Source organism: Kordiimonas sp., assembly GCF_048260245.1.
Lineage (GTDB): Bacteria > Pseudomonadota > Alphaproteobacteria > Sphingomonadales > Kordiimonadaceae > Kordiimonas.
The window spans coordinates 115343-169929 of the sequence record NZ_JBLXGZ010000004.1 but is presented as its reverse complement, the minus strand read 5'-3'; the positions used below and the strand labels follow the sequence as shown (position 1 = coordinate 169929).

The window sequence follows — 54587 nt, the reverse complement described above, 5'->3', positions numbered from 1 at the left end:
GGACTGAATGAACGACCAAATCGCAATGCGATACTTCCTGGCCGTGCTGGCCACGATATCGAAATTAGGGATAGTTAGATGCCCGAATTCATCCAGAAGACAATAGATAGGCAGATGCGCCGGATTCCGTTCAGAGAGCAGTTCGTTGAACAGCTCCGTATAAAACAAGTTCAAAAGAAAGGAATAAAAACGAAGGTCTTGTTGCCGGGCGAGGACATAGAGAGCGGTTTTGCGTTTTCTAAGGTCTGAAAAGGCAAAGCTACTCTGACTTGTCAACCGAGCTATGTCGGGATTGCCGACCGCAGACAACGCCGTTGTAGCAGTGGATAAGAACGACAGCACGGTTTTCTCGTTTCCCGCGTTCACAAAGCCTTTGTAGTCCGCGTATGTTGCGGGATCGGTGAGCGTGCTTTCAACCACAAACCGGTCGAGCCGCCCGCCGCATTCGGCAACATGCGCATCGAAGTTGTTAAGAAGGTACAGCAGGTTCGCGAGGTTGCAGTATTCTGGTTCATTCCTGTTCCGCAGGCATTGAATCAGTATGCGAATAATCTTCTCGGCACCTGCGTTCCAAAACGACTGTTCTCCTCCACCGTCGAGCGCCGACCGCACGATGAGATTGGCGGCCTGCGCCAGTTCCATATATCCCAAATCGCCCGCCAGCGGGTTATACAGTTCGCTCCTCTCCGGTTGCATCAAATTGAAGACTTTGATGTCATAGCCCTTGGAGGCCAAATACCCGCTGGTCTGCTCGTATATTTCGCCGGATGAATCACTCACGACTATGGAGCAATCATCCAGAGTGAATAAATTGGGCATCACAAAGATCGAGGATTTGCCCATCCCCATCCCACCCACAGCGATAAGGGACTGGAAAGACAGCCTTTCGTTGAGCCGCTTCTTATGCCCATCCACCAGAAAGCCTTTATGACTTCCTCCAAAGAACCTGAAACGTTCAAAGAACCCCATGAAGGTGGCGCTCGGTTTCTGCGTGGAGAACGCCCATTGCGACGTGGCCACCATCCCACGCCCTATGCCCGACATGAAAGACCACAATACGGACAGCATGGAGGTACCGAAGGCATAGGAAAGAAGCCAGAGCGTAATCATGCCAACCACGACCCAGGCAAGTGCGGAATCCGCATCCGTCTCCCCCATCACGATGACGACCGAGAGTGCGATAATAAAGCCCGCCAGTATTTTGAACGCGCCGGGTGTCATCGTTCGTCCTCCCGATCCCAACCTTCCGCTTCACGGGTGGCCACATCAGTAAGCCGCTTTCGGCGTTCCGCACATTCCGTCTCACGTTCCGCACGGAGTGAAAAACGCTCCTCCACCGCTTCATACGCGCCCAACAGCCCGAGTGTTTTCAACCGATATCGGCGTCCGCTTTCGGTATCACACACGCCCCAGGTTTTCCCTCGCCGGTATAGGGACAATCCTTCCGCTTTGAGGTGAGCGGACAGGTCTTGCGCTGAATGCGCTGTGGACAGCGCCCGAGAGACCGCCGCACACGCCTCTTCGGTGCGAGTGAGGCTTTTGCCCTCACGCTTGGCGGCCTGATAGCCATCCGATGATACCCGCACGCCCTCACGCTGCGCGCGGGTATAGATGCGATCACCGTTTAGGTCTGGATACTTCTCAAACGCATATGCCTCCACTTCCCTCTGGATAGTCGCCAGTTCCGCACGGCTCAGGCGGACACGCCGGTCACTGCGCACGCCGTTGCTGGAAATCATAAGATGGATATGCGGATACTCGGTGTCAAAGTGACATTTTCCGTACGCCAACTGCGTTGGTGCCCGCCGTGCCAGATATTGTTCTGCCAGATCATGAAGCGCAGCCACCTGCTGCTTACGAGACCATTGCTGCTGTTCCTCAAGCACCAGAACTTCATGGTAGAGAGCGTTCCCGTTTTTTCTGGCTGGAAGAAGTGTAGCATTCTTCTCAAATGCTTTCGCTACCGGACGCCAATTACCGTCATCAGGCAAGGCATAGAGATTGCGGGTATAGATGCCAGTATCATCGTGACCGTCCCGATGGAAATATCCAAGAAGCTGGGTGAACGTGGGTGCTTTCCGAGACATGCTCTTAATGATCATCGTCCCGCTCTCCATCTTCACACCTCCACGGGCGCTCAACAAATGCTGCAATGGCCTCCTCTAGCCGCGCCAATTCCACCATGACCTGTTCCGGGCGGCGCAGACACCTAAAGACGTGCTTGTCTTTGGCAATTTGGTTTATGTTATTACCTATCTGTCGCAGAGCTACGTAGAGTGAAGCAATCTGCTTCTCAATAGCCTTTGACGGGAGGTACGCACCTTCCCGGTACGCACAGCTCTCTGCAAAAATCTGCGCAAAGACGGCACGACCTTCGCGTTTGGCACGCGCAGCAATCTCGGCATATTCTTCCTGAGAAAGCGTGCCATACACCCGACGTTTCTCGGTTTTGAAACGTTTCCAATATGCTCTGCGGTATGCAGCCATTTTTTCTGAGCGGGAGGTGTCAGTCATGACTGGCCTCCCGCGTCACTCGACTATGTCCTTGGATATGGTCGCGGGGGTTGTAGGGGGCAGTTCCGCCCACTGCCAAGTTTGCAATTGTGCTCCGTGCAGAATTGCAAACTTGCGCGCGTGCGAGTGGTCTTTGAACCAACCAAAATTCAGAACCAATCCCATCACCGCCTCCGCCTCGTGAAGCTCGCGAAGAAGAGCAGCACACAGATTGCGAGGAGCGCGAGCATATGAAGCGGTATGGTGAGGTGTGGCATTGTCCGGGAAAGGACGATGACACCTACTGCCAACATGATGAGGCGAATGGCACCGCCCTTCCACCCTACCACCAGAGCGAGACCGCCAAAGACAATTAAGAGCTGGGCAATCGTGGCGGTCATGACGCCACCTCTTCAGGTCCATAGAACCGAGCGAGGTGCCGATTGAGCCGATCTATCTCATCATCCAGCGCTGTCCGTTGGACCTGCTCGGCGCTCGGTTGGCGGTAAAATATATGAATATTTAGTGTCACCACCACATCGTTGGCGGGCGCTATCTGAGCAGGCGAAGTGAAAGGGTCTTTCATCGTACATCCTCCACCGTTACATCGGCCCCGAGACTCTTGAGCCACGAAATCCAGAACGCCTTGTGGGCCGCTCCCTGGTGCGCCGATGCAGCATCATGCCGGGTGATATAGAGGACGCGGACGCGGACACCGTCCAGCCGGACGCCGACACCGCGCGCATACGCGGTATGCTGAAATTGCTGGAAATCTGGCCCCGACCTGTACTGCGAAAAGCCTGCTGTATTCTCCAACATGTCGCTTACGATTATGAGCGTGCGGTTCTTAACCGATGGCGAGAACGTCGGCATCGACGCGATGGCCGCGACGGTCTCCATAATCGGAGAGTGTGGTGCCTGCGCTGCGGTGGCGAGTTTTTCAGATAGTGCTTGCACAGGGCCTGCAAAATGCCCCTTGAAATCCACGTCAAGCCAGTACGCGCCTGGAGTGGAAATGGTCGCGTCCTCAGCATTCCGTGGGCGACAGGCACTCCACACCGGCTCAGGCGACGTATCTTCGATGGTGTAAATGGAATAGCGATCACCGGCATGGAGGCCGGCAGCAAGCTCTCTCACCCTCGCGGCCAACCGCCCCCGCACCGTGGCGGAAAAGATGTCGGTGCGGTCCGCGAGCAAGACCGTATGAGAGGTCGGTACTGGCGCCGTGCAAGGGTCTGGTTTACCCAAGGCGTCACCGATGTACCCGCTAAAGAGGAGCCCGAGGATGAGAACTGCGGCCCCGCCAATCTGTGTGATATCGCGCGTGTGCATGTTCCCCCTCCTATTCAGGCAGTTGCGGACGGGCGCCGATCGGGACGCCGAGCACGGCATCAATGGTCTCGGCCTCGATCGCCCGGAGCCGTTCGACACCCGCGGCGACTGCCGCCTTGGTGTTTTTGCCCCCCACTCGGATTTCCCGCCGCAACTCTTCAAGCTGGTTCTCGTATTGCAGGAACGCCTGTTGGTGTGCGATCGGCTCGTAGTCCGAGAAATATTCGGGAACCGGCGTGGTCCGAGTTTCTGCGTTGACGTGCCGGAACAGGCGAAGCTGGCGGGTGTAGTTGCGGACGATTTGGGTCGCAGTGGGCACCATAACCGCAATGCAGTGGTCCGCGATCGAGACCGTATAAATGGCGCGCGCGGAATTGGTGATGATGGCGTCAAGGTTGTCCTGGATGTCGGCAATAGCGTCGTCAACTATACCGTGGATGCCGGCCCGCGCGCCTTGCCTGAGCGTTTTCACTTTCTCCCGCGCGGCAACCTTCCGCCGTGCAACAATTCCGTACCCTGGATAGGGATCGTCTAGGTGCTTGTCGGCGGCATATGCGACCCCGGCAGCAGACAGACTGCCCACGAAGAAAAGAACAATCGCCTCGAAGCTACCGAAAATATTCAAAGGGCTCGCGAGGAAATGCGGACCTGCCGCCACGAACGCAATTGCGGGATCAAGCGCCATGCAGATTCTAAAATGGGCGACGAGAAGATTCCATGCCACGAGGAGCGCACCACCGGCCCAGACCATGCGCGTGCCCCATGCCCGCTTGCGCTCATCGACGTGCCGGCGGTTGCGCCCGAAGATGGAACCTAGGGAGTACCCCATGCAGACGTTGATGCCGGCGATAGCCAAGCCGAGGATCGATGCTTCTTTAATGCCGCCGCGGCTGAAGTCCATAAGCATGAAGGTGTTGATTAGGAGTTCGAGGCCGACCGCCATCATCAACACAGCGGCCTTACGACCTGCCGGCGGATATTCCGCGGGACGGGCCAGGTTGTTTTCACGCTTGAACACCTCTTCTGTGCGCATGTCTTTGACGAGTTCCACCTCGGCATTCATGAGCTGTTCTTGCGCGCAGCCCTTTGCTTTGGCGAGTTCACGTTCCGCCGTTTGGAGCGGTGCACAGACATCGGCGAATGCAAGTGCGTCGATCGCTTGCCGGCAGCCTTGGACATGGCCCGCGATGTGGCTCCCGATGCCATCCAGATTGTCGCTCGCTGTGGCGGCGATCTTCTGTTCGTGAGGACAGGGAATCTGGGCATCATGGGTAGGCAGGTTGTTGGCGCCCGCTGTACGGGCGCGCTGGGTGATTTCGGAGTCCGAGATCGTCTTCATGCGCCGGCGGACTCGGGTATCCGCGACGCGGTGGCCAATGATGGCGACGAGGTTGGAAATTTGAGAAGTAGCCATGGCCTGGTCCTTTCAGCAGGCTTTGTGGGGGAGGAAAAGTTTAGTCAGGAGCCGCTTGACGATGGCTTCGCTGTGGGTAGTGGCCCGCATTTCGGAAATTGTGGCGAGCACGTCCTCGCGAGGCAGCAGGTGGAGCGCGCGCAGGGAAAACGCTTCGAGCTGCATCACCTCGCTCATGGTGCAGCCGTCGTACTGTGGGTCCGCGCGGCGACAGGCTTTGAGCGCGGCGATATACTGCCCTTTCAGGAAATGTCGGATCGCGTGGTGAAGGGCGCCCCAGGGGGCGTTAATGTCACGGAAGCGCCACCCAAATGTTGCACGAACCGTGTGATGGAGCTGGATTCTGGGGTCAGGGTCTGTGGCCATTGTGGGCACTCCTGTCATTCAGGATGCCCTGGCTACCATTTGCACGTTATTAGTGTATATGGTATCTTTAGGTAGTGGGCACCTCGGGTTGTGAACTTAACTCGGTGGAAGGTGTTCATTTTTGCCGGGGGTGATGCGCTAACATCACCACCCGGCTTTCTTTTTATGGTTGCATTCAGGACCTCATTGGCTTACGCGTTGCCCTTGAAGAGGGACCCCTCGGCGAGAGGTAAGCTCATTGTCGTTGGTTTCCGGACACAACCGCCATCCATGTCGTTTTTGGCACGATTGCCAAAAACGCTGCCAAATTGGGGATTGAAGAAAGGTTGTATCGCGCCTACCATCTATCGCCATGGTGGAGGGCGATCAGAACTTTGACGAACGAGCTGCACCCGACGAGTTAGTCGGCGCTGTAAACTTGCTTATGCGAAGCGCTCTTAATTCCGGTCACGAATACCTAGAACGCCTTGAGGGCACTGGAAGAAAAGGGGTTAAAGTACCCACCGTAGAGGGCAAAGTCTCTGAGCTGCTTAGTTGGCTCGCCATTGATCGCTCAGCCCATTCAAAGTGGACGCGCGGCAATGGTGATATCAGTCGCAGTGTCAACGTCACCAATAAGCTTCTGTCTTTGTTCCAAGGGCACACCTACATAGAGAGAAATGACCGAAACCTTCGTCGGGACGAACGGGATTTAGCAAAATTTCTCCATCAATATTGGATACGCACTCATAAGGGGCTTTTGACCGACACCATCAAGCTCTTAACGGATCACCTTCAGACCCTCAGTAGTATTAGGCAAAATGAAAGAGACCAGGCCGACGAACAGTTGCGTCAGGCAGTCGCAGTGAGTGCCGCTCAAGCAAGCTTTCCTGTAGGACTGGAAGAGCGATTCCGCGCCAGCTCAGATTATGTAGTAAGCCCAACACCCGAGACACTCCCGCCAAGGCTGAAACCGCCGCGAGAAATCGTTTATAGAGAGGATGACAGCCGTAAACTTGAGGAACTCTATCAAGCCCATTGGAACGGAGGTATTCTGATATTCCTTGAAGGCCCGCCAGGCGCCGGGAAGAGTGCGCTGTTGCAGAAATTTTCCCATACCATCTCAATGAAGTATATGCATGGCGATACTCCTGCATTTTTACATGTGGACTTCTCCGACGCCTCGCGTCCACTTCGGGCGATCTTTCTTGCTTTACATGGCCCCCGCTCTTTATTTGATGCTAATTTGGATGATGTAGATGTTGATGATGAAAGCGCTGACACCCCTCACAGCCCACTGAACTTTGAGCGCGAATTTATATCGTCATTTATTAGCCACACCCTCGGCCACCACAATCTCGTAGCCATCTTCGAAAGCCTCCCAAAGGTGACGCGTGATGCAGCACTACAAGAGCTGGAAGCGGTGCTTGACCTAAGCGTCTTTCGTAGGGCAACCGTTTTGCTTGAAGGGAATGGCGCGCACCCACCCGTTGGGCTTGGGAGAGCAAATGTTTCTGTCTCATTGGGACCGTTTACTGAACCCGATGCGCAGGCTTTTCTGATAGGTGTGGGGAGGCAACCTGAAACTCGAGCACGCGAGGCCATTGAAATTCTACGAGAGGACAAGAGCCTCCTATACCCCGGCCCGCTATTTCAGGGGGCAATCCGTTTCGGACCGGCTTTCGAGAAAACTGATGAAGTTATAACAGGCGAAAATTTGGCGCTTGCAGTAATGGAACATGCCGCAAACTTGGCGGAGTCGGTCTTACGGGTACTTTGCCAGGAGCATGGTTGCGCACTTCAACCCGCAATGGTTACGTTAATGGCAATTGCCATTCTTGATAGTCCTAATCTGACGCAAGACTCATTATGTGGGCATGAGTTGCCCACCAGGCTCATAGAGGATCTGGACCGTCTAAACTGGCTCAATATTGATAATCCATTCTTGCTTATCGGTTTTGGTAGAGACGCTATTCGTGCGCGCGCTGCACTGATATTTTCTAGTTCGTTGACACGCTCCTCTGCAGAGGAGCTACGGGCCACAATACGCGACATATGTAGCGCTTTCTTTTGTCGTCGTACCCAAGGCACCGCAGCTGTCCTTGACCGTCTGGTCGCTTGGTTTGAACAGTTTGCCCCGGAGGAGACAACACTCCTTTCGCATTTCCGAATTCTATTGGCGCAAGAAGCTGCAGCTGACCCTATTGCCCCCTCTCCGGAAAAACAACAGCAAGAAGACACTTCAAAGTATCTGCGGCAGAGTATTGATGAAGCTGATTTTGATGCAGCGTTAGCTGCTCTGACACTCAGCACTCATGGCCAATTTGGTGCTGCGGCCGATCAATTTGATGGAAGCCTCGTCAGCATCCTCAAGGTTGTAGAAACAATAGACCATATTAACTCACGACAACTTTCCGTGCTTGATACTTCACTATTCTATGGCTTGAAGAAATTTCATCGGATTGAAGCAGTTTTGGAGGCGCGCATAAGGATTGCCTCTGTTATCGCCTGCCAGTTGGAGAGCGCCCTCGGACATCATGATGAGCATTGGATACAATGTTGGGTGAGCTTCATACTAAACATGGGTGAACTTTGTCTCAGACAAGGGGATGTCTCCAAAGGCAGAGAACATTTAGAGCTAGCTCTGCAAGCGTTTACAAGAGCCACCTGGCTTCCTAATACCTCTTGGAAACAATGGCTACTAGCTCGTCTCGCCATTAGCTCATCCCATTTCATGGGCACAATAGCTAAGGAGAGAAGTGAGCTTATAAGAGCACTTGAACATGCGGCTCAATGCGTAACGCTTGCGCCAGATGACCCAAGATGTATTCAGTTTTATCTCAGGACGGTTCGTAGACTTCTTGAAGTTGAGCCGGATGAGACGCTGAGAACTAAATGGGTTGATGGTGCCCAAAACCATCTTGAGAGCATTAAAGGTACGCCCGATACATGGAACGTAGGCATTCGATCCCAAATGGCGGCCTTGATCCGCAACGAAGCACGTAGGGCTTGGAACGTACGTCATCAGGAAAAACGGATTAGATCGGCGTTGTGCATTTTACAAGCTGGAGGAGTAGAAGATATTAGTAGCGATCCCCGCGCATGTCTTGTTCATGCCCGCCTTCTCCACACTTTAGGGGACGATAAAAAAGCACTTTCCCGTAGCAAAAGAGCGTTGGAGTTAGACCCTTCACCATCCGCATGGCATCTTAAATTTCGCTTGATGGACAGTATCGCCAATGGCGCCCAAAACCTACCCACCGATCACATTAATTCTTTGTCTGAAATATATTCTCTATCGGATGACCTCGCCGAAGAAATGCGAAGATTCCGCGCATGGCTAGAAAAGGCGCCAATTAATATTCGACCATATGGCCGAACCTATTTGTGGACAATCGAAAGGGAATGGCGAGCCGAAGGTAGCATTGAGCGACATATTGACCAGCGTCTTAATGCCGAGGGGCGCAACTTTGTCGTGCTACCCAAAGCGCAGAAACTGGTGCTGTTGGCTGATGAATTTGAAAAGCGGCAGAAAAAACTAAACACGATTGAGAAATTTTTTGGGGACACGGTCCACCTGACTTTGGCCCGATTTAAAAATATGGCCCAATTCGTTAGGTCGAAATCCGTATTGACTGGAGAGCCCTCTGACGTTGAGCGGCCCCTGAAAATACTCAATGACGCTTTGGCACACAGGGAAGGAAATCAAATACTCCTACTCCAGCGAGCAAGGTACCATAGCTATATTTGGAATACCGAAAGTGCCATACAAGACTTTCGTGAGGTGCGGATGAAGAGCCTCAACGGCGAGATTCGGCGTGAGGCAGCTGCAAATTTGGCGCAACAATTATACACTTCCGCAGTCTATCGACCGAGTGTTGAAACCGAGGAGTCTATCGAATTTCTGCGAGAAGCTAAGAGCGTCGTTGAAGATTTGTCTGGAAGCTTTTACGAAGCAGAAGACGTTGCCATACTCGGAGACCAGATTGCACTTGAACTTGATAATAGCGTTGACTGGGTATCTGTTGCGAAATTGCATGAAAAAATAGTCGGAACAGTTGAAGGGTTCCCCAATACCCTTCTTGAGAATTTTGACTATTTTCAAAACCTTACCGCTGGCGCCCCAGACAATACTGCTGAAACGCTCTCCACCAATTTTGCCGACCCCAAAGTCCTTGGGTTAGTTGGTGGATTGTATCTAAGGCGAGCAGAGAAGGGGCTCGGAAACCGCATACTGGATGATTTAAATTGTGCGATGGGTTTCTTCCTGGCTGAGGCTCTTATTGAGCGATCCTGGTCAGGAAAAGAGCATCCTGCAACAAGCCTTAATATTGGACGAACAATTTTAGCCGGCGCAAAGCATTTTCATACCTTGAAGCCTCTCCCTGGCCTCCCGAGTGAAGGTCGAGCGGACCAGCTTGTATTAGCGGTATCAAAGTTTGGCAGTGCAGAAACACGCTCTACTGGAGCATTTCGTGACATAGCGCGCATGTATCAGGGTGAAACTGATATGCTGAGACTAGCCCTGTCCAGGTCATCGGTGGATAGTAGCGCACAGGACTAGACCACGCCTTAATTGGAATTGGCGATTAGCTTCACCTCTCGCCGCTCTACCTGCGGCATGCAATCCTGAATCATCTGTCTGAAACGCCACGGCTCACCCCTGACACTTTGTGCCAATGCATCTATCTTATGTATGATACATCTGTGTGCATAGAAATGCTCGGAAAACTAGTGCCTCATATGACTACGTCACGGTATACGCACTAAATGGCTTTGATGGTGCCCCATCAATCATCAGTTTGAGATAGATGTGATAATTGGCCTGCCCGATCAGGTCTTCTTGGTTGATATCGGGATAGAATTCACGGGCCAGATATCTTCAGTACTGACGGTGCGTGTCCCATAGTCCTTGTTAGCTTTAGTCTGAACATTCTCATTGCAACCAAACTCCCAACCTGATTTCCCAACTGGAACCCATGCAGTTGCACTCTCTGCTTCCACATGACCGTCCCAGCCGTGAAGCTGAGAGTGATCATACGCCGGGAATGAGTACTCTATTAAGCTTGGCGTTGTCGTGCTAACAAGGCGCCTCAATAGGGCTGCAAGTTCAGCTCTTGCCTCCAGGTTACGATCAGCCCATGCTTCAATCTGCCGTGCATGAATATCGAGAAATGACGGGGTATAGCTCTTAACGGCAAGTGTCTTTTCTCTATTTTCCAAGTCGGTGTCGTCAATGGAAGCCTGCATATCGAGCAGTTCTTGTTTGTTTGGCCCAACCACTTCTGCACCATATTTAAGGGAACACCTGATTGGATAGCGGAAACACCTAAGCTGTGTCGCAAACCCTTGGGGCTTGCCATCGGTCCATTTACGCCCGCTGCCCTCATGATTTCTTTCACCCGGCTCCAGGCCGTCGTTCGACACCATGGCCACAGCATTCTATTTGCACATCTGTGTCGTTGCTGATCAGCTTTGATGTTATGGACAGCATCAAGAGTACGGAGCAATTCACGCGGTACAGGTACGGTGCGAAAATGTCCACGACACCGCTTCTTTAGACTCTCAATGACAATAATCTCATCATCGAAGTCTATCCGGTCTGGTGACAGAGCCAATATCTCGGAAACACGCGCGCCGGTATACGCCAACACGGCGCAAAACGTAGCAACTTCAGGCGCAGCTGACATAGCAGCATCCAAAAATGCTCGGCGTTCCGCCAAGTTGAGATATTTACGCTCGCCATTAGCGTCACGAACAAAAGATGTCGATTTGATACTCATAGCCACACGAAACAGACATTGACATCGGTTGTAAGCATGGACAGAATAGTCGAACGGTTTAAAAGCGCGCATTTCTGCGGAAAATTCATCCTTTTCATCATACCATGCTCTCCGAATTTTCAGGTGCGCAGTCACATGCTCTCGGGCGTACGCTGTTGCAATCCCACAAAGGAAAAGCATAGAATATTTAGGTGCGAAGGCTGTCGCATAAGGCATGTTTCATATGCGACAGCAGGGGGAGAAACACAGTGGCGGCAATCTGCCTCAATGGAAGTTTGCTCAAAACGCTAATTATTGAGCGCTACTCCAACGGCGTTCCAGGGTTGCTTGACGCATGGACCACTTCAGAACGGAAGGCACTGTCCGATCCGCCTGACCGCTCGACCGTGTATCGATGGATGAAGGGACAACTGCCCCGCTCGGCAAGCGACTTGCTCTCGTTATGCAGCCTGCTCGATATCGATCCCTTCAGTATCCTAACGGCTAGAGATGGTAGCATATCTGACGCTATTCACTGGCTGCTCAATGCCGTACAACTCCGGCAGTGGCGACAACCCTCACTCAGCTTTTTAGCAGACCTCTTTGGACGACAGCAGGCATGGCCACCGCCTTCGCTCGCGGAGACCTTCTATGGCCGTCCATGGCATGTGAAGGAGTTCGAACACGACCCGGCGAAACGCGCACTGTATTACGCCTGTATCGGGCTATCTGGCTCCAGCGATATACGACATACAACACCGCAGGTGTTTCACTTTGCCTTCTACACACCGGGGGTCTTTGGCGAACGCTGGCTGCAATACGGATTTGTGGAGCGGTACAACAACACTATACGGCTGATTCATATTAACGGGCACACGGAAATCTACGAGGCCGAAGCACTGTCGGAGCCGAGCAGTGTGGAAACATGGTTTGGTCCGGGACATGCGGTGTTTCGTGTGGCGTCTCTGCACTCGTTTTCTCTAACTCAACGAAACGAGAATCATCAGGGCAAAAAAGTTCGCTTTCCAGCATAGAACCTGTCTCCCAGCGTTATTGGGCTGTAACGCGGCACCTGCAATTCTATGCTTTAGAGAGCGCTAAAATGACGCGACTTTGCAAATTTCGGCATTGAGTATGGTGAGTAATATTGCAATTATAGGTTTTGTTTTTTTTAGGATGCGCATGCCACAACGAGCCACTATAGATGAGGAATCAGGTAAGCAGGACGTGTACGCGTTCAAGGCCTCAGATGAGCAATGGGAAGGCATCATTGAGGCTGCCGAGGCTGGCGTGCTCAAACTTCCATGCTGCGGGATAGTGCCTAAAGTCCGAACGCCTCGCGACAGAGTGCGTCACTTCGCTCACCCGCCCTACACACTCGAACAATGCTCGTCCAAGGAAGCCGACATAGATCGAGATAGCATTGTGATTGCCGTAGCGACGAAAGCCGAAGAATTGGGCTGGGAAATTGTGACAGAGGCAAAGTTGTCACATTTCTTCTGTGATTTGGCCTGTACGCGCCCAGTATCGGGCCTGCGGATTGGTTTCGAATTTGAGACAGGCCGTCGCCCCAATAGAGAGTTGGAAGAACTCGACAAGGGACTGACGGAACAGGGTCTATCGCAAATTCATTGGTTCTTCAAAAAAGGGCGAAAGGGTGCGATCCCGGATGTGTTCTATCAGCATTTTTATAAGTCTACTGACAAGAAGCGCGTCGAAGCAATTGTTGTAGAATGTGAGCGCATTCTTCTAAACATCGAGGGCATCTTCAAAAGTGCCAATGCAACGCGCGAGACCTGCCTAGAAGCGGGCTTGGAATTCGAATGCCAGACACAGGGTGGCATTCCTTCTCGCGTCACCATTTGTGATCCAAAATCAGGTGAGAAATACCAGGTCACATTCGACACGGAAGGTTGTAAGATTCACAGTCCAACAGTGCTATGCGTTCCAAAAAACTTGGAACATGGTGAGCATGTTGCTCGGATACAAAAAAGTCTTGTTGAGGTGATAAGAAAAAACCTCGCAGCAGGTCATGCCATTTGGTGGCGAGGCCACCCCAAATTGCTGGAAGATAGCTTTAAAGAATTGCGAGACTCCATAGAAGCGGATGAAAAAGCGAAACAAGAAGTAATTGCGTCACGCAATAGCGCTTCATCTACGAATAGTTCTCAGTCCACTACCTCTGATAACGTACATCCTTCGCGCCCTTCAGCAGTCGCACACCAAACGGTTCGGCAATCGGACAGTTTGAAGACCGACTATATTTCGATGCGGCTGCAAGGCGCGCGCTGCCTCCTGAAAGATCATTTCGGCGAACAATTTGAAGAAGCTTTGCTGTACAATCCGTTACCAGAACTCGGCAGCCTTACAGCATACGACATCGTTAGCACGGATAGTCAGGGTTTGGAGACACTGGAAATCCGGTTTGGGTATCGGGACACAAAGACCAAGCAGCCTATACGGACACTTCCTTCATACACCTTGTAGGAAGGGTTATCTTTCCAAATCATCCCGATTAATCTCTCTCCCCCGATCACGCTGCTCTCGCATTTCTTCCAACTCCATAAAACGCTTGTGTTTTAGCGCAAACGCCGCTTCACCTTCAGCCATAAGCCCCTGTTCCAGCGCACGGGAAATATCCTCTTCATTCAGCTCCTCAAGCGCATAGTGCAGGCTCCGACGGGCCGTCTCCAACGCAGAAGCTATCTCTTCCTTGGTGCCTAACGCTGCATCAGGCACTTCCCCTTCCAACGCAGTCTCTGCTTCTTGATACGCGTCTGCTGCCTCTTGTAAATTGGCAACGCAGGAAACCAAATAATCTTCATCCTCGCGCTCGCGCACGATGAGGTCATCAAGAGAATAGGTCGGGTCTGTGTCGGTGGTCATGAGGCTTCCTTCGGCCACTGATTCACGCACTCGGCCCATAGGACTCGGAGTATTCGTGAAAATCAATTGCTGAAAAGTAGCATACACCTTCCATCGATTCGCGTAAAACGGTATGCTGCACTGAACATCATCTCGGGAAGAAACCGCTATATGTGAGGGCAGGAGCGCAAAGAACTGCTGAAAGAGATGGCTTTGGAAATGGATGTACCGCTCTACCGGAGGTACACCGAAGCCAACGCGTCTGGGATTCTGGGGGTATCCCCAGCGACACTCAAACGGATCAGAACTAAAGGCGCCATCGCCTATATCCGCGTTTCCGACCGACACGTTTCTTTCTTTGGGTTCCAGCTTCTGGAATATCTGTTGGAGAATATTGAATGTCCCGCTACGGCAAACGAGAATACCAAATCGGAGACTACTGGCTCTCCTAGCGCGGCAACAGCCCGGTGCCGCACATGGTTCGACACCAAAACCAGACAGACATGCCGCGCTAGCCTCGGCACGACGGATTTTGAAGAAGCCAAACAAGCACTAACGGATTGGTTTGTCGCCAACCATGTGCCAAAAAGCAAAGAGCCAGACGACCATCCCCTTGCAACCATCATTGCCCGCTACTGGCAGCACCATGGCCAACACATTATCTCTGCTGAACGCACCCGTATCTCCCTCGACTACTGGCTCGATTTCTATGGCGAACACACTCTGGCGGAAATCACCGATGTGTCTCTCCAAGAAGATTTTCATACTTGGCTAGCGGAAAAGGGTATGCGCGCCACGACAGTGCGCCGTGCCCTTTCAGCCGGACGAGCCGCCATTAACTTTGCGTGGAAACGTGGCGAAATAGCCAACGCTCCGTATATCATCCCGGTCACAGACAAGGAGCGCAAAGCAGCGCCACCAAAAGGGCGTCCGCTTGAGGTAGAGGAGGTTGCCAAAATCTTCGATACCACCAAAATCCAAGCCTGCACATGTTCATCATTCTAATGATTGCTACCGCTGCACGGCCCGACGCTATCCGCGAACTGACGCGCGGCCAGTGCGATGTGAAGAGTCGGCTGATTAAGCTGAACCCGAATGAGCGGGCTCAGACTAAGAAGTATCGCCCAACACTGCGCATGCCGGAGAGCATTGTGCCGGTTATCAAGCGATTCGATGCAGATGCACCCGAGGTCTATCTGGTAGGCGGAAGTGATGAAATGCTGAAAAGCGTGCGTACCACCTGGCTCACCGCGCGCAAGAATGCAAAACTGGATGACCAAGTGAACCCCTACTCTCTCCGCCACACGATGGCGCGTTGGTTGCGGAAGAGTGGGGTACCCGCTTGGGAAGTCTCCGCCCAGCTTGGACACAAACGTCAAGACCTCTCTATTACAGAAGTGTATGCGCCATATGATCCAGGCTATCTGGGGGAAGCGACGAAGGCAATCGACACTTTTTTTGCCGAGTTGCGTGCCAATAGCGTGTTAGTGGATGAGATGCTTGGAGAGCTAAGTGCTTGAAGATAATGGCGCACCCCAGCGGTGAGACTTCGAACGAATTGTTCGATGTTTTGGAGGATTGGGAGCACCTGCTGAAGCATTCTGACTTTGACTTCGGAGGGCCACAGCCATGAGCCAAGTAGCCCTTTCAAAAGTCAAAAAGAAACGCCCCGCTCCGCTCTCCATCAGGGTCACTGAGGAACAACGTGCCCGCCTGAAAAACCGCGCGGGCAACATGACCGTGAATGCCTATATCCTGTGGCGGCTCTTTGGGGATGACGCCCCCAAAGGACGATCACGCCATGTTGCTGGCGATATCCTGCTCTTGTCGCAACTCCTCGCCAAGCTGGGCCAATCTGGCCTTGCCTCCAATCTGCAAACGCTGGTGCGGTCTGCCCAATGCGGCGCGTTGCATGTGACGCCAGAAGTGGAAACAGAACTTTCTCAAGCCTGCGCCGATGTGCGCAGCATGAAATCCATGCTCATGCAGGCTATCGGGATCAAGGAAGGCTGACCATGATCCTCAAGGCATCCCAGCGCGGCGGCGGCAAGCAACTCGGCGTTCATCTCATGAACTCCCATGACAATGAGCATGTGGAAGTGCATGAGGTGCGCGGCTTTGTATCCGACAATGTAGTCAGTGCAATGAAAGAAGCCCATGCCGCCAGCATGGGCACAAAGTGCAAGCAGTTCCTTTTCTCCGTCTCCCTCAACCCGCCGCAAGATGCCAATGTCGATATTGCCAGCTTCGAGTCCGCCATCAATCGGATCGAAGAACGCAACAATCTCTCAGGCCAGCCCCGCATTGTCGTCTTCCATGAAAAGGAAGGCAGGCGGCATGCGCATGCTGTCTGGTCACGGATTGATGCTGATACCATGACAGCCCGTAACCTGCCCTTCTTCAAGGAACGTTTGCAGGAGCTTTCAAAAGAACTCTACCGCGAGCATGACTGGAAAATGCCGCGTGGGTTTGTGAGCAAGGACGAACGCGACCCGCGCAACTTTACTCTCGACCAGTGGCAGCAGGCCAAACGCATGGACCGCAAGGCGGGAGACCTGAAACAGGATATTCAGGACGCATGGGCCATCAGTGACAACAAGGCCAGCTTTGAAGCGGCCTTACAGGAAAAGGGCTTCATGCTGGCCCGAGGTGACAGGCGCGGCTATGTGGCCGTCCACATGATGGACAAACAGGTTCTCTCCCTGTCCCGTTACAGCGGCAAGAAACCCAAAGAACTGGAAGCCCGCTTGGGCGAAGCCGACAAGCTGCCCAATGTAGAGGATACCAGCGCTCGGATTGATAGTGATGTGAGCCACAGGCTTAAAACCCTGATGCACCAATTACAGGCGGAGAGACAGCAGGACCTCGCCCAGCTTGATACCAAGCGCATCGCCATGCGCGATGATCAGCGCCGGGAACGCCAGCGTTTTGATGGAACGCTCAAACACAGGCAGCAGGCGGAAGCAAAAGAACGCGCCTCACGCCTGCGCACAGGCGTTCTTGGCCTGTGGGATCGCATGCGCGGTGAATACAAGAAGATCGAAGCAAAGAATGCAGAGGAAGCCAAACAAGCTACTATTCGGGACAAACAGCAGCGACGTACCCTGCTCGCCAGCCAGCACACAGAGCGCCGCAAGCTACAAATCGATATTGATCGGGTGCGGAGCGATTACCGCGCCAAGGCATTGGAACTGTACCGTGACCTGAAACAGCGCGGCCAAACCCGGCCCATTCCACAGCAGACCGATAACACGCTCAACAGACTGCATAGCCAGTTCAACGTGCAGGCCAGCCAGCCTGACCGCACCGAACGAATTGACGCTTTTAAAGAAGAGAGAAAACAGCAACCGAGGAGAGATAGAAATGGACCAGACCTTGACCGCGATTAACCCTAGCCGCCGATTGACTTGCTCAACGGTAACATATATGTTACTATAATGATAACGATACGAGAATACTTGCTGGAGGATGGCAGCAGCCCTTTTGCCGACTGGTTCGACAATTTGGATGTGCAGGCCGCGCTCAAGGTAAACACCTACCTTACCCGTATAGGTAAGGGCAATTTCTCAACCCTCAAGTCTGTTGGCAACGGCGTTCATGAATGCCGCATAGACTGGGGTCCGGGATATCGGGTGTATATAGGGCAGGACGGTGACAAGCTGGTGATCCTGCTCGGCGGCGGCACAAAGAAACGCCAGCAGAAGGATATAGATGCAGCCAAGCTGCTCTGGCAGGAATACAAGAAACGTAAGAAGGAACAATAACAATGCCTATTACACGCGACTTCAAGGAAACCATTCAGGCCCGCGCTGTGCGCGATCCTGAGTTTCGTGCAGGCCTGTTCCGGGAAAGCATCGAATGCATGCTCGCAGGCGACACCGAAACGGGCAAGATGCTGCTGCGCGACTATATCAACGCCACCATTGGCTTTGAGGAACTGGGCAAGATTGCCGACAAATCACCCAAAAGCCTGATGCGTATGTTCAGTCCAAGCGGCAACCCAACTGCGAACAACCTGTTCGGCATCATTCACAAGCTGCAACAGCGTGAGGGTGTGCATTTCGAGGTGAAGACGTCAGGATAACTTGAAAAGAATCCCCTAGCTATGACAGCAAACTATGAATTTCCATGCTCACCATCAGAAAACCAATACCGAGTATTTCCTGACCATCTTGAGAATGATGAAAGCATATTCTTTCACGGCACTTCTGAGCAAAACGCGTGCAGCATTTTATCCGGCGGTTTTCAGATCAATGGCACATTATCCTCTGTGTCATTCTCAACAAACAGTAGCCTTGCATTAGGTTATGCCTGCACCAAACGCTTGGAGCAAGGTGGTCGTGGGGCTGTGCTGGCAGTACGTTTTCGCAACACAAGTCCCCCTGAGATAGCCACTGAACCCTTCGGAATCCACGTATACGACCTAAATATAGAGCACAAAATAGAAGGTATCTGCTGGGTTCCCGATGACTATCAACACACGTAAGTTTGACCTCAGAGCGAAACATACATTTCCTCTTGAATGGTCGGGGGTTGCACATGCAACCCTGCCTCGTGGCGGAACAGCGGGTGTGCAAACGGAGGGAAAAATCGGCGGCGGGCGCAGGCATCTCCCGAGCCTCGGGAGACCGACTATTTTTCATGAAGTGCGCTGAGGGCGCAGCCCTAAGCACCAGCACTACTGAATTTATGCTCGTGCAGAAGGTGGCCACACCCTCTAAATACATGATTTGTAAGAGAATTTTTCTCGGGTTTTATCAACTCTGACTACACAGAAACACTGTGTACCATAGTCGGCAGATTGAACCTCGAAATGCCCAACTCCGACACCGATTTTCTCAGTGGAATCTGGATGGCGATCTAAAGCATCCATAAGAAATCCAGCATCCACCTCTGAAACTATTTCGCCAGGCCGATAACGGTTCAACATCTCCTTTAAAAAATTTAAAGCATCGGCTTTCTTCTCAAAATGCATAGAGCCAATGCTCACAGGTTGCCTCCGCGCCATCAACTTTCTCCATTTTGTTCCGTTAGCTGATCAATGCGCTTGGAAGAAAGAAAATTAAGCGTTCCTTTTTCGAGTGTAGAATACTCTCCTACAAAGAGTTTCTCATCAATGTCCGGCGCAGGCATTGCAGTTGCCAAAATCACCTGATGTTCAACTGCTGTACGATTGGACAAGTCAATTACCTGTCGCTGGAAATTGTAGCTTCTCTCTTGCTCCATCCCCTTATCCTCGGTGATATCTACCATCAAAAATCTGGGGTGGCGAAAACTTGAATGGATAAGTGCTGCGGCCAAAAAGCCAACCAAAAATGCTGTTTTAAGTACTACCCTCGAGCTAGCTGAGAAATACGTGTGATCATCTACTGTGATAGAGTTTTTTGCAAAGGAGAAGTCGACGCGCTGGGGATTCTCAAAGGAGTCCTGCCGCTTCAGATCCCCCTTCAACAATTCAATCACATTCTCTTCTATAGCCTTTCTAGCCTTGCGAAGTTGATCAGTCTGATTTCGTTTCAGGGACACAACACGGCTTGCGAGGGATTGGATTTCTTGATCCAACTCAGATTTTCGGGCCGACAAATCACCAATTTTATTTGCTAACCGAACCTGCCGTTCAATATCCTCAATTGATTTGTCGATGTAGCCTAACTTTCGATGCAACTCGCGAATTTTTTCGCGAACCTTTGAGGTTGGTAGAACACTCAATTCCGATAGTTCATTTGCTTTGAGCTTCCATGCATCCGTTAGTTCATTATATTTATGGATAAGACCTTGACGCCGTTCGTCTCGAATGATTTGAAGCCGCTCAGACTGCTTAATTTGAATGGAAAGCTCGTTTATCAAGCCGACAACTCGCTCGCGCGCCCGCTCTGCATCTACCGGCGTTTTGCATAGATGGCATGCGGCTATCTCATCATCACTCTCGAGAACGTCAGCATAACACGCGGGGCATGTACCAAACCGTATTGCGGGTACAAGCTCGGCAGCTAGGCCCGCATCTTTCAGTGCATCAAGACGTCTCTGAAGCGTCGCTATGAATGATTTGGAATCAGCCACTTCAAATTCGATTCCGTCTATGGCCGTACGCGCATCCTGCATCGACACCTGAAGCCGTTGAACTTCTTTATACAAGGCTTTTTGAGCTTCTATGGTAATTCTATCTGTCGATTTACTAGCGTAGAACTCTGCCTCAGATATGGAGATCGCGTTGAGGAGCTTCTCGCGTTCTTCAATAAAACTTTTTCGCTTTTGCTCGATCCATTGCACGCTTAAGCTTTCATCCCCCCCTACTACACGAATGATGCTTTTCAGTTCTGCCGATACATCCGAGAATTCTTTCTCTTTGCTTTTTTGTAATTGCTGTAACTCATAAATTTCCGCATCAAATGCACCACAGAGCAAATTACCAACAGCTTCTCGCAAGTTCTCAGGGTCATAACCCTCGTAACGGAACAAGCTATCAACCGGTGTAAGCTGGTCAGCGTAAAGAAGCCGCAGAATCTGGTGAATCGTGAGGTTGGAAGTACCCTCAACAGCAACATCGGGCATCTCAAGCAAGCGAAATATTGCTTGAGAGAAACTCTCCATGTTTTTAGACCGAGCGTAGGGATACTTTACCCAATTCTCGACCGGAGCAAGCAATGCTTGAGAATACCTTCCGCCGATTATCTCCATCGATGACATGGACGATACATCAATCGCCCGACGTAACACGGCGGGTTTCCCATTGAACTCTGCTTCGAGCCATACGTAATCACACATCAACGCATGCTCGCTCCAGTCAAGCTTATTTAAATCGCCACCCAACCCATAAAACACAAAGTTCAATATTGTAGACTTCCCGGATGAATTATCTCCCCGGATAATATTCACACCTTTATGAAATGTCTCATCATAGGCAATGTGACTGCCACGCTTAACAATGAGCCGATTAACTATCAAGCAAGGCTTAAACTGAGTCATAGCGGTACTCCAGCAGACCAGTTCTATCCTTCAAACCACCCCGACCAAGAAGCGGATATTTTTTTCGAATTTGGCATAGAATATCCACAATATCTGACATCTTGGTATTGAGTTCATCACACCGCTCGAGAAGTGAGCGCGGTATTTCAGCGCCCACATATAGCACTTCGTTGTTGTTCCAAGCTTCGTCGGACAGTGCGCCGAAATGAACCAAGCTCGATATAGCGGCTCTTTGAAAGGATTCCATACGTGAAAATATCGAGTTATCATCAGGCAGTTCGCCATATGGAGCGTAATCACAGTAATTCCGACTAATTTTCCGCCACGCTCTATCCTCAGATACGAATGACATATTTTGAAGCCGGAACGGAAACAACAAGTAAAAATCTAAAATTCGCAAGGTATCGAATGGAATTGCCGTAGAAAAATCACATGCGCGGTTCAACCGGAAGAATCTAAAGGCCGCATGGAAAGGGTCAAATGCCTCATTATATGTTAATTGAGTCATACGTTTACACTCAGTTTATGATGCCACCGGATGAAACATTGTTCTGCCAACCAGTATACCATGCCCTGAACGAGGTTATAATTAACCCCCAACATGTCGCCCCCGCACTCTTCAACGATTGGATGAACAATCCGCTCTAAAACCAATGCGTTAATTTCTGCCTCGGACTTCTCCGGTATTTGTGGATAAATTACTTGATTAAATTCAACCTCAGCCTTCGCAAGAATGTGAACAAAGATTTGCTGCGCGGATGAATACAAAGACCATCTCTGTAACAACTTGGCAAACATTTCCTTTTTTTCAATAGCGTCATCAAAACAGTCAGTTTTTCCCGCAGCCGCAAGCTTTGCTTCGAGGCCAGACACCCCGTCAGGAGATCTGCGAATATGATATCTTGCGAGCTCATCAATAGTGGATTGAGTTTGTTCATCAGCTTCATATTGTTGCTGCAAAGCCAGCAGCAGTTTCTCAATCAGTCCCTTGGAGGCTGAATTTATATTTGTGATCTTGTTTCCGGCAATGATATCGCCGTCTGCCTTGGCATTTTTTTGGTTAATATTATTCATCAAGAAAGCGATCTCACAAACTTCTAGCTTTTCTTATTGCCCGCAACAATATCACCGCCAGCCTGAGCTTTGGACTGGTCTACCATTCGGCCATTACCCTGAACTCGCATATTTTTGGTCAACTTCAATGTAATGAGCGCCCCGCCGATCCCACCGGAAAGAAGTCCGCCTAAAAAGCTCCAGAATTCAAATGAAGAAAACATGATTTCGCGCCCCACTCTTGCTAATACAGTGGAATACTGGATGTTTTTCATGAATTTCGCAACACATTACGATAAATTTTATTACCTGAGATTGAATTCGAACAACGCTTTTCGGAGAGGATGCAACGGAGAACCGGGAACGGGTTCTCCTTGCCGAGCCAATGCGCCAGCATTGAGTGAGTGAAAAGATGGTGTGGTACTACCACACACATCTTGCGGAAGCCCTTAAACCAACAAAACCCCAAAGCAGCCCTTGGGCTGACGGTGACGCAACAACATGCCACCTGCCCCAGCCCATGACACTATATTGCGCTAGACGACTTTACCCGACAACGCCCGACATACCCGCGTATGCAGGCCATTTTAGCCTGATTTTAACCATTTCCCCTTATGATTGTAGCAACGATTTGGGGGAGCATGAGCGACGAAAACAGCTACAATTCCGAGGAATCCATCAAGGAACGCGCTTTAGAGAGAAAGCGCGAGGATTTCGTTGACCTTCAAAACGAGTTGGCTGGCCGGGAAACAGGCAAAACATCCCGCTTCCTTTCCAAGGAAGAACGGGACCGCCGATCCGGTAAAACGGCTTCCAATCAGACCCGCATGTCGGCCCTCGATATCCTGTTGATGGACCCCGAATACCGCGCAGCCTATAACGGACTTATGAACCTTCTCGATGACGCGGAGCAAGATACCCAGCGATCAATTGATGACGCAGAAGTTCAACTGTCCAAAGCTAAAGATGACCTTGAGGATACCCAGAACCGGGCCAGCACTCTGCCGGACGGCACGCGGGTATACCAAGATAAAGACGGCAACGTGTTCTCTGAAGATGGAACACAGATACATTCACCCGAAACAGATAGCATTGTCTGGAAGGATGGTTCGCCGGGATATGAAGAATATCTGGCTCGCCGGAAATCCATCACAGACTGGCAGCAGTATCTTGATGATTTGCGCGTCTACCAGACTGACGTTCTCGGAAGCGCGAGGGACCGCATGAGCGACCCCGACAACCCGCCGTCACTCGATGACATAAAGAAAATCGAAAACGATATCGTTTCCAAGAAACCTGCCTCTATTCGAAGCGAACAGGAAGTCGTTCTCGAAGCGGATGGCGCACGGGGACCAGAAACCACACCTGTCATGGTTCCTGACCTATAAGTCTATTTATCGTGCCCGTATTTAAGTGGCCCGCATTTCTTCTGAATGGCGGCCAAGATTAGTCCCCTCGGGTGATAGTCAGGATACTTTCGCATCACATCGAGAATGTAATCTTCCGAGGCGGTTTCATCTGCATAATACCAATCATCAATGCATTGCCCCTGCGCCTTATCATTCTGTCCGGCGATCAGGCTCGCCATTCCCACATTGGCGCGAAAATAAAATGCCTGCGTTTCGCGTTTCCATGTCAGGAACTCGGAACTTTTAAAACTATCGGCTTTCGCCGGCTGCGTAACCGCAGCCGTGAAAGCGATCAGACCTACCATCAGCGCCGCCGAAAGGCGCTGTGGATACCTGCAACAATATTCGGAATAATGTTTGCGCCCCGGAATCCGGGCGGTATTCTATGTATCAGAGGGTTGGTTAAAGCGCATTTAAATCGCGCCCATCCGGCCAGAAACGGCGAAAATCCAGAGAGTGTGAAGCGATGAAACAGAATTCCGAATTCTGTTTCAAAAAGTTTTATACGAAAGGAAAAGCCGCATGGCCTCCCCCACTCCACCCTTCCGCCGTTTGTCGCTGTTCACCGATACCGGGGACCGCAAATACCTCAATCGCAGCGAACGCGCCCGCTTCCATTCGGCTCTGTCTGCCCTCAACGATCCAATAGACCGTTCCTTCTGTGAAATGCTCTATTGGACGGGTTGCCGCCCCAGCGAAGCGCTGGGCCTTACGGCCCAGCATATTGATCTCGATGAAAACATGGTGATCATTCGCAGCCTCAAAAAACGAGGCAGCCAGAAAGGTCGTCACTACCGCCCTATACCGCTGCCACAGGATTATGTTGAACGGCTGGATACGCTGCATGGTATCCGGCAACAGCAGCTTGAACCAGCCGAGAGAACACCGCTCTGGCCGTTCCGGCGCACCACGGCATGGCGGCGCATCAAAACGGTTATGGAAGCCGCAGGCATCAATGGCACCAAAGCATCTGGCCGAGGCCTACGCCATGCTTATGGCGTTCATGCTGCGCTCAGTGATGTGCCCGAAACCCGCATCAAGAAATGGCTCGGCCACGAGTCCCTTGATACCACGGCGATCTATCTAGACATGGCCGCCTCTGAAGATCGGATGCTGGCGGCAAGAATGTGGGAGGCAACACCATAATATCGCTCAATCATATTCTACAGCACCGCAGTCAACCAACGCTTCTACTATCTCATCATATCCGCCGTAGTTATATGATCTGGCGAGTTTCAATGCCGTGATTTTCTTGCCCTCCCGGTCAATCAAGACCTTATTCAGATCAACTTTCCTATTGATCAGCAGCCTAGCGGTATGCAGACAACCAAATTCCAAGGCAACCATAAGCACGGTTGCTCCAACACTATTTTGATGTCCAATGTCAGCGCCGAGGGCTATCAACCGAACCGCGTCGCTGTCTCTACCTTGGGCACATGTAATCATAAGTGCATTCATGCCATTGGAATCGATTTGGTTAATGTCGCCCCCTTGCACAAGAAGCTTCTCAATCAACCCTTGTTGATGCATGCACGCGGCATGAATCAGCGGAGGTATTTGGGCGAGCGTATCATTCGCCAGAAGCGAAATGAGTTTCGCTGGAATGATGCCGGGCGTTTTTACAATTGTGCCTTGTTTAAGCGCAAATCCATCTATGGCATAGAGCGATGCCACATTACGTGCTGGATCGGGTATGTTCTCACAAAGATCACCAACATTGATCTGAGCTATCACTTGATCTGAAACAACGGCAATCCTATGTCCTCCGCCCACTTGTCGGATCGCCTTGACAATCTCAACGAGACTTGCATTGACCGCCCAACGCATAGGCGAGCCGAGCGCAAACTTGGCTGGGGAGAGGAACGCCAGCAAGCTTTTCCAATATGATCTGCTCTGTTCGTATACTTGTTCCGCGTCCGTCTTTGCTTTCCTGTAAGAATCTATAGACTCGTATGCGCTAAGGTCTTCATCGGGCAATTTGTCATTTAGCAAGTTTTGGGCGAGGCGCTTGATGAACCCGATAAACTCAATCGGAGCAGTGTCCTTCTTTCCTGTCGCGCCTGCCGAGACAAGTGATTGTAAAACACCGTCAAATTCATGACGGTTTTTTTCTATTTCCTCCAACAGCAGCAGAAAGTGGGTCTCTCCCAGAATATCCGGCTGAAACGCGTCAAGGCGACTGTCGCCCGTGCTTGCGGTCACACTTCTGCATAAGGCTCGAAAGTTCTTGAAGTCCTTCCTAATATCCGCTGAATCTTTCCCTTCTACACCGTGCATCAGGTCTTTATAGGCCGCGCCGCCCAACATCGTCGCAGCCGCCACAAAGCAGGCCACCCACGCCCCTTTTGCCCATATGGCGTCAGGCCCATCCAAGAGCCAAGTCAATCGTGTCGCACCTCGCAAGTACAGCCGTATCAGTTCGCGCCTGTTCAGGGAGTGGTAGGACCTTCCCCGCAATATGGCCTCCCCAACCAGTGCGGCGAAAAGGGGCTGTCGTGCTGCCGGGTTGGCATTGAGATATGCTAGCCCCTCCTGAACGGCGGGATGATTTTTAATTTTGCCACTGACGGAGCAGATAATGGCGGTCAGTACCGTTTCATCATTTTTAGGTATCTGAAGCGCGAGCGGGGTCTCTCTAAAAAGGAATTCGTCCTCAATTGTAGCAAAGTCTTCGCTCCGTCTGCTCTCAAAACCCCACCTCGGGTCTTTGAGCAAATCTGCCATGCTACCCGGCGTCGAATGATCCAAAATTAGCAGCCGAACAGGGTGCCGAAATTGATATTCCATAGCCCTTGCCACGATGTCGGCGACGACTTGATCGTAACCATAGATATAATCAATCGAGATTAAGGTCGGACATTCCGGCACCCATGCTGACCATGTGATTTTCGTAGTCGAATTGATGTCAATCGCCTGCCATCCCTCTAGAACATCGCTGTTGGCCCAGTGAATTAGGAGGCGCGTCTTGCCCGCGCCTGACGGGCCAACTATTGCCCACAACTTGAAATTATGTCCGAGCCCTTCGCAAGTGCCAGCAAATGCGTTCAGCTCCGCGATTTCACAATCACGGCCCACAAAGGGAATGAAACTTTCATTTTTAGGGCTAAGCCAATTGGATGCAGATTGAACAGTGGCGTAACGCTTGGATTGGCGGCGACCATAAATATCTATATAGCGTTCTAGCTTCCAATCATTGCCCGTCAGATTACCGTTTTTTGTGTGAGTCAGGAAATAGTTGAGCCAATTGGTTTTCGCAGAACTAAGCTGGCTCTCAATTTCGAGACGACGTTGCTCGGACAACCCCTCCTGTTCGAGATTGCGAATATGTTCTCTGATGGCGGAAATAAAATCATTGCTCTTTCTTCTGTCAGCGACAGGATCATAGATTGTACTCAATTGATCAAATATGGTCGCGCCGTCGTCGTCGTATGTTTCCGCTTTTATGCGCCTGACACTTTCGACCAGAGCAGCCGTTTTCTGGGAGGATTGAGTTTTCCTGTTGGTCTTTCTCGAAGGAACCCTGCCCATTACAGCCTCCAATTTACAGCATGAGGCTTATTATGGGCATGCATATACTACCCGCAATAGTATATTACATAATATGAATTGGGTTAGACGGGAGAAGGGTCGTAATCTGGAACCCGCTGTCCAGCATGTACAACATTTATTATATCACCTGTATTTCGATCCCGTTCTATCACGGTTGTTCCGGCTTTAAGATACTCCCCATCAATCATGTATTCTTCCCGTACCACCACACCATTTGGGGCTGTCCATGTTTTGGCCGGACGGCCACTACGCCCAATCCTGCCCCTCGTTGCCCATATCCGCAGCACATCCTCTCCACTGGTGTCTATAATTGACGGCTCGTTATTGGGCCGTGAATCTAGCCCTCCTTTGAAGAACCACTCGAACCTGAAAGGCTCCAAATTGTGGAGGTGTTTGTACACCACGGCGGGTTCATCCAAACGATGCCGCACGTCGTTTTTTGTATGGGTTTCAATATAGCAGAGACCGACCACGTCATGAGGGCCCACTGCGATTGTAAGATTATACTCTCCCAAATAAAGGTCGTCGTTTTCCATGCCGGAATAGATATCATTTTCCAGATATATTATGCAATGTTATTACATATCTTATTGAGATAACTGACACATCTCGAACAATATATTTATGGGAAATACCTAATTCTTACCTCTTCTTACCTGCTCTCTTGCTTTTTCAACCTCCTGAGAACATGGGAACATTTGCATGTCGGTAGGTACTGAAGCCTATTGATCGGTCTCAGGGCCCTTTAGACCGTAACGCGGCACGCTGCTCGAATTCCCTCCGAGGAGATAAGAAATGACCCTATGTATTCGCTGCCTCTGCCTCGGCTATTGCCGCAAACGCGCTGCAAAGCTTGTAGTGGACGGAGAGCTGAACAATCCCGACTTCATTCGCGATCTGCGCAGCTACACGTCGTCGCTTGAGGTTTCCTGCGACCAGTGGCAGGACTATCTGGCTGACCTCTACCGGGATTATCCGGGACAAATTTTAGATCAACATGGCCGGGAAGTATTCCTTGATATGGAAGTCTTCGAAGTGCCCAATATCCGCTACTGGTTTCGTGACTGGTGCAATACGCCGTGCCCCACAAATATAGTGCCTCGCTTACGTGCCGAGGCTCGAACCCGGGTACAAGTGCTTGCTACGATCTTGCGGGCACATAATCCCGGTGCCGCTACAACATGGGGCGTTCGTGCCGCAAATGACAACGAGCCGGATTGAGGCGAAGCCGCCTCTATCCCCCCGGCAACGGGCAATAGCAACCTTACATTTGCTCCTGCATCAATAGACAAGGAGCATAGCCATGCAACCGCCACAACTATCCGGACCGAAAGGCTCGCCTAACTCAATCTTCATGAGTTCAGCCAAAGGGCTCGCAAACGTGCTGGCGTTTATCGCCGCATTTCTGGGAACGCCCGCCGTATACGACAACACCGTGGGCTGGGTCACATCCTTCACAGCCTATAACTACAATGCAGCTCTCAGTGATATGGTCGCTGTCATCTGGTTTGCCGTCGTGGCGCTGACCATTTTCTTTATCTCTCGCATGACCCTGTCTACGGCCATCGTTCTTGGCAGCCTCAGTGTCGCAGCAAAATTCCTGTAGCGCAGCTTATCCCCCCGTGAGGCATCCGCGCCGGAGTTATCCTGACCCCACAAACAACCTCAACAAAGGAGAGAAATCATGGCCTTTAAAAAAGTCGGCGGCGGTTCTTTTGGCGTCTACAAAAACGAGCCGGACCAGAACTGGGGAGGCATCATCTGCGGCCTGATCGTCGCAGGCGTCATCCTCTACGCCATCTTCAGCTAAACCAAAACATCTCAACTCTCGGGGCCGCAAGGCCCCTTTTTCTTTTGGAGGTATCAGATGGCAATACCATTCAATGAACACTACCGCTTCGGTTCCGCAGGATGGGCCAATCTGGATGACCTGAACTGTGCCGGGCTTCTTGGTGGCAAAGGTCTCCAACTTGGATACATGGGCGACTATCCTCTGCACTTGGATAGTGACGCGCCCATGATAACCTTTGGCGGAGCCGGATCAGGCAAGACACGGGACGAACTTGGATACGTGGTATGTACTTCCCCCGGCGTCCCGATGCTGGCACTTGATCCACGGGGCGAGTTATATGAAATTTCCCGCACCCAACACACCGCACATGGTGATTATGCCTTCCGCTGGGAGCCTGCCAGCCCAACCGGGCACTGCTGTAACCCCCTCGACTTTCTGACGCCAGACAGCCCAACCCTGCATGCGGATATACAGTTTTTCACAGAGGGGCTTATTCCTCTCACAGGCGGCAACTCCGCCTATTTCGAACTGAAAGCCAGAAGCTGGGCAGACTGTATCCTCAAAGGGGATGTGGAACTCCACGGCTATACCAGCCTCTCCCGCCTCTATTTGTTCGTGATGTCCAGCGCCAATCCTGACGGGTTGTGGGGCCAGTTGCTGACGCGCCTGCAACAGTCTCAGTTCATCGATGTAGCCCAAGCCGCAAGTGAGATGATCACGAAACAGGATGAAAGCCCCAAAGAATTCGGCTCGGTTATGGGCGAACTCAAAAACCATATCCAGTTTCTCTCTTCCCCCAATCTCAGGGCAGCGCTTGATGATAAACGTGATGCCGAGCCAGATGAAAACCGGGTCTATTTTTCCATCTCAGACCTTCTGCGTCTTTCGCCCCCATTCTGCAAAATACACCTCGTCGCCCCTGCCGAGTTTCTCGGTATCTGGGCACCCGCCCTGCGTATCTTTTTTATCGCAGCCATGATCCTGAAAGCTCGTGCACCAATGGCGCGGCGGATACTCCTTCTCGTGGATGAAGCCGGACAACTTGGCAAATTTGAAGCCTTGCTTCGCGCCTTCACCTATGGCCGGGGTGCGGGCGTCCGAACATGGGCGATTTTTCAGGATACGGGCCAGATCAAACGCAACTTTTCGACTGATGCGCTTCAGAGCTTCATCGGCAGCGCACAAGTGCGCCAGTTTTTCGGCGTGCGGGATTACGATACCGCCAAGTTTATTTCCGACATGCTTGGGCAGGAAACATTGCAATACAACAATGACCTCGCTCAGGACCAGGCTCGTCAGCAACGCATGAAGGTCTTCAGGTCCATCCTGAACGGGACCGACCCCTTTGAAGCCGCCAGTGACTACGCCCATTATCACCGTGCAGAATCGCACCGTTCCGTACAATCGCGGCGGCTGATGACCCCTGACGAAATCCTCAACATGCCTGAGGATCGGCAAATTCTTTTTGTTTCAGGCAAGAACCTGAAACCCATCTTCGGGCACAAATACCCCTACTACACCCGCCCGGAAATGGTGGGCCGCTATTTACCAAACCCCTATCACCCTCCCTTGGACAGAGTGCTGGTTGCAGGGCAGCGCAGCCTCCGTGTCATCACCGAACAGGTACCTGAGAAATTCGCCTTATACCCCCAGCATAGTGACGGCATCTGGTCATACTGCGAGGGCTACAGACCACATTAAGGAGAACAGATCATGTCTGACAAAACCCAACCCAAGCAACCAAGCCATCTGGCCTATCAGGTCAGTGAAGGCAAGGAAGGTCAGTCTTTCTTCAACCGGGTCGGGGCCGCTTTCCCGCACAAGGATGAGAAAGGCTATAACCTCAAACTCGACGCCATCCCGGTAGATGGCAATGTCACCATCCGCGAGAACACGCCCCGTGCAGAGCGAGACAATGAGGGTCACGAACGGTGAGCACGGCAAAGTCGTTCAACCGGGCGGGCAAACAGCCCGGCCCGGTTTCGATCCAGCAGGAGCTTGCCCGCCTGCGAGCATCACGGCCAAAACCCGCCCCGGAACGGCATCTGACACCGGGCGGATCGCTGGAGCAGCAAGTCAAGCGCGGCCTGAATACGCAGCGTGAGACCCGCATTCAGGAACTCACGATCCGCAGCCGCACACTCTCGGAGCAAACAAAAACAGGGTTTGCCCGTGCCAGAGATAAGGGCCGGGCGAAAGGCGCATTCGAGCGCTCCCGCTAGACACATACATGCGTGTGTCTAGGACTATCTTCTCCTTGAAAGGAATCATAAAGGTCCATAAAACAATGTTCCCTTTTTGTTCTTTTTAAGGAGAGGAGAAACCAAAGGACGGAAAACAGCCCAGATAACGAAAGGAAAATACGATGGCGCATGACAGCAACACCCCTCACGCACAGGACACCCGCACCTATCCGGCCATGCCTGCCATCGATTTTGACGCCTATCTGCCGTATCTCGAAGACGAGGATATCCCCGAGGAGCAGAAGCGGGAACTCATCGAAACCCTGTTCGGTATCCTGATGGGTTTTGCCGATATCGCCTTCGGCATCAGCTCGCCTCAAAACATCTGGGGAAAACTCGCGAAAATCGACTCTGACAGCCACTTTTCGCCGGATAAGGTGCTACAATTAGAGGATCAAAAAACAGCAGAAAAGTTCAAACACGCAGCGAAAGGAAATGCCCCATGAGATATACTGAACGCTGGTCTCCCGGTCCTACAAGTGACACTGGCACCACACAGAAGGCAGTCATCTATTGCCGCGTATCTTCCAAGGCACAGACCAAGCGCGGCGATGGCCTCGGCTCACAGGAAACCCGCGCCCGCGAATATGCCCGGATGAAGGGCTATGAGGTGGTCAAGGTGTTCACCGACGACCTGACGGGCCGCACCACCGCCCGCCCCGGCATGAAAGCCATGCTGTCTTTCCTTCGCAAACACCGCAAAGATAACTGCGCTGTGATCATTGATGATATCAGCCGCCTCGCCCGCAATGTGCAGGCCCACTGGGACTTGCGCCGCACCATTCTGGAAGCTGGCGGGCAACTTCAATCGCCCTCCATTGAGTTCCGGCAGGACGCCGACAGCCGCATGGTGGAGAATGTGCTGGCAGGTGCAGCACAGCACCAGAGCGAGAAGAACGCCGAGCAAACCCTGAACCGCATGCGGGCAAGGCTCATGAACGGCTATTGGGTCTTTGCCAAGCCCATCGGCTACCGCTACGAAAAGTCCAAAGGACAAGGCAATGTGCTGGTGCGGGATGAACCTCTCGCCTCCATCCTCGAAGAAGCCCTTCACGGGTTTGCCACTGGTCGCTTCGAGACAAAAGCCGAAGTGGCTCGCTTCCTTGAAACCTTCCCGGAATATCCCAAAGACAGAAACAGCACAGTTCATTACCAGCGGGTGCATGACATTCTTACCCGGCCCATCTATGCAGGCTATATCGAGCACAAGCCATGGAACATTCCCTTCATGAAGGGAAAGCACCATGACGAACACCGCCTGATTGACCTGCGCGACTATGAGAGAATACAGGACCGCCTGAATGGCGGTGCAAAAGTACCTGCTCGCGCCAATATCAATGCAGACTTCCCGTTGCGGGGCTTTATCCTCTGCGGTGACTGCAACAATCCCCTCACCGCCTGCTGGTCTAAAAGCAAGACGGGAACAAAGCATCCCTATTACCTCTGCCATCACAAGGGCTGTGCAAGCTACCGCAAGTCGATCCGTCGTGATCTCATTGAGAATGAGTTCACTGATATCCTTGCGTCCCTCAAGCCTTCCAGCAAACTTCTGGAGCTTTCAAAAGCCATGTGGAAACAGATTTGGGACTTCCGTTTGGGAAGTGCTGCATCCGTCGCGCAGGCTGCCAAGCGGGAGGTGCAGGCTGTGCAAAAGCAGATAGACACCCTTCTGGACAGACTCGTTGACGCATCAACACCGAGCGTCATTGCAGCCTATGAAAACCGCATCGACAAACTGGAACGGGAAAAGCTGATTTTGGAGGAAAGAGCCGAAAAATCGCACAAACCGCAAAGAGGCTTTGACGAAATGTTCGAACTCGCCATGCAGTTCCTCTCAAACCCTTGCAGGATATGGGAAAACGGTAATCTGCCTGAGAAGCATATGGTGCTAAAAATGGCGTTTCTGGAGAGGATTGCGTATCAGCGGAATGAGGGGTTTCGAACCCCGGAAACCACCTTACCTTTCAAGGTGTTAGGGGGTTCTGATACTGCAAATTTTAAAATGGCGCACCCGAGAGGATTCGAACCTCTGGCCTCTGCCTTCGGAGGAGTGGTTCCTATTTGAGAATTAGAGAAACGCTATATAAATCGCTCAAAACAATAGAACAAAAAATGAACATCTTGCAATGAGAGCGTGTTTTTACGCCGGATTTCTGCCTACTGCCAATAGCAGCTTATTCAATTAAATATTGAACTATGCATGCGTAAATAGTTCTATATATTCATTATTGAATTCATATTTTTCACTTATTCGAGGCAATTTTCTAGTGAAAAAGCCACTGAAATCTCCAGTCCTTTTTTCAAGTATTTGGCCAATTTCTAGTAAATCTCTTACTTATGAGATCCTATCAAAAATGCCCGAGCGTGAATTGTGGCAGCTTAAGAGAGCAATATATAAACGAGAATTTGCACGCTCCGGTTCTCATGCCTTTGCAAAGCGCAAAATTCGAGAACTAAGGCTAAAACTACACCCTTATTCAGCGCCTAAAAAGATGCCACTAGTCGTAAAAGCTAGCCGATACAAAGAGTGTCATATTTTAGATTCGTTAGTGCCAAAGCGGGAGAGATTGTGGACGACTCCGATTAAAAGAGTGAAAAGTGGCACACACGAGATTTCGAACTTTTCCCTTATTGATAATCCGGAAGAGACATTTGGGAATCTGAAAAAAATTGCTCAGGCAGAATGCGCAGAGTTAGAGGCCACACTCAACTTTCAAGATGAAAAAGTTATTGATATCGGCGCTTTCTTAGTTTTGCGAGTAATGCATGAAAGAATGCTTCCTTTCATTCGTGGCGGAAAAATGAATGAGAGCGTGAAAAAGGTAATTGAAGCAGTTGGCTTGAGAGAAGGCATGCGCATTGTCAGGTTCACCAATACCGATATGAGCGACGTCTTCCCCTTCCCGCTACATCAGCGACTTCCGCCAGAAAAGGGGCATTTTCGAAATATTGCTCTGGAGCCTTCTACTCGAGAGAAGGCATCTGATAATCTAGTAAATACAATCAACAAATGGCTGAGCAATCTCGATGAGCCTGAACAACTAACCAAGGAAGGATGTGGTTTTGTTACGGGCCTGCTGGGAGAAGTGCTTAATAATGCCGAACGCCACAGTAATCTCGACTATAGAATGAATGGAAACTGGTATACTGCTGGGTTTATGGCAAAACGACGTATTGATCCAAATGGCCCTAAAAGCGACACAAATGCAAAGTATGTTTGTCACCTTGCGTTCCTCAGTGTAGGGAAAACGATCTCGGAAACGATACAAACTGCTGACGAAAATATCGTCGAAGCAATGGCTGGTTACGTGAACCTTCACAGGAACAAGCATCTAAGTGAAGAAAGCCTTAGGACAGTCTACGCTTTGCAAGATGGTATATCTCGAACTTCACAAAGTGACGATTCATCCATCAATGGTGTAGGAATGCTTGATATTGTTGATTTGGTAAACGAATTGTCAAACGATGGTGAAAACGGTAATGCCGCTTTAACTATTGTTTCAGGAAAGACTTGTATTATCTTAAAAGACAAGTATAGGAGCTTTGACTGGGGCGATGACAACAAACGTCGGCAGTTCTTAAATGAACAGAACGATATTAATCAGCCGCCTGATCCAGATTGTATAGTGGAGCTAAAACAGAAGTTTCCTGGTGTGGTGATAAGCGTGCGCTTTGAATTGGAGCAAACAAAAAATGTTGCCTAATCACGTTACAATCGATCTAAAGGATTGTACTGCTGAAGGTACAATCTTGAACCTTTCCGGCAAGGAAAAGGGTGAAGACGCGCGAAACTTGTTCCACATTGATGAACTGGATAAAAGCGAACAGGACGTGACCGTAGTCATACCTAACAGCTTGCATGGTATTTCTAGCTCCTTTTTCCTAGGCCTATTTTCAAAGAGCGTCCGAAAATATGGCTCCATCGACAACTTTTTTCAAAAGTATAAGTTCGATGCACCTCCAACACTTTTGCGGCAAATAGAAAGCGGCGTCCGGCATTCATTGATGGACAAGAAACCTTTTAGTGTGAACTAGAAAGGTCGCAAAGTCTGTGCAAGGTAAAGTCGCTGAAACAATTGCTCCTCAACAGCCCGCAGATTTGGCAATCGCTGGAAACCCCATGAGCGAAGGGATTCCCATTCACTCATGGATATTTATCATTGTATCCATTGTGAATTTTGCCTTAGCGCTTGGGAACTTGTTATATACTAGGAAAGTGAAGAGTGAAGGCCTGAAACGGCAATCAAATCTGAATGCTTTTGATGCCGACATTTCTACGCCTATTATGACTGCCTTGAACAATGTCGAAGAGTCTACGCAGAACCTATCATGCTTGCGGTTGAAAAGTGATCTTGACGACGCGAAGAGTGACCTAAGCGAGATAAACAAAGCCTTTTCTGAAAAGAAAACAATACTGGAAGATACGATCGAGCGAGTAAGAGGAAATTATGATATTTTCTGCAATGACGGTTTCCAAGACTTGCTTGATATGTCTGATCGTTGTCTATCCATAATAAATGATATTCATTCCTCAAATAGTATCGATACATTCACCGCCAATATTCGCAGGTTTAAGAGCGAAGCAAATTCCTATTGCAACAGGATCAGAACAGAGATTCAAACGTTCCAAGCCCAGATAATTAATCAGCCCTCTAAAGCCTTTACCGCATCTTCCAAGTAAGCAGGGCTATGATGTCCATAAACCTGTTCGATCATCTTCTCACTATCGCCTAACATCCGGGCGACTTTAGCCGTTGGAACGCCAGCTTGGACAAGCCAAGTCGCGCACGTGCGGCGTAGATCGTGAATCGTACAGTGATCGATCCCGCTTCGCTTTAGCGTTTTGCCCCATGAGGTTTTCACGTCTTTGCAAGGCTGGCCATTGAACTCGATCACGTGATCCGTGACCGCCAGCTCGCGGGCTTCTGCAAGCATTTCCTGCAATACCTTCGTGGTCGGTACTATCGCCCGGCGCTTGTTGCTATCGGGCCGGCCCGGCAGGTTGAAGTTTATGAGCTTCAGATCATCACTCACACGGTCCCACGTCAGGTCCAGAATGGCTCCTTTGCGCGCGCCGGTGTAGACGGCCAGCATTAGAAACAGCTTCATGTGGCGGCTGGTAGTGGCATCCATAAGCGCGGACACTTCCTCACGGGTCAGCCACCGGCTTTTGGGGCGCGGGCGCGGCGGCACCTCGATATGCGGGGCTTTGTCGATCACAGTTTCACGCACGGCGAGCGCGAGCGCTGCCCGAAGGGTTTTCAATTGCTTGATGATCGTGCCGTCCGAAAGGCCATCTTTGCGCCGATCGGCAATATACCGGCGCACGACATCCTTTGTGATGAAACGAGGCTGATAGTGGCCTAGTTCTTCGCGGGTTTTTTTGGTGTGATATTCGAGGGTATCATATGAAGCAACCCGCCCTTTCCTGTCGTCCAGATACCGGTCCAGTATCAAGGAAATGACGATCTGGTGTTCGGAAGGGCGGGCTTGATTGGCTTCAAATTGAGCAAGCCGTTCTTTGGCTAGCCGTGCCTCTCTAGTGCGTGTTGAAAGCTCTCGGCTCCGTCCGTTTTCCGGGTCCGCGTAGTGGATATACCACCTTCCATTGCTGTGTTTAACGAGCTTTGCCATTGTGTGTTTAGGTACTCTTCAATCAATTTTTTGGGGAAGCGGATGGAGGAACCGATCTTAATATGGGGCATCTTCCCTTCCCTCACCTGATTGTAGATATGGACAGTCGAACACCCGAGTTCGTCTGCGAGTGATTTAACCGTGTGATGCTTTGCGGGTTGGGCCATAGGCTTTTCCTCCATAATCTTAATGTGGAGGCGATAATATAATCTTATATAGACTATATTCAACAAAAATCAGAAATAATAAAATCTGAATAAGTCTTAATTTGCCTAGCACTCGCCCAAAAAATGCACAACCCGGCCTATTATGCGGGTGTTTTGATCGGGGAAAATTGTGTCGTACTCGTCCGCAAAGCTCTGAGGCTCGAACCGAATCGGGTTGGCGCGATACTGCTTTACTGAGGTTCCGTCACCATTGGAGATTACATAGTACTTCCGGTCATGAAGGTCGGTGTCCGTATAATCAACAATCAGGGTGGTGCCTTCTTTAAACACCCGATCCATTGAATTTCCCTGCACCCGCAAGCCGAATATCTTGTTGTGTTTGTAATCAAACAAAATCGTCTCCATTCCCTCACCCTTTGGGTATGGGTTGGCGCTAGAGACATATCCACCAGCCTGTACATAATCGATAACAGGAATTTCGCGTATTGAGGTCCGCAGAGTTTCAAAGCCTGCGCCATCGCTCAATAGCGCCCCCTGGGGAACACCGAGAACGGGCGCGAGGCGCTCTAACCACACGTCAGACAAACGAACAGAGCCACTCTCAAGCTTATATATCTGCCCCTGAGTGGTGCCGATGGCGTCTGCCAGTTCAGTTTGCGAAAGTCCTTTTCGCTCTCGAATTTCTTTCAATCGGTTTTCCATGAACACAATAGTCACCTGTTTCGGGCTATAAAAAACCCGCCTATTTGTATTTTTTGTTTGAAATAATCTGATATAGATTTATGCTTCCTCCATTCCTCGCTGTTAATCGAGGGGCCGAGCGTGAAGCTGTGAGAGGTGGGGCGCTCGGCTCTGAGGAATAGGAAACAGGCTGCAAGATAGGACCGATGCCTTGAACTCTCCCTTAGCATTAGATTCATCTGTGATTCATGTTTTTGCATCCGCGCCTATCACTATGCCTGTCGCGGAGCAAATGGCCGGGCGCTCTCACATTACGCCCGGCCATCTTCTTTTCAGCAACCAACCGATGGCCTTTGCTCATGAATATTGACCCCATCTTAGCGCTCGATCTGCGGCCCACCATCAAGCATGTGATGACGGTGCTGACCTTCCGGGCCTATGAGGACTGTTTTGAGGCGCATATGGACTATGCGCGGCTTGTGACAGAAACCGGGCTATCCCGCCGTGCGGTTAAAACCGCCATTCAGGAACTGAAAGAGCTGGGCCTGATAGAGGCCAAAAGCAAGTGGGGGCGCGGCAACTATAATATTTACATTATCAACATGGAAAAGGTGCGGGAGATGCACCCTTTAGCTGAAAAAAAAGGTGCATCTGCTGCACCCTTACCCGATGAAAAAGGTGCAAATGGCGCACCTTTTACCGAAAAAAATTTATCCGGGGAAAAAGGTGCAAATAACGTCGAAAAGGGTGCAAATTTTGCGCTAAAAGGTGCAAATAACGTCAAAAAAGGTGCATCTGCTGCACCCATAAAACTTAAAAATAAAAAAAATAAAACACGCGCACACGTGCGCGAGGGGAAATTGCCGCCGCGCACCGGCCCTGTCGGGCCTGCGGCGAAGGAAGGGAAAAGGGTACCCGCTGTTAACCGCACCGGTGGTGCGGGCGGGGTGATGCCGCAATTCGACAAAACCACAAACGACCGAGCGCGAGACATGTGGAGCCATTGTCTTCAGGGGAAGACATCGGATTTTCGCATCCCCGAAAGCGCCCTTTTAGGCCCGATTGAGGATGGCAAAGCCTACATTTTCAACCTCAACGGCTTTCAGCGGGACCAGATCAACCAAATCCATGAGAGGTTCATCCTTGCCGACCGGCTTTCCAAGCTCAATGGCAGTAAGGTAGAGTTGGCGTTGATAACCGGGCGGCCGCAGGCGTGAGGGCGCAGAATAGGCATAGCCTGAGCCTCGCACCACCTCGAGGCCCCCAACCGTCTCTCTAAAGACAATCTCCGTAAACACTACAAGACGTGATTAGAGCGACATATACGCCAAATAGGACAATGCTCAATAAGGCCGCTGCCAGCGTTGCTAGTTTTACGACCCAATTATCAAACCTTATTTCTGAAAAGCTATAGGCGAGCACACCTATCGCGATCAGATACGGGAAGGACTCAACGGGCATGAGCAAGCCGAGCTGCGGCATTTCCCGAACGGTTGACCAAACCAACGAGAGAAGGTAGGCGCTGAAAAAGTAAGCAACGTGAGGTGCAACAAAGGTCGCGAGTATCCACCCAATGTTTTTGGCCCCGGCTGTTCTGCTCGGTGAAGTGTCAGGCATCTCAGGCATCTTTCCCCCCAAAAAAAACAACGCTACACCATAGGGCCGCAAAAACCACTACCCAACACGTTACGAATAGCGTAATATAGTGGCACTTCTTTTCGATTTTCAGCGAGGAAACTGGAAATTGAAAGGAAACCAATGCACCAGCACCCGATTGACTTCAGTCTTCCGTTCAACATGGGGCGCGTTAAAGCCCTGATTGAGCATAAGCCGCTTGATACCGAGCATATCTTACTGGTCGTGCATATCGAGCACGTGCCACCCGCCATCAAGCTTTTCATTCCCAAAGGATACAAGAACGGCCCGATCCAGAAACCGGTCAGGCGTTCACTGATCCGCACATGGTGCGGACAAGGGCTTGAATGGGCCAATGAGCCAGCAGAGGGCGCGCCCCATGCTGAGTGATTGGCTTATCCCCCTACCGCCAAACGCAACCGCCCCGGCTGCGCGTGGCAACACCAAACGGGCCATCGGCATTTACCCCTGCATCAATGGCGGCCACTGTGACCAGTTTGTCCTGGTCAAGCTGGACAACCGCGGTTGCCCTTACGGCACCTGTTCGCCTGAGGAAGTCACCGTCAAGGGATGCCGCAAGCGCGCAGTGAAGGGCGCGCCAGAAGATATCCCGCCCCAGACCTATGAAGCCTACCTAGCAGCGCTTGAGCGTGTGCAGGAGCTCAAGGGCGTGCCGGAAAGCTATGTGCGCTATCTGGACGCCGCGTGGGAGCGCTACAACAGAGAGGAGGCCACCGATGCAAGCGACAGCGCTTAAGTTTGTGGCCAGTGCCAAGCCAACGACCATGGCCACGCCCCCAACCACCCCCGCGACCAGTACCGGTCCTGACCGGTTAGAACCAGTCAGACCGGTTAAACCGGTCGTAAAACCGGTTATCCCGCCCGCCAATGATCCGTTTATGGGCCTGATCAGCGGCACGGCCCCGGACCCGGCGAGCGAAATCCCCACCGGGCCGGATCCGGTGCGACCGGTCGAGGCTGAGAGCGAGGCCACATGGCAGCCCAAGGTTCTCGACCTCGACAGTGCGCGCGAGGAAACCGGCCCCAAATATCTCGATATGGACGCCCGCACCGGCACGGTGACGGTGAGCAACATGGCCGAGGCCGAGTTTGTCGAATGGTGGGCCATTGATGTTTGGGACGCGATTGCAGCCATTGGCGGCTTTATACCGGCCCTGAACCTCGACCTGTCGGAACTGCGCACCAAAGAAGAGGATTATGAGCAGGCACGGACGGCAGCGAAGCACCTCTATAAAATCGCGCTCCGCAACCCGAGAATGCTGGGCTGGATGATCGCTGATAGCACCGTCGCCTTGGGTGACGGCATCTTCTGCCTCGCCTTCTTTGGCGGCAAGGCTTTGGCCATTATCGCGGTGATCATGGAGAAGAAACGCGAATGGGCAGAGAAGAAAAAAGCCAAGAAAGACCCGTTTAGAGACCAGTCGAACCGGTCGGAACCGGTTCAGGCGAAAGGGGGCGCACATGGCTAAATTTGGCAGACTTGGCCTCTTTGGCCGTTCGCAATCCGGCAAGTCAACCATGATGGACCGGGTGTTGCGCCACCATAGGCGGGTCATTCTCTTTGATGCCCTGCCAGCCCGTGCGGCGAATGCCGCCAAGGAAGGCTATACCCAGATCGACCGGGTTTCCGACCTGATTGACGCTGTCCAGGCGAACTATTGGGACGGGTTCCGCTACTGGTTCAAACCGGACGATGATGAGGAATATCTTGTGCTTGCGCTCTCGGATATCTCCAAGTTCATGGTCGACCACCAGAACCAGAACGCGGACCAGTACGGGTTTGATCAGATCCCCGAGCTGACGCTTGCTGTTGATGAAATGGCCGACTGTTACCCGAACCATAACCTGCCCAAGAAGCTGAACGGCTTCTCGCGCATGTGCCGGTCGGGGCGGCATAGCCGTATTCATCTGGTGGGAGCAACACAGCGCCCGGCCGAGGTGTCGACCAAGTTTAGGGGCCAGCTTGAAAAGCGGTTTCTGTTCAATCTCACCGAGCCCGCAGACCTTCGCGCCGTCGCTGAGATGGGTGGCGCGCGGGGGCGGGAGCTGGCGGAGGCGGTGAGCCTTCTCAAAGCCCTTGAATATATCCGCATGGAAGACGGCACCTATACCCGAGGCAAGCTCACTTTTCCCGGTTGAGTGTGACCGGTTCTGACTGGTCTGACCGGTTTCGACCGGTTTCGACCGGTCAGAATACCGGTTTCGACTGGTCTTTCCGCTGACCGGTCAAACCGGTTTCATCTGATCTAATCGCCTTCGACTTCAACTGAGGGAGTGTGGAAAGTGACCTTGTCCGGTGAGGCAATTTTAAAGGCGGTGATCATATCGCTGATTGTGTACGCGCTGACCAAGCCTTTCACGCTCTGGATAGACCAAGCTTTTGAAAGGACAGAAAAGTGAAGTTCACCAAAACAGACACCAAAACGCTGCTGATCGTGATTGTCGCGGTCCTCATCGTTGGCGGGCTTTTGTGGGTTGGCGACGAGTATGACGTGCCAGTTCTCAAGGATCTGCATGAAGCCTTTGGCGGTTAACCCTTAAACCTGAAAGGAACAACAGCCATGGCAGGCTTTAAAGAATACCGCCGCAATCCAAAATCAATGTCGGATGTGGCAACCAACGGCACCCCGGTAGTAGAGTTTCCGTCTTCGGTCGGCCAGATCGACTTCATGGACGTTTATTACACCGAGGGCGGCGACCCGGCGACCCAAGCCGAGATTGAGGCCAACATTATCAGTTATGAACTGATGTTTGGCGGCGATAGCTTCGGCACCTACAAGCCCGCAAACACCAATTTGCTCAACGCCTTTTATGGTCGCAGCTTTGAGCCGGGCTATTTGACCCATTTCTTTACCGAGGAATGGCGCCAGAACACGGCAGAGGCGGAAATTTCGGCCTTTATCCCCGGTCTCTTTGTGGACCCTGCACTACGCATTGTGCTCGGTGCGGCGGTGTCTCCGGCGATTACGCATTGGCTGCAATCTGAGGGCCTTGGTTCGAAAGGGCGTCAAGGCGTGAATGTGCAGCCCGAGGCGGTGACCACCATGCTTGAACAGCGCGGTTTCCCCGGCCTGATCAAGCATCTTGAACAACACGTCGATATTCAGGCATCCGGCACCACTGAAACCGACTTTTTCTTTGAGCGTTCCGCGAGCGTCATTCGCGGCTGGCACTTCAAAGGGGCCAACATCACCGGCATTCGCATGTTGGTTGATGATCAAGAGGTGCTGAACTTTGCCAGCAAACGCGCGCTGGATGTCCAGCTTGAGCGCAAAGGCTTCTTTCCACAAGACGACGTATGGTCGATTGTGCCTGAAGCGCTGGCCGGGTCTGCTCTTGCGCACTTCCGTAAAAACCATGGTAACGCTGAAAACGAGGTGCTGTTTAAAATCAAAACCAGCACCACAGCCGACGCCAACCTACTGGTTGAGCAATACGAAATGCCGCCCAAGCGCGCCAGCGTGGGGGGCTAGATCATGCCTAATGAATTCTCCATTGGCGGAAGCTTTTCCACTGATCCGGGGTACAACCCGTTCAGTAGTGGTTTCGGTGCCCTTGCGAGTTCTGCGGCGGGTGCGTCGGGTTCCTTGAACCCGGCTGTCACCACCACAAGCGCAAGTAGCACCGCGTCCAGCTCTAGCCGTTCGTCGTCATCTTCTGGCCTTTCGTCCGTCGGTGACTTTCTAGGCGGCGTTTTGCGGTCCGCTGTCGACACTGGTTCTCGGTATGTCGACCATCTTTTGACGCTCGATATTTTCGGCAAGGCGCAAGACAAAGGCATCGGTAACGGAACTTTTCCGTCAACCGGCACCGGTGGCACCGGCACCAATACCGCCACGGCCAGCGGCTTGCCCTCTTGGGCGATCCCCGCAGGCATCGGGGCGGCTGTGCTGATCGTCGTTCTTCTCCTGATGTCGAGCAAATAGATGTTTCCGGGGATTGGCGAAATCGGAGATTTAGCTGTTGGGGCCGATGGTGGCCCCATCAACAGCAGCGACCGGTTTGACACCAGTTTTGGTACCGGGAGCTTCTCACTGCGCGGCGCTAGTGCCTCCAATCAAACTTTACTCATTCTGGCCGGTTTGGTCGCAGGGATCGTACTATGCAAATTACTTTTGAACCGCTCCTAGAGTTTGATAGCCGTGCAAAACAAGGCTTCGCGCGCATTGCCGAAGGTCGCACCCTCAGTTTCTATATTGAGGAACACCGGGCAGGCCGCGCGGCGCTCTTTGCCGTCACCGAGAAGGGCAAGCGCCAAGGCTCGCTTTTGCTGGCGTCCGAGACAAAACAGACCGGCGAAAAAATCCTTGCGGTGATGGCGGCAAGCCTTGAAGGCAAGGTTGACAAAATCATTCGGGAGGGTCGCGCCTGGCTAAACTCTTATGCGGTAAAATCCGGCCATGCGACGGTCAAGTTTTACACCAGTTCGCCAAAGCTCGCGGCTGAATTCCTCAAGGCAGGCGCGCGGGCCAAACTGACGTGGAACCCGCACCATGGGTAGTACGCGCCGCAGCCAAACCAGCAACACCAACCAGATTGATAGCCGTCAAATTCATGAGACGGTGAACAATACCGAGCTGGACTATGAGCTGGACGTTGATAACAGCCAAGAAGACAGCAACAACGGCAACATCTTTGCGACTGGCAACGTCACGCTGGAGAGCGAGGGCGCGTCTATCGCGGCCAGTGAGGCGGCGGCGGCGAGTGCCGAGGCCGCAGCCAAGGCGGCAGAAGAGATTTTCGAACAAGCGGCCAAGGCGCAAGAGGCGCAGGCCAAAGCCATGGCGGAAGCGGCCAAGGGCAATGCGGACGCAGCGGCCAAGCTGGGCGAGGAAGCCCGCAGGCTGGGGGAAGGCGCGTTTGACGCGGCAACCACCCTGAGCGGCCAAATGCAGGCGCTTGCGGAAGACACTGGCAAGAATGTCACCGACACCGCCAAAAACGCCATTGATATGGCGCTATCGGCAGCAAAAGAGGCCATGGACGTGGCGACCGAGATCAACGCGGACAGCCTGAGTGCAAACCGGGATGTGGTGGCTGACGTGCTCGCCTTTGCCGACGAGGCGGCGGACGGCAACCGGGAGAGCTTGCAAGATGCGTTTAAGCTGAATGCTCTGGCGCTTGAGGAAAGCTTTGAAAGCACCGTTGGCGGTATCGCTGACCAGCAACAAAAAACCCTTCTGATGGGCCTTGGCATCGTCGCGCTTATGGGCGTGCTGATGGTGGTGGCCTTCATGGTGAACAACAGTCGGAAAGGCGGATCATGAACAAGCTGACAAGCGCAAAGAATGTCACCGTGCGCAGTGACCGGGCTGTATTACTCGTTGACGCCAACCCGCGCCGCAAGGTGCTGAACATCACGGCGGGCGACTTTGATGTATGGGTCGGACAACTGGACGTGCGCCCGGTCACCGAGCAGAACAAAATCCCCGCCAATACGCGCGGCGTGTTTAGCAATATTCAGTCTGAAATCTGGGTGATCGCAGCCGCGCCGAACACCGGCAAGATCAGTTATTCCGAAGAAATCGAGGTGTAACCATGGCCGAGATTTTAGACGGTGTAACCGATAGTGAACTTGTCGCCGCCTTGGCCGGTAAATCCAACACCGGCCACGTGCACGACCAGTATCAGACACAAGCCGAAACTGACGCCGCGCTGGCTGGCAAGGCCGACGCGGATCACGGCCACACCCTGACAAGCCTTGATGATGTTGAAGCTCTCGCGCCCTCCGACGGTCAATCGCCAGTATGGAACGCCGAGGCGGGCGAGTTCCGTTTTGCGATCTTGGCGGCGGGCGGTGTAGTTGATCATGGCGCGCTTATGGGCCTGACCGATGACGACCACCCGCAGTATCACACCGACGCGCGGGCCGATGCCCGGTATTACCTGAAGGCAACGGCTGACAGCCTGTTTTGCCTTAAAGCCGATGCGGACACCCTTTATTACCGCAAGGCCGATATTGATACAGCCCTTGCCGCCAAAGCAGATGCGAGCGCCCTTGACGGAACCGTTGATTTTGACGGCCTGACCGTCGGCGGCGAGGCAGTCTGGCACACGGGCAATGATGGCACCGGCTCCGGCCTGAATGCCGACCTTGTGCGCGGCAGGGCTTTGAGCACTGAGGCAACGCCGCTTACGGTGGCGCAGCGCGACGCAAGCGGCGACCTGAGCGCTCGCTATATGCGCACTGAGTACACACAAGTAAACCATCCCCCCGAGACGCGCACCGGCGACACGGTGTTTTTCTCGACCGTTGACACATGGATCAGGGCGAACACCAAAGCCGGGTTCAAGGCATCGCTCGGGATCAACAACGTCGACAACACCGCCGACGCTAATAAGCCGATCAGCACAGCCATGCAGGCCGCGCTTGACGGCAAGGTGAGCTTTAACCGGGTGTTGACCAATGATGATCACCCGGCGCAGCCCGAGCAGATCATTGCCGCCAATAGCAGCGCCGGGCCGGTGCTCATCACCGCGCCAGCGGCGCCCGCAGCCAACACATATTTTTATGTGGGCGACGTGGGCGGCATGGCCGCAACCAACACCATCACGATTGACTTTGGCGCGGAAAGTTTCGCCGGGGAAGCCGGAGAGGATTTTGTGATCGACATAAACGGCTTTGGCACCGGGTTTATCTACACCGGCACCACATGGAGGGTTTTCAGGTAATGGCAAAAGCAAGCGACTTTTTCGGGACCGCGACACAAGACGGCGTACTGATCCCCGCGGACGCCAGCACAGCGGCCGGGGCCGGTTGGCTCATTGATCCGGCCTTAAACACCGACGGCGTGAAAATATACGTGCTTGTGGCGCGTTCAGGGTCATCGGGGTCTAGCGGCTGGATCGGCAGTGACAAGGCCGTTCACACCAACAACAAGCAGTTTTTCGGCAACACGTGGGAGGGCGCTATCAGCCTTGCCGATTTGACACTACCGGCTGGCGAGGGGTTTTACTCTGAAGGCGTCTCAACGTGGGTTGTGTTCGATTACCTGAGCGGCTGATGGCGGGAAACCACAGCTTGAAATTCTGGCCGGTGCGTCCGGCGCTCGCATTTTGATTGGATTAGGGTATGCGCAAAACATTAGAGACAATTAACCGCTTTGCAGACGGGTCTGTCATAGCCCGGCGCGAGTACCGCGCGGGCGGTGTGCTCAAGGTGTACACGTGGACCAAGGATACAAGCGGCAATGTCATGCTGGACGCGGGCGAGCCCGAGCCGGTGGCTGTGGCCGCTATCTTTGACGGTGACACAGATCACACCGCCACACCTAGCACGCTTTCCAAGGTTGCCTTTATGGATATGGCCTATCCGCTTCTGGGCGAGGGGATGGCTGGTGTGCAGCGCTACGGTGAAGTGCTCACCGAGGCCAAGGCCAGCACAAGCCCGCTCGTGGTCGCTGCCATGGAGCGCTACACGCACGCGAATGACTTTGAGCGCGACGACGTGGCGACCTTTCTCGACATTCTTGTTTCTGATCCTGGCATCGGCTTGAGCGCCATGGAACGGGACGCGGTTATAGGTGGCTGGCCGGATGAAACCCCAGCTTAAAATTCTGGCCGGTCTAGGGGCCGGTGCCTTGATCTTAATAGGTGTAAAGATGCGAAATATTGACTTATCTGCCCGTGTGGCATGGGGCGAAGCCCGGAGCGAGGGCCTAACCGGCCTGCAAGCCGTCCTGAACGTGATGGCCAACCGGGCAAAGGATCGGCGCTGGCCGTCAAGCCTCGCGGGCGTCGCCACCCAGCCGTGGCAGTTCTCCGCCTATAACGAGAATGACCCAAACAGGGCCAAGCTTGAGGCCGTCACCGATGATGACCCAAACTTTGCTCAGGCGGTCGAGCTGGCGGCGCGGGCGGTGCGCGGTGAGCTTGAGGACGTGACAGGCGGGGCAACCCACTATCACAGCAAATATATCAGCCCGCCGTTCTGGACCAAGGACGCGACCGTCACAGCGCGCATTGGCGACCATATCTTTTATAGCGGGGTTGCGTAATGCCCGCGCTTCTCTTGCTCTTTGCTGGTGGCGGTGTGGGGGCGTGGTTCGGCTCTCAGGCCGATGATGCCATTGAAACCCTCACGGGCGAGCGCGGCGGCATACCGTGGCTGCAACTGCTGATCCTTTGCGTTGCCGCTTATTACATCTGGAAACTGATGAAAGGCTCGAAATCGTGATCGACGCGCTTCAAACCCTGACGGCCATCACCGATCCCGCCGCCAATGTCGCTATCATTGCCGGGGCGGTCTGGCTGATCCGGCATCATATCAAACTGGCGACCCATGATGTTCGCCTTGAAAACCTCGAAAGGAAGGTGTTCGCAAAATGAAACTGCATCAACGTAAAACCCGCCTTCAGCACCGCAAGATTGAGCGGTGCGAGATCCGGGCCATGAGCCATGAAGAACTGACCGCCAAGGGCAGGGCGCTAGGCTTGCCGCCGTTCTGTGGTGGCTGGCCAACTGAAACCCTCACACGCAAGATCAAGGAGTCTGAAGCCAATGGCTAAAAAGACAACAGCCGGGCGCACCAAAAGCGGCCAGTTCAAGAAAGGATCACCGGCAGCAAAACGGGCCGGGCGGCGCGGCGGGCTGGCAACGGCCAAGAAGAACGCATCGTGTCACCGCAAGCGCACCACCAAAGCCAAGGCCAGCAAAGGCCGTCAGCGTTCGCTGAGGCTAGGCTGATGGGTGGAGAAGGCCCAGTAAGGGCCTTCTCTATTATCAGATAAAAATCTGGAGGAAGATTACGAGCACTGCCCAGTGAATTCGAAGCTCTATTCTACCCGCCGCTCTATCAAAGAGAACCTTCATAGTAAGGCCTTTCATTTGATCTGAACGCAGCGAGTAACTCTGCAAATCCTCGAAATTCCGCCGAGTGGCGTGAAATATAAAATGGTGTGCCGTTGCTTTGATTGCAAGGCATACTTGAAGAAAGGCAAAGAAATGGGCATTCCGTTCCTTGACACGATACTGGACGTGGTCCGGGGTCCGATCGACAAGCTGATCCCTGACAAGAACCAGAAGATGCAGCTCGAGCATGAGGTCACCATGGCCGTGCTGGGCTCAGGCCTGTCGCAGATGGAGGTGAACAAGCAGGAAGCCGCGCACCGCTCGGTGTTTGTGGCAGGCTGGCGCCCGGCTGTAGGCTGGGTGTGTGCGGCCTCACTCGCCTGGCATTTTGTGCTCTATGACCTCGCCACCTGGGCGCAGCTCGCCTTCTTCCCCGACACACCCGCGCTACCGGCCCTGAGCGGGACCGGCGAGTTGGTGACGGTGCTGTTCAGTATGCTGGGGCTGGGTGGATTACGGAGCTTTGAAAAGATGAGGGGGTTAGCCAAATAAGCAAAAGGGTTTCACCATATCAACTCGAGGTGTAGCATTTCCCGGCAGATAGGTAATCGGGGAAGCATAATGAATTTTCAGGGGAAGCTGTTTAGAAAATATAAAACCCTCCTGCTGTTGCTAGTTTTGCTCACAACGGTCTTTGTTGTGTGGTGGTTTTTCCCTGAATACACCGCCATGGCTCACTGGGTTTGGGACAGAGCTGAAACATTGAGAAATTTTTCTCTCATTCTAACGGGAGCAATCGGCATACCGCTTCTTGTGTGGCGTTCCGTGATAGCAAACAACCAGTTGGCCCTTTCTGAAAGAAGCCAACATATCGACCTCTACCAGAAAGGCGCTGCCATGCTGGGGGATAAGCGCCAATCCGTCCGTCAAGCGGGCATTTTTGCCCTGCAAAGGTTGGCCGAAACAGATTTAGCAAATTACTACCCGACAGTGCAAAACCTCTTGTGCTCGTTTGTTCGTGACCGCAGCGCAGAACAAAGAGAGGAGCGTAAAAAGTCTGAAACGCCGGAGCATGAAGGTCAAAAAACTCGAGAGCTTGTCATTCCGGTAGCCGAAGACACTCAAACCGCCATGACCACTATCCTCAATCTGAAAAAAAGCGCGGTGATACCTGATCATTTGAAATCACAAGTCAATTTCAATCTTAAAAATACAAATTTGAGCGGAGCGAACTTGGGCGAGACGGACTTGCGCAAGGTAGACTTGAGCGGGGCGGACTTGATCGGGGCGGACTTGAGCGGGGCAGACTTGCGCGAGGCGGACTTGAGCGGGGCAGACTTGCGCGAGGCGGGCTTGAGCAGGGCAGACTTGCGCGGGTCGGACTTGATCGGGGCGGACTTGAGCGGGGCAAACTTGCGCGAGGCGGACTTGAGCGGGACGAACTTGCGCAGGCCCAACTTGCGCATGGCGAACTTGCACGAAGCGGACTTGCGCGAGGCGGACTTGCGCGGCATCCGACAGGCGCTCCGAATAAACTATAACGCGGAGCGCCTGTTGACTGATTGGGCCCTAGCAATATTCGATTGCACCCTTAATCTTGATCAAGCCTTGTTTGACGACGGCTGGAAAGTGACCGGCAGCGATGAAGAAGGCTGGGACGTTAGCTATAAGGACCCAGATTTCGACCCAAGCCGTAATGGGGAAAATGAAAAGGCGTGAGGGAAAGTCGCAAAAACAGGGTCAGTACGCCGAAATTCGGTGTATACCTATGTCAGGTAAAATTTCTAAGTCATTGAAAAATATGGCGCACCCGAGAGGATTCGAACCTCTGGCCTCTGCCTTCGGAGGGCAGCGCTCTATCCAGCTGAGCTACGGGTGCCGGTGCCAAAACTGTGCGGCAGCACACGGCGATATGATACCACCAAACGGACCAGACAACCGTCTGATTCCGGCGCGGACAGTACACGCGGCACCGCAGCCATGCAAGCCAAATTCGGGTGAATATTTATCGCTTTTGATCTGCAATGGGCAGCTGTCCCCACAGTGTCGCCCGAAAATTACCTAGAATGTGGCTGCCTGACACAAAAAAAATCAACCTGCCATGACGGAAAAACTGCAAAATTTTCATGAGCTTACCCAGCCGCCTGCCAAATAGTTAAAATTTTAGAGAATTAATTACCTATGATTAAGCGTAAGTCGCTTATAAACAATGGCATATGCTCGCGCATGGGGGTCGCGCCGTATAGGCGAACAGTACTTTCAGGCGCCCAAACGAAACCAGCTCAAATCTCGGATGGGAACCATGTTGAAAAATCTAAATGTATTTGTCGCCAGCTTGATCGCGCTTACTTTTGCCTTCACAGCCGCAAGTGCGCCCGCTCACGCTGCTGATGATATGAAAAAGTGGCAGGTCGAAGTGATCAAGGCCGTTGCCAAAAACCAGCGCTATCCGCGCTCCGCCATTGCCCGTGAAATTGAAGGCAAAGCCAAGGTTCGCCTTGTCGTTGCCTCAGACGGTTCAATCACCAGCCATGAAGTTGTGGAGCCCACAGGCGAAAGCGTGCTTGACCGCGAAATCCCGAAGCTTGTTGAAAAACTGAACCCGCTTCCGGCCCTGCCGGGCGGCCAGAACGAGCTTACCTTCCTGCTACCGCTTACATGGTCGCTGAATTAAAACAGTTTTTGTTCTGAGTACTATCTTATTCGTACCGAGTAGGAAGAGCCCCGCCGAAATAGACGGGGCTTTTTTCATCTTCGCCTCGCTCTTAGAAAAGTCGGCGTGAGTGATTCGCACCTCTCGCAGTCTAACACCCGCCACGGCACCCTGTGACTCGGGCAAAGTTGCTGCCCGAAAAATGGCGCTTTTCCTCATGTTTCAGAGCAGGGAAAATAGCTAAAATTTTAGCTAACATATGGTAACTATTAGTTAATATATTTAGCGCATAGCATTGCGCATATTTAACACGCTCGAGAGTTCTCAAAATGAAAAAAACCTCCCTGATTGCCGCTATCGTTGCTGGCGCGCTCTTCTCCACCATCGCTACCCCGGCCTTCGCTGACGACATGGACGGCTGGAAAAAAGCCGTCGTCTCCAAGCTGGTGAAAAACCAGAAATACCCCCGTGCCGCACAGGTGCGTGAAATTGAAGGCAAGGCCAAGGTTCGCCTTGTGGTATCTGCCGATGGTTCGATCACCGCGCATGAAATTGTTGAAAGCACCGGCCAAGAGGTTCTCGACAACGAAATTCCGAAACTGGTTGCCCGGCTCAACCCGCTGCCATCGCTGCCCGCTGGCCAAGGCGACCTGAGCTTTATCCTGCCGCTTGAGTGGTCGCTACGCTAATTTTTGCCAGCTATCGAGGCGACAAAAAAGGCCTTCGCAGATTGCGGAGGCCTTTTGCTTACCGGCACCCGGACAATGTTCACTCGACCCGATCAGAAATCGCGCGCCCAAACGGAATGAGCGTGGTATCACGCAAATCTTCCGATAGCTCAGGATAATCCGCTGTATAGTGCAGGCCCCGTGATTCCTTGCGCTTCTGCGCCGAGCGCACAATCAAATCCGCAACCGTCACAAGGTTTCTGAGCTCCAGCAAGTCTGCGGTCACCCGGAAGTTACCGTAATATTCCTGAATTTCAGCGGTTAGCAAGTCCACCCGGCGTTTGGCGCGGGCAAGGCGTTTGTCTGTGCGCACAATGCCCACATAATCCCACATGAAGCGCCGAAGCTCTTTCCAGTTGTGAGTCACCACCACTTCCTCGTCACTATCGGTCACCTGGCTTTCATCCCAGTCCCGCACAATGGCCGCAGCGGGCAAGCCGCCGATGTTCTCAAGGATATCATCCGCCGCAGCGTTGCCGAGCACAAGACATTCGAGAAGACTGTTGGACGCCATGCGGTTGGCGCCGTGCAGGCCGGTGTGCGCGCACTCGCCGATAGCATAAAGCCGGTCCAGGCCCGTGCGTGCCTTCAGGTCGATGTGAATGCCGCCGCAGGTGTAGTGCGCTGCGGGCACCACCGGGATCATGTCCTTGGTGATGTCGATACCAAGGCCAAGGCAGTGCCGGTAAATCGTCGGGAAATGCGAAATGACAAAATCGGCGTCCTTGTGGGTAATATCAAGCCACACACAGTCCTGCCCCTTGCGTTTCATCTCACTGTCGATGGCGCGCGCGACAATATCACGCGGGGCCAGTTCGGCGCGCTCGTCATAGTCCGGCATAAAGCGCTCGCCGTCGCGGCCGCGCAGCACCGCGCCCTCACCGCGCATTGCCTCGGTGATCAGGAAGGTCTTGGCGTCAGGGTGATAAAGGCATGTGGGGTGGAACTGGTTAAATTCCATGTTTGTCACCCGGCAGCCCGCCCGCCACGCCATGGCGATACCGTCACCGGTGGAAGCATCGGGGTTCGAGCTATAGAGATATACCCGGCTGGCGCCACCGGTTGCAATAATAGTGGCGCGGGCGGTGAAGGTCTCCACACGGCCTTTGACAAGGTTCAGCACATAAACACCGTGGGCCTGGTCGTTATAGGAAGCCTCGCTTTTAAGGTGTCTGTTGGTGATGACGTCCACGGCCATATGATGCTCATAGACGTCAATGTTCGGCTCCTCGAGCACACGGTCATTGAGTGTCTTTTGTACCGCCTTGCCCGTTGCGTCGGCGGCATGGATAATGCGCCGGTGGCTGTGCCCACCCTCCCGGGTCAGGTGATAGTCATAGCCGTCTTCGTGGGCCTGATTGACCCGGTCAAACTCAACGCCCAGATTAATGAGGCTCTCAATGGCGTCGCGGCCACGCTCCACCACAAAACGTACGGCGTCTTCGTCACACAGGCCAGCACCTGCCACGAGCGTATCGTCTATATGGCTTTGCACGGTATCCGTGGCTTCGAGCACAGCGGCGATGCCACCCTGCGCCCAGCGGGTGGATCCCCCCGACAGTTCCGCCTTCGAGAGCACGGCCACCCGCATATGCGGCGCCAGCTTGAGCGCGGCAGTCAGGCCCGCAGCCCCGGTTCCGACGATTACTACATCATAGGTACGCCTCATTGCGCCGCGTCCTTGGGCTTGTTCTTACTGCTGGTAAGCTGGAGGAAAATATCCTCCAGATCTGTTTCGTTGGTGGAAATATCGTTGATCGTCAGCCCGGCATCTTGCACGGCGCGCAAAACCTGACCGACATTGCCATCCGCCTGAGATATCTGCACCGCAAGCTTGTTTTTGTCGCGCACATCGGCGGTAAAGGAAGCAAGGGAGGCGGGCACTGTGTCCAGCGTTTCCGCCACCTCAATCACCACTTCTTTTTCATCGATACGCCTCAGAAGCTGCGATGTCGGCTCCGAGCAGACAACCTCGCCGTTGTTGATGATGGCGATGGTGTCACAGAGCTCTTCCGCTTCTTCAAGATAATGGGTTGTGAGCACAATGGTGGTGCCGCGGCGATGCAACTCGCGCACATAATCCCACAACTGTTGCCTGAGTTCGATATCCACGCCAGCCGTTGGCTCATCAAGGATCAGGATGGGCGGGTTATGCACCAGCGCCTTGGCAACCAGCAGGCGGCGTTTCATACCACCCGACAGCGTGCGCGAATAGGCGTCGGCCTTGTCAAACAGATGCACGGCCTTCAGGAGCTCTTCCGTGCGGCGTTCGGCGGGCGGCACGCCGTACATGCCCGCCTGCACCTCAAGCATTTCACGCGGGGTGAAAAAGGCATCAAACATCAACTCCTGCGGCACAATACCGATATTGGCGCGCGCGTTCCTCGGGTTATCGTCAATATCGAAACCCCAGATGCTGGCACTGCCGGCGGTTTTGTTCACAAGGCCTGCAAGGATATTAATGGTGGTGGATTTCCCGGCGCCATTTGGCCCCAACAGGCCAAACATGGACCCCTGCGGGATATCGAGATCAATGTCCTTGAGTGCCAGTTTGTCAGGCGCGCCGCCGCGTCCCTTGTAAACTTTGTTCAGGCCCCTGATCTCAATTGCATTTTTTGCCACTATTCCACCCAATCTTTTAACGTATTTGTGCCTATTTTATCACCAAAGCGACACATGCGTGAACGGCGATGCTTGTTCGCACCGCGTCGCTTGGTTATATAAGGCTAAATTTCAATTGCACGCGTTCAATTTCCAAAAAAGAGAAGCCTCATGACGGTAGAAGCTCCTGAAACCAAACTGGTCACCACCAAAAAAGTTGCCTGTGACGGCGATGAAGGTGCCCTCGGCCATCCACGTGTTTTCCTGACCATGGATCACGACGGCAAAGTAGAGTGCCCATATTGTGACCGACTGTACATTTTGCAAGGCGGTCCGTCAGACACAAACAAGTGATTGTCACACCTTTTTTCTAACCTCAGCCGTGAGGAAAAGTTAGGGTGGGGCCTCCTCTGTGGGGGAGGTGTAAGCAACTTCAAGGATCATTCATGTCCGC

68 protein-coding genes and 1 tRNA gene (2 of these 69 running past the window's edge) are annotated in these 54587 nt (G+C 52.6%); 47 read left to right on the top strand and 22 right to left on the bottom strand.

The window, feature by feature from the left end:
* The 7 genes from ACN0VM_RS04125 to ACN0VM_RS04095 all read right to left on the bottom strand — a co-directional run.
* Positions 1–1221: the 5' portion of a type IV secretory system conjugative DNA transfer family protein gene (locus tag ACN0VM_RS04125; RefSeq protein WP_417449575.1), read on the bottom strand. It extends 369 nt beyond the left edge of the window; the window shows 1221 of its 1590 coding nt (coding positions 1–1221); the start codon lies at positions 1219–1221; its stop codon lies beyond the left edge, outside the window.
* A complete protein-coding gene (locus ACN0VM_RS04120; protein WP_417449574.1) occupies positions 1218–2102 on the bottom strand; it encodes a relaxase/mobilization nuclease domain-containing protein in 885 nt (294 codons plus the stop codon). The genes ACN0VM_RS04125 and ACN0VM_RS04120 overlap by 4 nt, the downstream gene beginning before the upstream one ends.
* On the bottom strand, positions 2092–2514 hold the full coding sequence (mobC, locus tag ACN0VM_RS04115; RefSeq protein WP_417449573.1) for a plasmid mobilization relaxosome protein MobC: 423 nt from the start codon (positions 2512–2514) through the stop codon (positions 2092–2094). Before mobC ends, ACN0VM_RS04120 begins: the two co-directional genes overlap by 11 nt.
* A gap of 376 nt (positions 2515–2890) precedes the next feature.
* A complete protein-coding gene (locus ACN0VM_RS04110) occupies positions 2891–3079 on the bottom strand; it encodes a hypothetical protein (protein ID WP_417449572.1) in 189 nt (62 codons plus the stop codon).
* Positions 3076–3825, bottom strand: a complete 750-nt coding sequence (locus tag ACN0VM_RS04105; RefSeq protein WP_417449571.1) for a hypothetical protein — start codon at positions 3823–3825, stop codon at positions 3076–3078. Before ACN0VM_RS04105 ends, ACN0VM_RS04110 begins: the two co-directional genes overlap by 4 nt.
* Before the next feature lie 10 nt (positions 3826–3835).
* Positions 3836–5239, bottom strand: a complete 1404-nt coding sequence (locus ACN0VM_RS04100) for a hypothetical protein (RefSeq protein ID WP_417449570.1) — start codon at positions 5237–5239, stop codon at positions 3836–3838.
* Positions 5240–5251: 12 nt separating this feature from the next.
* Positions 5252–5623 carry a hypothetical protein gene (locus tag ACN0VM_RS04095; protein ID WP_417449569.1) on the bottom strand — a complete coding sequence of 124 codons (372 nt, stop codon included), beginning with the start codon at positions 5621–5623 and terminating at the stop codon, positions 5252–5254.
* A 334-nt stretch (positions 5624–5957) separates the two neighbouring features.
* Between ACN0VM_RS04095 and ACN0VM_RS04090 the strand changes: the two genes are divergently transcribed.
* Complete coding sequence (locus ACN0VM_RS04090; protein WP_417449568.1) at positions 5958–10148, top strand: hypothetical protein; 4191 nt, start codon at positions 5958–5960, stop codon at positions 10146–10148.
* Positions 10149–10677: 529 nt separating this feature from the next.
* On the opposite strand, the gene ACN0VM_RS04085 is transcribed toward ACN0VM_RS04090, so the two are convergent.
* Positions 10678–11274, bottom strand: coding sequence for a tyrosine-type recombinase/integrase (locus ACN0VM_RS04085; protein ID WP_417449582.1), 597 nt, complete (start codon positions 11272–11274; stop codon positions 10678–10680).
* A 341-nt stretch (positions 11275–11615) separates the two neighbouring features.
* On the opposite strand from ACN0VM_RS04085, the gene ACN0VM_RS04080 reads away from it, so the two are divergent.
* Positions 11616–12380, top strand: a complete 765-nt coding sequence (locus ACN0VM_RS04080) for a hypothetical protein (protein ID WP_417449567.1) — start codon at positions 11616–11618, stop codon at positions 12378–12380.
* Between the two features lie 100 nt (positions 12381–12480).
* A complete protein-coding gene (locus ACN0VM_RS04075) occupies positions 12481–13833 on the top strand; it encodes a hypothetical protein (RefSeq protein WP_417449566.1) in 1353 nt (450 codons plus the stop codon).
* A 6-nt stretch (positions 13834–13839) separates the two neighbouring features.
* Here the strand turns inward: ACN0VM_RS04075 and ACN0VM_RS04070 are convergent, their stop codons facing one another.
* Complete coding sequence (locus tag ACN0VM_RS04070; RefSeq protein ID WP_417449565.1) at positions 13840–14232, bottom strand: hypothetical protein; 393 nt, start codon at positions 14230–14232, stop codon at positions 13840–13842.
* Positions 14233–14424: 192 nt separating this feature from the next.
* Here ACN0VM_RS04070 and ACN0VM_RS04065 point away from each other — a divergent pair, with 192 nt between their 5' ends.
* From ACN0VM_RS04065 to ACN0VM_RS04035, 7 genes are all read left to right on the top strand, one after another.
* Positions 14425–15216 carry a hypothetical protein gene (locus ACN0VM_RS04065; protein ID WP_417449564.1) on the top strand — a complete coding sequence of 264 codons (792 nt, stop codon included), beginning with the start codon at positions 14425–14427 and terminating at the stop codon, positions 15214–15216.
* Positions 15201–15731, top strand: a complete 531-nt coding sequence (locus tag ACN0VM_RS04060; RefSeq protein WP_417449563.1) for a tyrosine-type recombinase/integrase — start codon at positions 15201–15203, stop codon at positions 15729–15731. Before ACN0VM_RS04065 ends, ACN0VM_RS04060 begins: the two co-directional genes overlap by 16 nt.
* A 109-nt stretch (positions 15732–15840) precedes the next feature.
* Entirely contained in the window at positions 15841–16224 is a 384-nt protein-coding gene (locus ACN0VM_RS04055; RefSeq protein WP_417449562.1) for a hypothetical protein, read from the top strand.
* Positions 16225–16226: 2 nt separating this feature from the next.
* Positions 16227–17600: a relaxase/mobilization nuclease domain-containing protein gene (locus tag ACN0VM_RS04050; RefSeq protein ID WP_417449561.1), complete on the top strand. Its 1374-nt coding sequence runs from the start codon at positions 16227–16229 to the stop codon at positions 17598–17600.
* Positions 17601–17648: 48 nt separating this feature from the next.
* Positions 17649–17975: a type II toxin-antitoxin system RelE/ParE family toxin gene (locus tag ACN0VM_RS04045; RefSeq protein WP_417449560.1), complete on the top strand. Its 327-nt coding sequence runs from the start codon at positions 17649–17651 to the stop codon at positions 17973–17975.
* A gap of 2 nt (positions 17976–17977) precedes the next feature.
* Complete coding sequence (locus ACN0VM_RS04040; RefSeq protein ID WP_417449559.1) at positions 17978–18295, top strand: transcriptional regulator; 318 nt, start codon at positions 17978–17980, stop codon at positions 18293–18295.
* A gap of 21 nt (positions 18296–18316) precedes the next feature.
* On the top strand, positions 18317–18697 hold the full coding sequence (locus ACN0VM_RS04035) for a hypothetical protein (RefSeq protein WP_417449558.1): 381 nt from the start codon (positions 18317–18319) through the stop codon (positions 18695–18697).
* A gap of 231 nt (positions 18698–18928) precedes the next feature.
* Here ACN0VM_RS04035 and ACN0VM_RS04030 read toward each other — a convergent pair whose 3' ends face one another.
* Genes ACN0VM_RS04030 through ACN0VM_RS04010 form a run of 5 tightly spaced genes read right to left on the bottom strand, consistent with a single transcriptional unit; the run spans position 18929 to position 22505 of the window.
* Positions 18929–19201 carry a DCL family protein gene (locus tag ACN0VM_RS04030; protein ID WP_417449557.1) on the bottom strand — a complete coding sequence of 91 codons (273 nt, stop codon included), beginning with the start codon at positions 19199–19201 and terminating at the stop codon, positions 18929–18931.
* A gap of 17 nt (positions 19202–19218) precedes the next feature.
* Positions 19219–21177, bottom strand: coding sequence for an AAA family ATPase (locus ACN0VM_RS04025; protein ID WP_417449556.1), 1959 nt, complete (start codon positions 21175–21177; stop codon positions 19219–19221).
* The gene (locus tag ACN0VM_RS04020; RefSeq protein ID WP_417449555.1) at positions 21164–21685 is read right to left on the bottom strand and encodes an ABC-three component system middle component 5; all 522 of its coding nucleotides are present in this window, start codon (positions 21683–21685) and stop codon (positions 21164–21166) included. The genes ACN0VM_RS04025 and ACN0VM_RS04020 overlap by 14 nt, the downstream gene beginning before the upstream one ends.
* Entirely contained in the window at positions 21682–22251 is a 570-nt protein-coding gene (locus ACN0VM_RS04015; protein WP_417449581.1) for an ABC-three component system protein, read from the bottom strand. Before ACN0VM_RS04015 ends, ACN0VM_RS04020 begins: the two co-directional genes overlap by 4 nt.
* Positions 22252–22274: 23 nt before the next feature.
* A complete protein-coding gene (locus ACN0VM_RS04010) occupies positions 22275–22505 on the bottom strand; it encodes a hypothetical protein (protein ID WP_417449554.1) in 231 nt (76 codons plus the stop codon).
* A 366-nt stretch (positions 22506–22871) separates the two neighbouring features.
* On the opposite strand from ACN0VM_RS04010, the gene ACN0VM_RS04005 reads away from it, so the two are divergent.
* Positions 22872–23618: a hypothetical protein gene (locus tag ACN0VM_RS04005; protein WP_417449553.1), complete on the top strand. Its 747-nt coding sequence runs from the start codon at positions 22872–22874 to the stop codon at positions 23616–23618.
* 2 nt (positions 23619–23620) lie between these two features.
* Here ACN0VM_RS04005 and ACN0VM_RS04000 read toward each other — a convergent pair whose 3' ends face one another.
* Entirely contained in the window at positions 23621–23944 is a 324-nt protein-coding gene (locus ACN0VM_RS04000) for a hypothetical protein (RefSeq protein WP_417449552.1), read from the bottom strand.
* A gap of 217 nt (positions 23945–24161) precedes the next feature.
* On the opposite strand from ACN0VM_RS04000, the gene ACN0VM_RS03995 reads away from it, so the two are divergent.
* Positions 24162–24785: a tyrosine-type recombinase/integrase gene (locus ACN0VM_RS03995; protein ID WP_417449551.1), complete on the top strand. Its 624-nt coding sequence runs from the start codon at positions 24162–24164 to the stop codon at positions 24783–24785.
* Positions 24786–24791: 6 nt separating this feature from the next.
* On the opposite strand, the gene ACN0VM_RS03990 is transcribed toward ACN0VM_RS03995, so the two are convergent.
* Positions 24792–27167: an ankyrin repeat domain-containing protein gene (locus ACN0VM_RS03990; protein ID WP_417449550.1), complete on the bottom strand. Its 2376-nt coding sequence runs from the start codon at positions 27165–27167 to the stop codon at positions 24792–24794.
* 816 nt (positions 27168–27983) lie between these two features.
* On the opposite strand from ACN0VM_RS03990, the gene ACN0VM_RS03985 reads away from it, so the two are divergent.
* The 10 genes from ACN0VM_RS03985 to ACN0VM_RS03940 all read left to right on the top strand — a co-directional run bounded on the left by ACN0VM_RS03985 (position 27984) and on the right by ACN0VM_RS03940 (position 35904).
* Positions 27984–28409 carry a hypothetical protein gene (locus ACN0VM_RS03985; RefSeq protein WP_417449549.1) on the top strand — a complete coding sequence of 142 codons (426 nt, stop codon included), beginning with the start codon at positions 27984–27986 and terminating at the stop codon, positions 28407–28409.
* A gap of 82 nt (positions 28410–28491) precedes the next feature.
* Entirely contained in the window at positions 28492–28794 is a 303-nt protein-coding gene (locus ACN0VM_RS03980) for a hypothetical protein (RefSeq protein ID WP_417449548.1), read from the top strand.
* Positions 28795–28872: 78 nt separating this feature from the next.
* Complete coding sequence (locus ACN0VM_RS03975) at positions 28873–28998, top strand: hypothetical protein (RefSeq protein WP_417449547.1); 126 nt, start codon at positions 28873–28875, stop codon at positions 28996–28998.
* Between the two features lie 57 nt (positions 28999–29055).
* A complete protein-coding gene (locus ACN0VM_RS03970) occupies positions 29056–30681 on the top strand; it encodes a type IV secretory system conjugative DNA transfer family protein (RefSeq protein WP_417449546.1) in 1626 nt (541 codons plus the stop codon).
* Positions 30682–30693: 12 nt separating this feature from the next.
* Positions 30694–30915 (top strand): hypothetical protein, encoded by a 222-nt coding sequence (locus tag ACN0VM_RS03965; protein ID WP_417449545.1) that lies wholly within the window; start codon positions 30694–30696, stop codon positions 30913–30915.
* The gene (locus tag ACN0VM_RS03960) at positions 30912–31202 is read left to right on the top strand and encodes a hypothetical protein (protein WP_417449544.1); all 291 of its coding nucleotides are present in this window, start codon (positions 30912–30914) and stop codon (positions 31200–31202) included. The genes ACN0VM_RS03965 and ACN0VM_RS03960 overlap by 4 nt, the downstream gene beginning before the upstream one ends.
* Positions 31203–31345: 143 nt before the next feature.
* Positions 31346–31669 (top strand): hypothetical protein, encoded by a 324-nt coding sequence (locus ACN0VM_RS03955; RefSeq protein ID WP_417449543.1) that lies wholly within the window; start codon positions 31346–31348, stop codon positions 31667–31669.
* Positions 31666–33288, top strand: a complete 1623-nt coding sequence (locus ACN0VM_RS03950; protein WP_417449542.1) for a recombinase family protein — start codon at positions 31666–31668, stop codon at positions 33286–33288. Before ACN0VM_RS03955 ends, ACN0VM_RS03950 begins: the two co-directional genes overlap by 4 nt.
* 202 nt (positions 33289–33490) lie before the next feature.
* The gene (locus tag ACN0VM_RS03945) at positions 33491–34927 is read left to right on the top strand and encodes a hypothetical protein (protein ID WP_417449541.1); all 1437 of its coding nucleotides are present in this window, start codon (positions 33491–33493) and stop codon (positions 34925–34927) included.
* Positions 34928–35274: 347 nt separating this feature from the next.
* Positions 35275–35904 carry a hypothetical protein gene (locus ACN0VM_RS03940; RefSeq protein ID WP_417449540.1) on the top strand — a complete coding sequence of 210 codons (630 nt, stop codon included), beginning with the start codon at positions 35275–35277 and terminating at the stop codon, positions 35902–35904.
* Here ACN0VM_RS03940 and ACN0VM_RS03935 read toward each other — a convergent pair.
* The 3 genes from ACN0VM_RS03935 to ACN0VM_RS03925 all read right to left on the bottom strand — a co-directional run bounded on the left by ACN0VM_RS03935 (position 35868) and on the right by ACN0VM_RS03925 (position 37726).
* On the bottom strand, positions 35868–36857 hold the full coding sequence (locus ACN0VM_RS03935) for a tyrosine-type recombinase/integrase (RefSeq protein ID WP_417449539.1): 990 nt from the start codon (positions 36855–36857) through the stop codon (positions 35868–35870). The genes ACN0VM_RS03940 and ACN0VM_RS03935 overlap by 37 nt on opposite strands.
* Positions 36749–37024 carry a helix-turn-helix domain-containing protein gene (locus ACN0VM_RS03930; RefSeq protein WP_417449538.1) on the bottom strand — a complete coding sequence of 92 codons (276 nt, stop codon included), beginning with the start codon at positions 37022–37024 and terminating at the stop codon, positions 36749–36751. The genes ACN0VM_RS03935 and ACN0VM_RS03930 overlap by 109 nt, the downstream gene beginning before the upstream one ends.
* A gap of 105 nt (positions 37025–37129) precedes the next feature.
* On the bottom strand, positions 37130–37726 hold the full coding sequence (locus ACN0VM_RS03925; RefSeq protein WP_417449580.1) for an XRE family transcriptional regulator: 597 nt from the start codon (positions 37724–37726) through the stop codon (positions 37130–37132).
* A 338-nt stretch (positions 37727–38064) separates the two neighbouring features.
* Between ACN0VM_RS03925 and ACN0VM_RS03920 the strand changes: the two genes are divergently transcribed.
* The 21 genes from ACN0VM_RS03920 to ACN0VM_RS03820 all read left to right on the top strand — a co-directional run bounded on the left by ACN0VM_RS03920 (position 38065) and on the right by ACN0VM_RS03820 (position 49870).
* Positions 38065–38922 carry a hypothetical protein gene (locus tag ACN0VM_RS03920; RefSeq protein ID WP_417449537.1) on the top strand — a complete coding sequence of 286 codons (858 nt, stop codon included), beginning with the start codon at positions 38065–38067 and terminating at the stop codon, positions 38920–38922.
* A 541-nt stretch (positions 38923–39463) separates the two neighbouring features.
* On the top strand, positions 39464–39730 hold the full coding sequence (locus ACN0VM_RS03915; RefSeq protein WP_417449536.1) for a hypothetical protein: 267 nt from the start codon (positions 39464–39466) through the stop codon (positions 39728–39730).
* On the top strand, positions 39720–40097 hold the full coding sequence (locus ACN0VM_RS03910; protein WP_417449535.1) for a hypothetical protein: 378 nt from the start codon (positions 39720–39722) through the stop codon (positions 40095–40097). The genes ACN0VM_RS03915 and ACN0VM_RS03910 overlap by 11 nt, the downstream gene beginning before the upstream one ends.
* Positions 40078–40830: a hypothetical protein gene (locus tag ACN0VM_RS03905; RefSeq protein WP_417449534.1), complete on the top strand. Its 753-nt coding sequence runs from the start codon at positions 40078–40080 to the stop codon at positions 40828–40830. Before ACN0VM_RS03910 ends, ACN0VM_RS03905 begins: the two co-directional genes overlap by 20 nt.
* Positions 40823–41500 (top strand): hypothetical protein, encoded by a 678-nt coding sequence (locus ACN0VM_RS03900; protein WP_417449533.1) that lies wholly within the window; start codon positions 40823–40825, stop codon positions 41498–41500. Before ACN0VM_RS03905 ends, ACN0VM_RS03900 begins: the two co-directional genes overlap by 8 nt.
* Before the next feature lie 257 nt (positions 41501–41757).
* Positions 41758–41895 (top strand): hypothetical protein, encoded by a 138-nt coding sequence (locus ACN0VM_RS03895; protein ID WP_417449532.1) that lies wholly within the window; start codon positions 41758–41760, stop codon positions 41893–41895.
* 27 nt (positions 41896–41922) lie between these two features.
* Positions 41923–42834 (top strand): hypothetical protein, encoded by a 912-nt coding sequence (locus ACN0VM_RS03890; protein WP_417449531.1) that lies wholly within the window; start codon positions 41923–41925, stop codon positions 42832–42834.
* Between the two features lie 3 nt (positions 42835–42837).
* Positions 42838–43287 carry a hypothetical protein gene (locus ACN0VM_RS03885; protein ID WP_417449530.1) on the top strand — a complete coding sequence of 150 codons (450 nt, stop codon included), beginning with the start codon at positions 42838–42840 and terminating at the stop codon, positions 43285–43287.
* A 176-nt stretch (positions 43288–43463) separates the two neighbouring features.
* Positions 43464–43862, top strand: a complete 399-nt coding sequence (locus ACN0VM_RS03880) for a hypothetical protein (RefSeq protein WP_417449529.1) — start codon at positions 43464–43466, stop codon at positions 43860–43862.
* On the top strand, positions 43855–44628 hold the full coding sequence (locus tag ACN0VM_RS03875; RefSeq protein ID WP_417449528.1) for a hypothetical protein: 774 nt from the start codon (positions 43855–43857) through the stop codon (positions 44626–44628). Before ACN0VM_RS03880 ends, ACN0VM_RS03875 begins: the two co-directional genes overlap by 8 nt.
* Positions 44625–44897 (top strand): hypothetical protein, encoded by a 273-nt coding sequence (locus ACN0VM_RS03870; RefSeq protein WP_417449527.1) that lies wholly within the window; start codon positions 44625–44627, stop codon positions 44895–44897. The genes ACN0VM_RS03875 and ACN0VM_RS03870 overlap by 4 nt, the downstream gene beginning before the upstream one ends.
* A 2-nt stretch (positions 44898–44899) precedes the next feature.
* On the top strand, positions 44900–46033 hold the full coding sequence (locus tag ACN0VM_RS03865; protein WP_417449526.1) for a hypothetical protein: 1134 nt from the start codon (positions 44900–44902) through the stop codon (positions 46031–46033).
* Complete coding sequence (locus ACN0VM_RS03860) at positions 46033–46365, top strand: hypothetical protein (protein WP_417449525.1); 333 nt, start codon at positions 46033–46035, stop codon at positions 46363–46365. Before ACN0VM_RS03865 ends, ACN0VM_RS03860 begins: the two co-directional genes overlap by 1 nt.
* Positions 46366–46433: 68 nt before the next feature.
* On the top strand, positions 46434–46913 hold the full coding sequence (locus ACN0VM_RS03855; RefSeq protein WP_417449524.1) for a hypothetical protein: 480 nt from the start codon (positions 46434–46436) through the stop codon (positions 46911–46913).
* Positions 46914–46962: 49 nt separating this feature from the next.
* Entirely contained in the window at positions 46963–47358 is a 396-nt protein-coding gene (locus ACN0VM_RS03850; protein ID WP_417449523.1) for a cell wall hydrolase, read from the top strand.
* Entirely contained in the window at positions 47358–47537 is a 180-nt protein-coding gene (locus ACN0VM_RS03845) for a hypothetical protein (protein WP_417449522.1), read from the top strand. Before ACN0VM_RS03850 ends, ACN0VM_RS03845 begins: the two co-directional genes overlap by 1 nt.
* A complete protein-coding gene (locus ACN0VM_RS03840) occupies positions 47534–47689 on the top strand; it encodes a hypothetical protein (protein WP_417449521.1) in 156 nt (51 codons plus the stop codon). The genes ACN0VM_RS03845 and ACN0VM_RS03840 overlap by 4 nt, the downstream gene beginning before the upstream one ends.
* Positions 47686–47868: a hypothetical protein gene (locus ACN0VM_RS03835; RefSeq protein ID WP_417449520.1), complete on the top strand. Its 183-nt coding sequence runs from the start codon at positions 47686–47688 to the stop codon at positions 47866–47868. The genes ACN0VM_RS03840 and ACN0VM_RS03835 overlap by 4 nt, the downstream gene beginning before the upstream one ends.
* The gene (locus tag ACN0VM_RS03830) at positions 47861–48046 is read left to right on the top strand and encodes a hypothetical protein (protein ID WP_417449519.1); all 186 of its coding nucleotides are present in this window, start codon (positions 47861–47863) and stop codon (positions 48044–48046) included. Before ACN0VM_RS03835 ends, ACN0VM_RS03830 begins: the two co-directional genes overlap by 8 nt.
* 240 nt (positions 48047–48286) lie before the next feature.
* Positions 48287–48703: a 3TM-type holin gene (locus ACN0VM_RS03825; protein ID WP_417449518.1), complete on the top strand. Its 417-nt coding sequence runs from the start codon at positions 48287–48289 to the stop codon at positions 48701–48703.
* A gap of 291 nt (positions 48704–48994) precedes the next feature.
* A complete protein-coding gene (locus ACN0VM_RS03820; RefSeq protein WP_417449517.1) occupies positions 48995–49870 on the top strand; it encodes a pentapeptide repeat-containing protein in 876 nt (291 codons plus the stop codon).
* A gap of 83 nt (positions 49871–49953) precedes the next feature.
* On the opposite strand, the gene ACN0VM_RS03815 is transcribed toward ACN0VM_RS03820, so the two are convergent.
* Positions 49954–50030: transfer RNA gene (locus ACN0VM_RS03815), tRNA-Arg, on the bottom strand.
* A gap of 423 nt (positions 50031–50453) precedes the next feature.
* Between ACN0VM_RS03815 and ACN0VM_RS03810 the strand changes: the two genes are divergently transcribed.
* The gene (locus ACN0VM_RS03810; RefSeq protein ID WP_417449516.1) at positions 50454–50825 is read left to right on the top strand and encodes an energy transducer TonB; all 372 of its coding nucleotides are present in this window, start codon (positions 50454–50456) and stop codon (positions 50823–50825) included.
* A 308-nt stretch (positions 50826–51133) separates the two neighbouring features.
* Positions 51134–51493, top strand: a complete 360-nt coding sequence (locus ACN0VM_RS03805; RefSeq protein WP_417449515.1) for an energy transducer TonB — start codon at positions 51134–51136, stop codon at positions 51491–51493.
* Between the two features lie 79 nt (positions 51494–51572).
* On the opposite strand, the gene nadB is transcribed toward ACN0VM_RS03805, so the two are convergent.
* Together nadB and ACN0VM_RS03795 are read right to left on the bottom strand one after the other, a co-directional pair.
* Positions 51573–53201 (bottom strand): L-aspartate oxidase, encoded by a 1629-nt coding sequence (nadB, locus tag ACN0VM_RS03800; RefSeq protein ID WP_417449514.1) that lies wholly within the window; start codon positions 53199–53201, stop codon positions 51573–51575.
* Positions 53198–54154 carry an ABC transporter ATP-binding protein gene (locus tag ACN0VM_RS03795; protein WP_417449513.1) on the bottom strand — a complete coding sequence of 319 codons (957 nt, stop codon included), beginning with the start codon at positions 54152–54154 and terminating at the stop codon, positions 53198–53200. Before ACN0VM_RS03795 ends, nadB begins: the two co-directional genes overlap by 4 nt.
* Positions 54155–54304: 150 nt before the next feature.
* Between ACN0VM_RS03795 and ACN0VM_RS03790 the strand changes: the two genes are divergently transcribed.
* Complete coding sequence (locus tag ACN0VM_RS03790; protein ID WP_262692244.1) at positions 54305–54487, top strand: zinc-finger domain-containing protein; 183 nt, start codon at positions 54305–54307, stop codon at positions 54485–54487.
* 92 nt (positions 54488–54579) lie between these two features.
* Positions 54580–54587: the 5' end (the start) of a DNA polymerase I gene (gene polA, locus ACN0VM_RS03785; protein ID WP_417449512.1), read on the top strand. 2767 nt of this gene lie beyond the right edge of the window; the window shows 8 of its 2775 coding nt (coding positions 1–8); it begins with the start codon at positions 54580–54582; its stop codon lies beyond the right edge, outside the window.

Bases quoted from the DNA above. Each gene is read 5' to 3' on its own strand.
- ACN0VM_RS03990 (WP_417449550.1), bottom strand. From the start codon at position 27,167: ATGGGCAGGGTTCCTTCGAGAAAGACCAACAGGAAAACTCAATCCTCC.
- ACN0VM_RS03875 (WP_417449528.1), top strand. From the start codon at position 43,855: ATGGGTAGTACGCGCCGCAGCCAAACCAGCAACACCAACCAGATTGAT.
- ACN0VM_RS03970 (WP_417449546.1), top strand. From the start codon at position 29,056: ATGGCAATACCATTCAATGAACACTACCGCTTCGGTTCCGCAGGATGG.
- ACN0VM_RS04110 (WP_417449572.1), bottom strand. From the start codon at position 3,079: ATGAAAGACCCTTTCACTTCGCCTGCTCAGATAGCGCCCGCCAACGAT.
- ACN0VM_RS03975 (WP_417449547.1), top strand. From the start codon at position 28,873: ATGGCCTTTAAAAAAGTCGGCGGCGGTTCTTTTGGCGTCTACAAAAAC.
- ACN0VM_RS04100 (WP_417449570.1), bottom strand. From the start codon at position 5,239: ATGGCTACTTCTCAAATTTCCAACCTCGTCGCCATCATTGGCCACCGC.
- ACN0VM_RS03985 (WP_417449549.1), top strand. From the start codon at position 27,984: ATGACCCTATGTATTCGCTGCCTCTGCCTCGGCTATTGCCGCAAACGC.
- ACN0VM_RS03920 (WP_417449537.1), top strand. From the start codon at position 38,065: ATGAATATTGACCCCATCTTAGCGCTCGATCTGCGGCCCACCATCAAG.
- ACN0VM_RS04095 (WP_417449569.1), bottom strand. From the start codon at position 5,623: ATGACAGGAGTGCCCACAATGGCCACAGACCCTGACCCCAGAATCCAG.
- ACN0VM_RS03845 (WP_417449522.1), top strand. From the start codon at position 47,358: ATGCCCGCGCTTCTCTTGCTCTTTGCTGGTGGCGGTGTGGGGGCGTGG.
- ACN0VM_RS03885 (WP_417449530.1), top strand. From the start codon at position 42,838: ATGCCTAATGAATTCTCCATTGGCGGAAGCTTTTCCACTGATCCGGGG.
- ACN0VM_RS03905 (WP_417449534.1), top strand. From the start codon at position 40,078: ATGCAAGCGACAGCGCTTAAGTTTGTGGCCAGTGCCAAGCCAACGACC.
- ACN0VM_RS03860 (WP_417449525.1), top strand. From the start codon at position 46,033: ATGGCAAAAGCAAGCGACTTTTTCGGGACCGCGACACAAGACGGCGTA.
- ACN0VM_RS03835 (WP_417449520.1), top strand. From the start codon at position 47,686: ATGAAACTGCATCAACGTAAAACCCGCCTTCAGCACCGCAAGATTGAG.
- ACN0VM_RS04050 (WP_417449561.1), top strand. From the start codon at position 16,227: ATGATCCTCAAGGCATCCCAGCGCGGCGGCGGCAAGCAACTCGGCGTT.
- ACN0VM_RS03850 (WP_417449523.1), top strand. From the start codon at position 46,963: ATGCGAAATATTGACTTATCTGCCCGTGTGGCATGGGGCGAAGCCCGG.
- ACN0VM_RS04090 (WP_417449568.1), top strand. From the start codon at position 5,958: ATGGTGGAGGGCGATCAGAACTTTGACGAACGAGCTGCACCCGACGAG.
- ACN0VM_RS04005 (WP_417449553.1), top strand. From the start codon at position 22,872: ATGAGCGACGAAAACAGCTACAATTCCGAGGAATCCATCAAGGAACGC.
- ACN0VM_RS04015 (WP_417449581.1), bottom strand. From the start codon at position 22,251: ATGAATAATATTAACCAAAAAAATGCCAAGGCAGACGGCGATATCATT.
- ACN0VM_RS03855 (WP_417449524.1), top strand. From the start codon at position 46,434: ATGCGCAAAACATTAGAGACAATTAACCGCTTTGCAGACGGGTCTGTC.
- ACN0VM_RS03880 (WP_417449529.1), top strand. From the start codon at position 43,464: ATGCAAATTACTTTTGAACCGCTCCTAGAGTTTGATAGCCGTGCAAAA.
- ACN0VM_RS04055 (WP_417449562.1), top strand. From the start codon at position 15,841: ATGAGCCAAGTAGCCCTTTCAAAAGTCAAAAAGAAACGCCCCGCTCCG.
- ACN0VM_RS03930 (WP_417449538.1), bottom strand. From the start codon at position 37,024: ATGGCCCAACCCGCAAAGCATCACACGGTTAAATCACTCGCAGACGAA.
- ACN0VM_RS04010 (WP_417449554.1), bottom strand. From the start codon at position 22,505: ATGAAAAACATCCAGTATTCCACTGTATTAGCAAGAGTGGGGCGCGAA.
- ACN0VM_RS03955 (WP_417449543.1), top strand. From the start codon at position 31,346: ATGGCGCATGACAGCAACACCCCTCACGCACAGGACACCCGCACCTAT.
- ACN0VM_RS04070 (WP_417449565.1), bottom strand. From the start codon at position 14,232: ATGACCACCGACACAGACCCGACCTATTCTCTTGATGACCTCATCGTG.
- ACN0VM_RS03935 (WP_417449539.1), bottom strand. From the start codon at position 36,857: ATGGCAAAGCTCGTTAAACACAGCAATGGAAGGTGGTATATCCACTAC.
- ACN0VM_RS03830 (WP_417449519.1), top strand. From the start codon at position 47,861: ATGGCTAAAAAGACAACAGCCGGGCGCACCAAAAGCGGCCAGTTCAAG.
- ACN0VM_RS03810 (WP_417449516.1), top strand. From the start codon at position 50,454: ATGTTGAAAAATCTAAATGTATTTGTCGCCAGCTTGATCGCGCTTACT.
- ACN0VM_RS04040 (WP_417449559.1), top strand. From the start codon at position 17,978: ATGCCTATTACACGCGACTTCAAGGAAACCATTCAGGCCCGCGCTGTG.
- ACN0VM_RS03900 (WP_417449533.1), top strand. From the start codon at position 40,823: ATGGCTAAATTTGGCAGACTTGGCCTCTTTGGCCGTTCGCAATCCGGC.
- ACN0VM_RS03870 (WP_417449527.1), top strand. From the start codon at position 44,625: ATGAACAAGCTGACAAGCGCAAAGAATGTCACCGTGCGCAGTGACCGG.
- ACN0VM_RS03925 (WP_417449580.1), bottom strand. From the start codon at position 37,726: ATGGAAAACCGATTGAAAGAAATTCGAGAGCGAAAAGGACTTTCGCAA.
- ACN0VM_RS03790 (WP_262692244.1), top strand. From the start codon at position 54,305: ATGACGGTAGAAGCTCCTGAAACCAAACTGGTCACCACCAAAAAAGTT.
- ACN0VM_RS04085 (WP_417449582.1), bottom strand. From the start codon at position 11,274: ATGTCAGCTGCGCCTGAAGTTGCTACGTTTTGCGCCGTGTTGGCGTAT.
- ACN0VM_RS03890 (WP_417449531.1), top strand. From the start codon at position 41,923: ATGGCAGGCTTTAAAGAATACCGCCGCAATCCAAAATCAATGTCGGAT.
- ACN0VM_RS04020 (WP_417449555.1), bottom strand. From the start codon at position 21,685: ATGACTCAATTAACATATAATGAGGCATTTGACCCTTTCCATGCGGCC.
- ACN0VM_RS04105 (WP_417449571.1), bottom strand. From the start codon at position 3,825: ATGCACACGCGCGATATCACACAGATTGGCGGGGCCGCAGTTCTCATC.
- ACN0VM_RS04000 (WP_417449552.1), bottom strand. From the start codon at position 23,944: ATGGTAGGTCTGATCGCTTTCACGGCTGCGGTTACGCAGCCGGCGAAA.
- ACN0VM_RS03805 (WP_417449515.1), top strand. From the start codon at position 51,134: ATGAAAAAAACCTCCCTGATTGCCGCTATCGTTGCTGGCGCGCTCTTC.
- ACN0VM_RS04045 (WP_417449560.1), top strand. From the start codon at position 17,649: ATGATAACGATACGAGAATACTTGCTGGAGGATGGCAGCAGCCCTTTT.
- nadB (WP_417449514.1), bottom strand. From the start codon at position 53,201: ATGAGGCGTACCTATGATGTAGTAATCGTCGGAACCGGGGCTGCGGGC.
- ACN0VM_RS03980 (WP_417449548.1), top strand. From the start codon at position 28,492: ATGCAACCGCCACAACTATCCGGACCGAAAGGCTCGCCTAACTCAATC.
- ACN0VM_RS04060 (WP_417449563.1), top strand. From the start codon at position 15,201: ATGTTCATCATTCTAATGATTGCTACCGCTGCACGGCCCGACGCTATC.
- ACN0VM_RS04075 (WP_417449566.1), top strand. From the start codon at position 12,481: ATGGTGAGTAATATTGCAATTATAGGTTTTGTTTTTTTTAGGATGCGC.
- ACN0VM_RS03910 (WP_417449535.1), top strand. From the start codon at position 39,720: ATGCTGAGTGATTGGCTTATCCCCCTACCGCCAAACGCAACCGCCCCG.
- ACN0VM_RS03915 (WP_417449536.1), top strand. From the start codon at position 39,464: ATGCACCAGCACCCGATTGACTTCAGTCTTCCGTTCAACATGGGGCGC.
- ACN0VM_RS04120 (WP_417449574.1), bottom strand. From the start codon at position 2,102: ATGATCATTAAGAGCATGTCTCGGAAAGCACCCACGTTCACCCAGCTT.
- ACN0VM_RS03995 (WP_417449551.1), top strand. From the start codon at position 24,162: ATGGCCTCCCCCACTCCACCCTTCCGCCGTTTGTCGCTGTTCACCGAT.
- ACN0VM_RS04035 (WP_417449558.1), top strand. From the start codon at position 18,317: ATGACAGCAAACTATGAATTTCCATGCTCACCATCAGAAAACCAATAC.
- ACN0VM_RS04025 (WP_417449556.1), bottom strand. From the start codon at position 21,177: ATGACTCAGTTTAAGCCTTGCTTGATAGTTAATCGGCTCATTGTTAAG.
- ACN0VM_RS03865 (WP_417449526.1), top strand. From the start codon at position 44,900: ATGGCCGAGATTTTAGACGGTGTAACCGATAGTGAACTTGTCGCCGCC.
- ACN0VM_RS03950 (WP_417449542.1), top strand. From the start codon at position 31,666: ATGAGATATACTGAACGCTGGTCTCCCGGTCCTACAAGTGACACTGGC.
- mobC (WP_417449573.1), bottom strand. From the start codon at position 2,514: ATGACTGACACCTCCCGCTCAGAAAAAATGGCTGCATACCGCAGAGCA.
- ACN0VM_RS03965 (WP_417449545.1), top strand. From the start codon at position 30,694: ATGTCTGACAAAACCCAACCCAAGCAACCAAGCCATCTGGCCTATCAG.